The following is a 55,834-nucleotide window of genomic DNA, read 5'->3' as shown; positions in this document are numbered from 1 at the left end:
GGCACCGTCTGGCAGGATATCCTGTCGCGCGAGGGACGGTTCCTGCCGGCGGCGTGAGCGGGAAGACCGGGCAGGGCCCGGCCTGCCTTCGGCAGGGGTATTTGGGCCAGAAAGAAGTCCATGGCGGGGGCAGGGGCAGAGGTTGGGCCGGCGTGGGTGCGGAGGATAAGCGAGGCGGATGCGGGGAAGAGGGCCTTCTAGTGAATAGGTGTCGAGGGGACGCGGCGGGAAGGCGGTGGGGCGCAACGGGTCCGGGGCGGTGCGCAGCCGGGGTGCGGAGGGTGTCGGTGTCGGTGGCGTCGGCGCCGGGCGGCATTGCAGGGGTGCGGCGCCGGGTGAGGCAGTGGCGAGGTGCGCCGTGCCGGAGAAGGCGAAGAGGGCGCGCGGACGCGGACGCGGGCGAGCAGGTGCAGCGACAGCGGGTGGGCAGATTCGTGAGGCGAGCGCGGCTGGCGCAGGCGCGCGGATGCGGACGCGGCTGAGCTGGGATGCGAGAGGCGGGCCCCGGCGGATGGCCCCCTCAGCGCTCCGTGCCGCGTTTCAGCGGGTGGCCGGGGGCGTCGCTGCCGGGGGGCGGGCGGCCCTCGGCGCGGTCGCGGTGCAGGGCGGCGCGGCCCAGCACCATCAGCGTGACCGGCGCGGTCACCATCATCATGATGCCCAGGAACAGCTCGTGGATCACCGGGCGCGAGCCCAGCGTCGAATACATCAGCACCGATCCGACCAGGATTCCCGCCGTCCCCCAGCTGACCCCCAGCGTCGGCGCGTGCAGCCGTTCGTAGAAGCTGCCCAGCCGCAGCAGCCCGACGGTGCCCAGCAGCGTCAGCACCGTGCCGATCAGCACGAACAGCGCGATCAGCACCGCGATCAGCGGGTGGATCTGGTCGAGATGGCTCATTCGATCACCTCGCCGCGCATCAGGAACTTGCCCATCGCCGTGGTGGCGACGAAGCCCAGCGTGCCGATGACCAGCGCCGCCTCGAACTGATAGACGGTGCCGTGATACATTCCGGCGACCACCAGCAGCAGCATGGCGCAGACATAGGCGGAATCGAGCCCCAGCACGCGATCCTGTGCCCGTGGCCCGTAAAGCGCCCGGATCACCGCCAAGAGCAGCGCCACCGCCAGGCAGACCTGCGAAAACACCAGCACCGCCGAAAGCAGGGTCGCGCTCATTCGAAGATCTCCAGCAGCAGCGATTCGTATCGGGACTTGATGATATCCACCCAGTCGTCGGATTCGAGCAGGTCGAAGACATGCAGCAGCAGCCGCCCCTCGCGCGGGTCGTATTCGATCCAGGCGGTGCCGGGGGTGGCGGTGACGATCATGGCAAGGATCGCCAGCGCGTGCTGGTTGGTCAGCTCCAGCGGGATATGCACGAAGCCGGCGCGGCGGCGGTGGTCGCGGCCCTGGGTCACGATCAGCCGCGCCACCGCGATGTTCGAGCGGATGATGTCGCCGCCGACCCGCAGGAACAGCCGCAGGATCTGGCGCGGGCGGCGCACCCGGATCGGGTCCGGGGTCAGCCGCCGATAGGCCAGCCCCGCCAGCACCGCCACGATCGCTGCCAGCAGCAGCTGCCCGGCCGAGACCTCGGTCAGCACCAGCCACAGCAGCGCGATGACGGCAGACACCAGCGGATGTGGGAACAGCGTCATGGCTGCACCTCGCCCGGGGCGGGGGGCTCGGCCGTGTCGGAGTCGGGGGCGTCGGAGGCCAGCGCCTCGGGGCCGACCGGGGGGGCGGTCATCACGCCGCCGATATAGACGGCGTTTTCGGTCAGGGCGTTGGCGGTGCGGTCCAGATAGCGCAGCGCCGGTTCCGCCTGCACGGTCAGCAGCGCGACGGTGCCGACCAGCATCAGGATCGGCAGCGCCTCCATCACCGGCAGGGGCGGGTCCTCGCCATTGGCCCACAGGCTCTGGATCCCCCAGCGCATCAGCGCGATCAGCGTGCAGAGCCCCGACAGGATCAGCAGCACCACAAAGGCCCAGTGCCCCCACATCCCCGGCAGGGTCCAGGCGCGCTGCACCGCGCCCGACAGCATCCCGAACTTGCCCAGGAACCCGGCCAGCGGCGGCAGCCCGGCCACCACCAGCACGCAGACCAGGAACGCCATGCCCAGCAGCGCGGTGGCGCCGGGGATGGCGGTGCCCTCTTCCCGGGGCTCGTCATCGTCTTCCTCGGGGTCGAGGCCGTAGACCTCGGCGGTGACCGCCAGCAGCCCGGCGATGCCCTCTTCCTTGCGGCCGATGGGCTCGGCCAGCAGGAACAGCGCCGCCAGCCCCAGGGTCGAGGCGAACATGTAGTAGAGCGCCCCGGTCAGCATCGGCGCGTCGTCGTAGATCATCGCCAGCCCCGCCACCGCCAGCAGCGTCCCCGAGGACACCAGCACCAGATTGCCGGTCATCCGCCCCAGGTCCTGCGCCGCCAGCACCCCGAGCGAGCCATAGGCCATGGTGGCCATGCCCCCCATCGCCAGCACCTGCGCGCCGAAGCCCGCCGATTCGCCCGCCGCCGGGCCGAACAGCAGCAGGCCCAGCCGGATGATCACATAGGCGCCGACCTTGGTCAGCAGCGAAAACACCGCGCCCACCGGCGGGGCGGCGGCGCCATAGGCGTTGGGCAGCCAGAAGCACAGCGGCCACATCGCTGCCTTGATCAGGAACGCCCCCGACAGCAGCGCGGCGGCGGCGTGGATCATCGGGCGGTCGGCCTCGGACAGCCGCGGGATGCGGGTGGCCAGATCGGCCATGTTCAGCGTGCCGGTGGTGCCGTAGATCAGCGCCACCCCCAGCAGGAACAGCATCGCCGCCAGCAGGTTGACCGCGATGTAATGCAGCCCCGCCCCAACCCGGACGCGCCCCGAGCCGTGCAGCAGCAGCCCGTAGGAGGCCGCCAGCATCACCTCGAAGAACACGAACAGGTTGAACAGGTCGCCGGTCAGGAACGCCCCGTTCACCCCCATCAGCAGGAACTGGAACAGCGCGTTGAAATGCTGGCCGTTGCGGTGCCAGCCCGCGCCCGCATAGATCAGCGCCGGCAGCGCCACCACCGAGGTCAGCAGCAGCATCAGCGCCGACAGCCGGTCCAGCACCAGCACGATGCCATAGGGCGAGGGCCAGTCCCCCAGCAGATACAGGGTGACGATGTTGCGCCCCAGCTCGGACGAGCCGCCGGCCCGCAGGATCAGCGCGATCGCCACCCCCAGCTGCAGCACGCAGGAGATCAGCCCCAGCCCCAGCTTCAGCCGGCGCTGGCGTTCGTCGTACATCAGCATGATCGCACCCGCGATCAGCGGGATCAGGATCGGCAGCACGATGATGTGGGGCGGAGGCGTCACTGCTCGCGCTCCTTCCCGTCGACGTGGTCGGTGCCGGTCAGCCCGCGCGAGGCCATGATCACCACCAGAAACAGCGCCGTGGTGGCAAAGCCGATGACGATGGCGGTCAGCACCAGCGCCTGCGGCACCGGGTCGGCATAGCGGTCGGGGTTCACGAAGCCGCCCTTGGGCATGATCGGGGCGGCGCCGGTGACCAGCCGCCCCATGGCAAAGATGAACAGGTTGACGCCGTAGGACAGCAGGCACAGACCGACGATGACCTGGAAGGTCCGCGGCCGCAGCGCCAGCCAGACGCCGGATCCGACCAGCACCCCGATGCCCAGCGACAGGGTCAGTTCCATCACGCGCCCTCCTGCTGGTGCGCCTGTTCCTCGATGCGGTTCTCGCGTTCCTCGGCCGCGGCGACCGGGTCGGCGGCGTCGGCAGCTTCGCGCGCGCGCAGGCGGGCCGAGCGCAGCGACTGGTGGGCGATGGCGATCTGCATCAGCACGGTCGAGCCGACCACCACCGCGAACACCCCCAGGTCAAAGACCATGGCAGTCGCCGCCGGCACCGGGCCGATCAGCGGCAGCTCCACATATTGCGCGTGGGCGGTCAGGAACGGATAGCCGAACAGGAAGGCGCCCATGCCGGTGCCGGCGGCGATCATCAGCCCCAGCCCGATCCAGCGCACCGGCAGGATGGTGATGCGGCTTTCGATCCAGCGCACGTCGGTCGCCAGATATTGCAGCAGCAGCCCGATGGCGAAGGCGACGCCGGCGGCAAAGCCCCCGCCCGGCAGGTCGTGGCCGCGCAGGAACAGATAGGCCGCGATCGCCACCGACACCGGGAACATCCACTGCATGATGATCGCCGGGATCATCATCATCTGGTCGCGGCGGGTCGGCTCGGCCGCGGCCTCGCGCCCGGGGTCGAGGGGGGGCAGTTCGTTGAAGGTCTGCTGCGAGGGCTGGGCCACGCTTTCCGGGGCCGGGCGGAAGCGGCGCAGCAGCGCATAGCAGGTCAGCGCCACGATCCCCAGCACGGTGATCTCGCCCATAGTGTCGAAGGCGCGGAAATCCACCAGGATCACGTTGACCGCGTTGGTGCCGCCGCCCTCGGCATAGGCGTTGCGGCGGAACCAGTCGCCGATGGAGAGCCCCGGCGGCACGGTCATCACGGCGAATGCGATGGCCGCGACCCCGGCCCCACAGGCGGCCGCGATCACCAGGTCGATGGCGCGGCGGGTGCGGGCCGGCAGGCGCTTGTCGCCCTCGATCTCCTGCAGGCGCTTGGGCAGCCAGCGCAGCCCCAGCAGCAGCAGCACGGTGGTGATGATCTCGACCAGCAGCTGCGTCACCGCCAGGTCGGGGGCGGAAAACCAGGCAAAGGTCATCGCCGTGACCAGCCCCGCGCCCCCCAGCAGCGCCAGCGCCGCAAAGCGGTGATACTTGGCCAGCGCCGCCGCCCCGATGGCGCAGGCGATCCCGGCCAGCCACAGCAGCGCGAAGCCCGGGTCCATCCGGTCCCACAGCCCGCGCGGCACCAGCCGGCCCGCCCCCCACAGCGCCCAGGCCGCCGCGGACAGGCTGAGCAGCACCACCAGCCGCAGCTGCACCTGCAGCCGGTTGCTGCCGGTGACGCGCGACAGGAACACCGGCCATTTCCGCGTCACCACCAGCATCAGCCGGTCGAAGATCTGCTGCCCGCGCAGCAGGCTGAGGAAGCCCGGCGCCTCGTTCGCCTGCGACAGCCGTCTGGAGAACAGGAAATAGAACAGCGCCCCCAGCACCAGCGCGGTCAGGCTCATCTTCAGTGGGGTGTTGAAGCCGTGCCACAGCGCCAGGCTGTAGCGGGGCGCGGTATCGCCCAGCACCGCCAGCACCCCCGATTGCAGGATGGCGCCGATCAGTGCCTCGGGCCAGAAGCCGACCAGCAGCACGATGGCGACCAGCAGCTCGACCGGGCGGCGCATCCAGACCGGAGGCTCGTGCGGTTCCTTGGGCAGGTCGGTGGCCAGCGGGCCAAAGAACACCGCTGCGATGAAGCGCAGCGAATAGGCGACGCTGAACACGCTGGCAAAGGTGGCGATATAGGGCAGCCAGCGGTCCAGCCAGGTGCCGTTGTGCCAGTCGGCGGCCTCGGCAAAGAACATTTCCTTGGACAGGAAGCCGTTGAGCAGCGGCACCCCCGCCATGGCGGCGGCGGCGACGATCGCCAGCAGCGCCGTGCGCGGCATGGCGTGGCGCAGCCCGGACAGCTTGCGCAGGTCGCGGGTGCCGGTCTCATGGTCGATGATCCCCGCCCCCATGAACAGCGAGGCCTTGAAGACCGCGTGGTTCATGATGTGGAAGATCGCGGCGACGATGGCGGTGCCGCTGCCCATCCCGACCAGTGCGGTGATCAGCCCCAGATGGCTGATCGTGGAATAGGCGAGCAGCCCTTTCAGGTCGTTGCGCCAGGTCGCGATCACCGCGCCGATGACCAGCGTGACCATGCCGGTCCCGGCCACGACCCAGAACCACGCATCCGTCGCCCCCAGCACCGGCGAGAACCGCACCAGCAGGAACACCCCCGCCTTAACCATGGTGGCGGAGTGCAGATAGGCGCTGACCGGGGTCGGCGCGGCCATGGCGTTCGGCAGCCAGAAATGGAACGGGAACTGCGCCGACTTGGTGAAGGCGCCCAGCAGGAACAGCCCCAAGATCCACAGATACCACGGATGCCCGCGCACCAGATCGCCCGCGCGCAGCACGTCGTCCAGCTGGTAGCTGCCCACCGCCTGCCCCAGCAGGATCATGGCGGCCAGCAGCGCGATCCCGCCGGCGGCGGTGACCACCAGCGCGGTCCTGGCCCCGTCGCGGGCGCCGGCGTTCTGGTGCCAGTAGCCGATCAGCAGGAACGAAAACAGGCTGGTCAGTTCCCAGAACACCACCATCAGGATGATGTTGCCGGCGATCAGCACCCCCACCATCGACCCGGCAAAGGCCAGCAGGAAGCCGTAGAACCGCGGCACCGGGTCCGAGGGCGCCAGGTAATAGCGCGCATAGATCACCACCAGCAGCCCGATGCCGTAGACCAGCAGCAGCATCAGCCAGGAAAACCCGTCCAGCCGCAGCGTGACATCCAGCCCCAGCGAGGGCGCCCAGCTCAGGCTGCGCGACACCACCTGCCCCGCCGTGACATCCTGGAACAGCACCGCCAGCGCCAGCAGCCCGGCGACCATCACCGAACCCGCCAGCGCCACCTCGGCGTTGCGGGCCGAAACCGGCATGGTGACAGCCGAAACCGCCCCGATGAAGGGCAGCACCGCAAGCAGCAAGAGCAGGTTCTCGGCCAGCATATGTCCGGTCGGTCGCCTTTCGTCGTCACGGCGGCGCGGCGGGCGCGCGGGTCTGGGGGCGGCCCGGGGGCCGGGGGCGGGCGGGTGGGGCCGGCGGCCCCGGAATGCGGGACCGCGACCACCGGACGGCGCTGCGGGAACGCCGGAAACGGGCATGGCCCGGCGGGATCACCTGCCATCGTGCCGCGGCGGACGGCGCATGTGCGCAACGCTCTGCCGGGGTGCAGCTACAAGAGAATACCTGCCGGAAATCGCTTCGACATTCGAGCTACAAGCTGCCCGGCGGCCCGTCAATCAGTTGTCCCGCAGCTGCGGGTCACAAACCTGAAAGCCGGGCCGGAAAAGGGGTAAGGGGAGCGGCCCGGCGCAGCCCGCACCCGGCCCACGGCGCGGCGGGCGGATGCCCCGGCGGCTGCGATGCCCGTGATCTTGCGCGGCTTTTGCAGTCTGCGCGGCTTTGCCCGGCGCGCCGCCGTAGCGGGCCCTCAGCCCCGGGCGCGCGCCACGGCGCGGCGCAGCGCCGGGATGCTCATGGCGCCGCGATAGACGGCGGGCTGGGGTGTGGCGGTGTCCCCCGGCTGCGGCGTCGGGCCGATCGCAAAGCTGGGCGTGCCCTGCAGCCCCATCCGCGCCGCATGGGCCGCGCTGCGCGACAACAACCCGTCCCAGCGGCCGCGGTCGCGGCGGAACGCATCCTCGGCCGCGATGTGATCGACGCCCGCGCCGGCCAGCGCCCGGCGGATCTGGGGGGCGGCCAGCCGCCCCTCGGTCGCCATCAGCGCGCGGTGGGCGGGCGCATAGGCGCCCAGCGAGGCCGCCCCCAGCACCAGCTGCGCCGCCAGCACCGACGGCGCGCCGAACACCGGCCAGTCGCGCATCATCAGCCGGATGTTGCCGTCCTCGGCCACCAGCGCCAGCAAGTCCTCGTGCCCGCGCTTGCAGAACGGGCATTGGTAATCGAAGAACTCGACGATGGTCACGTCGCCCGCCGGATTGCCCAGCAGCGGGCTGTCGGGATCGGTCAGCACCTCGGTATCCGCCAGTTCGGCCGCGCGCCGGCGCAGCGCCATGCCGCCGCCGACGAACCCGGCCAGCACCAGCGCCCCGCCCGCGCCCAGCATCATCCGCCGCGTGTTGTCCATCTGCATCTCCGTCCGTCCGGCATGGCGGATGCCGCCGCTCCCGTCAGCCGCCCCCTTGTGATCACAGCCCGTCACGCACCCCAACATGCAGAAACCGCCGGCAGAATTATCCGCCGGCGGTTTCCGAAAGTCAGGTGGTGAGCCCGGTTGGGATCGAACCAACGACCCACTGATTAAAAGTCAGTTGCTCTACCACTGAGCTACGGGCCCCAACACAGGGCGTGTCCCTAAACACAGGTGCAAACGGGGTCAAGCGGAAAAGACCCGACCTCTGGCGGAATTGCGAGGGCAGGCGTATATCGCGGCGATGGACCAGCTTCAGCGCCCCTCGGGCGGCCTCGGCTTCATCAAGATGCACGGGGCCGGCAATGATTTCGTGGTGATCGATTCGCGCGCCGAACCGGCGCGGCGGATGACGCCGGCGCTGGCGCGGGCGCTGGGCGACCGCAACCGCGGCGTGGGTTTCGACCAGCTGGCCGAGATCCTGCCGCATCAGGACGCCGACTACCGGCTGGATTTCTGGAACGCCGACGGGTCTCAGGCCGGGGCCTGCGGCAATGCCTCGCGCTGCGTGGCCGACCTGATGCTGCGCGAGCTGGGCCGCGACCGGGTGCGTTTCGCCACGGGCCGCGGGATGCTGGAGGCGCGGCACGACGGCGGCGCGGTCCACGTCAACATGGGGCCGCCGCAGCTGGCGTGGGACCAGATACCGCTGGCGCAAGAGGTCGACACCGACGCCCTGCCGCTGGAGCTGACGCCCGCGGCCGTCGGCATGGGCAACCCGCATTGCGTGTTCTTTGTCGATGACGCCGAGGTGGTGCCGCTGGAAATCCTGGGCCCGCGGATCGAGAATCACCCGCTGTTTCCCCAGCGCACCAACGTGGAATTCGCCAGCCTGACCGGCCCCGACCACCTGCGGATGCGGGTGTGGGAACGCGGTGCGGGCGTGACGCTGGCCTGCGGCTCGGGCGCCTGCGCGGTGGCGGTGGCGGCGCATCGGCGCGGGCTGACCGGGCGGCGGGTGGTGCTGGATCTGGACGGCGGCACCCTGACGGTGGACTGGCGCGACGATGGCGTCTGGCTGTCCGGTCCGGTGGCGCGGGTCTTTGACGGGGTGCTGTCCCCCGACTGGCTGGCGGCGGTCGGATGAGCGCGGCCCCGATCCTCGCCACGCTGGGCTGCCGGCTGAACGCCTATGAATCCGAGGCGATGGCCGAGATGGCCGAGGCCGCCGGGCTGCAAGGCGCGGTGATCGTGAACACCTGCGCGGTCACGGCCGAGGCGGTGCGCAAGGCCCGCCAGGAAATCCGCCGGCTTGCCCGCGAAAACCCCGGCGCCCCGATCATCGTCACCGGCTGCGCCGCGCAGACCGAGCCCGAGACCTTCGCCGCCATGCCCGAGGTCGCCCGCGTCATCGGCAACCACGAAAAGATGCAGCCCGCCACCTGGTCGGCGCTGGCCGCCCCCGATTTCGGGACCGAGCGGGTGATGGTCGACGACATCATGTCGGTGCGCGAGACCGCCGGCCACCTGATCGACGGCTTCGGCCGGCATCGCGCCTATGTGCAGGTGCAGAACGGCTGCGACCACCGCTGCACCTTCTGCATCATCCCTTACGGTCGCGGCAATTCGCGCTCGGTCCCGGCCGGGGTGGTGGTCGAGCAGATCAAGCGCCTGCGCGACCGCGGCTTCAACGAGGTGGTGCTGACCGGGGTCGACCTGACCAGTTGGGGCGCTGACCTGCCGGCGGCGCCGCGGCTGGGCAATCTGGTGCGCCGGATCCTGAAGATGGTGCCGGACCTGCCGCGGCTGCGCATCTCCTCGATCGATTCGATCGAGGCCGACCCCGAGCTGGTCGAGGCGATCGCGACCGAGCCGCGGCTGATGCCGCATCTGCACCTGTCGCTGCAGCACGGCGACGACCTGATCCTGAAACGGATGAAGCGCCGCCACCTGCGCGACGACGCCATCCGCTTCTGCCAGGAAACCCGCTGCCTGCGCCCCGACATCGTGTTCGGCGCCGACATCATCGCGGGCTTCCCCACGGAAACCGAGGCGCATTTCCAGAACTCGCTGAAGCTGGTCGAGGATTGCGGGCTGACCTTCCTGCATGTGTTCCCCTACAGCCCGCGCAAGGGCACCCCGGCCGCACGGATGCCCGCCGTCCCCGGCCCGGCGATCCGCGAACGCGCCGCGCGGCTGCGGGCTGCGGGCGACGCGGCTCTGCGCGCGCATCTGGACGCGCAACTGGGCCGAACCCACCGCATCCTGACCGAAGGCCCCCACATCGGCCGCACCGAGCAGTTCACCGAGGTCGCGCTGACCCGCGACATGCCCGAAGGCGCGCTGCTGGATCTTGTGATCACAGGCCACGACGGGGCGCGGCTGACCGCCTGACCCGTTGCCCCCGCGTTGCGGCCGGATGGGTATTTATACCAGAAAGAAGCCCATCCGCAGCGCCAGTGACTTCTTTCTGGCCCAAATACCCATTGCCACGCCGCCACCGGCGCCGCGAGGCCCGGATAGGATTTGCGCACGCCGCCCGCTTGGCCTTAGCCTTGGCGCATGACGATCCTCTATACCCACCCAGCGTCCGAACGCCACGCCACGCCCCCCGGTCACCCCGAGCAGGTGGCGCGGCACCGCGCGGTGCTGGACGCGCTGGCGGACCTGCCGCTGGTGCACCGCGAGGCGCCGCTGGCCGATGATGCCGATGTGCTGCGCTGTCACCCCGAACGCTACCTGACCCGCTTACGCGCCGCGGTCCCGGCGCAGGGACAGGTGGCGCTGGACGGGGACACCTGGCTGTCGCCGGGCAGTCTCGATGCGGCGCTGCGGGCTGTGGGCGCGGGCTGCGCGGCCGTCGATGCGGCTCTGGCGGGCGAGGATCGCAGCGCCTTTGTCGCCATGCGCCCGCCGGGGCATCATGCCGAGCGTGAAACGCCGATGGGGTTCTGCATCCTCGGCACTGCTGCCATTGCGGCGAAACGGGCGCTGGACCATCACGGGCTGGACCGGGTGGCGGTGCTGGATTTCGATGTCCACCACGGCAACGGCACCCAGGACCTGCTGTGGACGGAAAAACGCGCGTTCTTTGCCTCGACCCACCAGATGCCGCTGTATCCGGGCACCGGGGCGGCCAGCGAACAGGGCGCGCATGGGCAGATGCTGAACCTGCCGCTGCGGCCCGGTTCCGGCGGGGCCGAGGCGCGGGCGGCGTGGACCACCATCGCCGCGCGGCTGCGGGACTGGGCGCCGGGGCTGGTGGTCGTCTCGGCCGGGTTCGATGCCCACGCGGCGGACCCGCTGGCCTCGCTGAACTGGGACGAATCCGATTTCGCCGCCATCACCGCGATGATCGTTGATGCTGCGGGCGCGGCGCCGGTGGTCTCGGTCCTCGAAGGGGGCTATGATCTGCCGGCGCTGGGCCGTTCGGTCCGGGCACATGTCACCACGCTTGGGGGAATTGCGGCATGACCGACGCCGAAATCGACAGCATGTCGTTCGAGGATGCGATGAAGGAGCTCGAATCCGTCGTCGGCAAGCTGGAACACGGCGACGCCACGCTGGAACAATCCATCGCGTTGTACGAACGCGGCGCCAGGCTGCGCGCCCATTGCGAACGCCGGCTGCGGCAGGCGGAGGAGCGGGTCGAAAAGATCATGCTGTCCGCCAGCGGCGAGCCCGCGGGGACCACGCCGGTCGAAGGGCTGTAAGGGTGGACCGGCTGGACGGTTTGCGCGCCTCGGTCGAGGCGGCGGTGGCGGATGCCATCGGCGCGGCGCTGGCGGGGCTGCCGCCGGGCGATCTGGCGGATGCGATGCGCTATGCCAGCGCCGGCGGCAAGCGGGTGCGGGCGCTGCTGGTTCTGGAATCGGCGCGGCTGCACGGGGTTCCTCAGGCGCAGGCGATGCCGGTGGCGGTGGCGGTAGAGCTGGTCCACGCCTACAGCCTGGTCCACGACGACCTGCCCGCAATGGACGACGACGACCTGCGCCGGGGCCAGCCCACCTGCCATATCCGCTGGTCCGAGGCGACGGCAATTCTGGCGGGCGATGCCCTGCAGGCGCAGGCGTTTGCGGTGCTGGCTGATCCCGTGGTCGGCCCGGCCGAGACCCGGATCGCGCTGGTCGCGCGGCTGGCCGCGGCGGCGGGGGCGCAGGGCATGGTCTGGGGGCAGGCGCAGGATATCGCGGCCGGGACCGCCGGCACCGCGCTGGACCTGGCCGCGACCGAGGCGCTGCAGCAGGCCAAGACCGGGGCGCTGATCCGCTTTGCCGCCACGGCGGGTGCGGTGCTGGCCGGGGCCGATCCCGCGCCGCTGGAGGAATACGCCACCAATCTGGGGCTGGCGTTCCAGATCGCCGACGACATCCTCGACGTGACCGGCAGCGCCGAGCAGACCGGCAAGCGCACCGGCAAGGACCTGGCCGCCGGCAAGGCCACATTCGTGTCGCTGCTGGGGCTGGACGAGGCGCGCGCCCGCGCCGCCGCCATGGTCGCCCGCGCCGAAGCTGCGCTGGACCCGTTCGGGGATCACGAAGCCGCGGGAAACTTGCGGGCGCTGGCGCGTTTCGTTATCCACCGCCAGACCTGACCACGGCGAGCCGCGGGCGCCGACTGCCCGTGAAAAGGGGCCCCTCATGACCGAATTGCCGCCGCGACCCGACACGCCGATGCTGGACCGGGTGACCTCGCCCGCGGACCTCAAGGCGCTGAGCGACCGCCAGCTGCACCAGCTGGCCGCCGAGCTGCGCGCGGAAACCATCAGCGCGGTCAGCGTGACCGGCGGGCACCTGGGTGCCGGGCTGGGGGTGGTCGAGCTGACCGTGGCGCTGCACGCGGTGTTCGACAGCCCGCGCGACAAGATCATCTGGGACGTGGGCCACCAGTGCTACCCGCACAAGATCCTGACCGGGCGGCGCGACCGTATCCGCACCCTGCGGACCGAGGGCGGTCTGTCCGGTTTCACCAAGCGCAGCGAAAGCCCGCATGACCCGTTCGGGGCGGGGCACAGCTCGACCTCGATCTCGGCGGCGCTGGGGTTTGCGGCGGCGCGCGATCTGGGCGGCGATCCGGGCGATGCGGTGGCGGTGATCGGCGACGGGGCCATGTCGGGCGGCATGGCCTTCGAGGCGCTGAACAACGCCGGCCATCTGGGCACGCGTCTGTTCGTGATCCTGAACGACAACGAGATGTCGATCGCGCCGCCGACCGGGGCGCTGTCGTCCTATCTGACCCGGCTTTATACCCGCGGCCCGTTTCAGGAGCTGAAGGCCGCGGCCAAGGGTGCGGTCAGCCTGCTGCCCCCGCCGATGCAGGAAGGCGCCCGGCGCGCCAAGGAAATGCTGAAGGGCCTGACCATCGGCGGCACCATGTTCGAAGAGCTGGGGTTTTCCTATATCGGCCCGGTGGACGGGCATGACCTGGACCAGCTGTTGCCGCTGCTGCGCACGGTGCGGGCGCGGGCCACCGGGCCGGTGCTGATCCATGCGGTGACGAAAAAGGGCAAGGGCTATGCGCCCGCCGAAAATGCCAGCGACCGCGGCCACGCCACCGCGCGCTTCGACGTGGTGACCGGGGTGCAGGCCAAGGCGAAATCCAACGCCCCCAGCTATACCAGCGTCTTCGCGAAATCGCTGATCGCGCAGGCCGAGCGTGACGAAAAGATCGTGGCGATCACTGCCGCCATGCCCGACGGCACCGGGTTGAACCTGTTCGCCGAGCGCTTCCCGCGCCGCTGCTTCGACGTCGGCATCGCCGAACAGCACGCAGTGACGTTTTCCGCCGGGCTGGCCGCGGGCGGGATGCGCCCGTTCTGCGCGATCTATTCGACGTTCCTGCAGCGCGGCTATGATCAGGTGGTGCATGACGTGGCGATCCAGCGCCTGCCGGTGCGGTTCGCCATCGACCGCGCCGGGCTGGTGGGTGCCGACGGCGCCACCCATGCCGGTGCCTATGACGTGGCATATCTCGCCAACCTGCCCGGTTTCGTGGTCATGGCCGCGGCGGACGAGGCCGAGCTGGTCCACATGGTCGCCACCGCCGCGGCGCTGGACGACCGGCCCTCGGCCTTCCGCTTCCCGCGCGGCGAGGGCACCGGGGTCGAGCTGCCCGAACGCGGCGTCCCGCTGGAAATCGGCCGCGGCCGCATCGTGGCCGAGGGCGGGCGCGTCGCGATCCTGTCCTTTGGCGCGCGGCTGGCCGAGGTGCTGGCGGCGCGCGAATCGCTGGCCGCCCGCGGGTTGGCCCCGACCGTGGCCGATGCGCGTTTCGCCAAGCCGCTGGACCGCGAGCTGATCCTGCGGCTGGTGCGCGAACACGAGGCGCTGATCACCATCGAAGAGGGCGCCATCGGCGGTTTCGGCAGCCATGTCGCGCAGCTGCTGGCCGATGAGGGCGTGTTCGACCGCGGCTTCCGCTTCCGCAGCATGGTGCTGCCCGACACCTTCATCGACCACGCCAGCCCCGAGGCGATGTATCGCGCCGCCGCGATGAACGCCCCGCAGATCGAGGCGAAGGTGCTGGAGGTTCTGGGCGTGATGCAACTTTCCGGGAAAAGAGCATGAGCGCGCTCGAACTTCCACGCTTTGAAGAACTCATGCTCCCTGTTCTTGAGCTGATTGCGAACGGTCGCGAGACGGTCAAAGATTCTTTGCCGGAAATACAAGTCCGTTTTTCTTTGAGCGACGAACAGATGGAGATGCTTTTGCCAAGTGGAAAGCAGACTACCATCAGTAATCGTATGCATTGGGCGCGCAATTACATGAAGCACGCTGGTTTGGTCGAGCCTGTTGCATGGGGCCGCTATCGTATCACTGCGCTAGGCAAAGATCTTCTAAAGACAAACCCGGAGCGCATCGACAAAGTGGCCCTTGCCCAGTACCCACTTTATCAGACGTGGCAATCACAGCAAATTCCCGGGGCCATCAAGGAAAGCCTTCCCATAGAGGAAGGGAAGGCGGAAACACCGGAAGAACGAATAGAAGCCGCATATGTGCAGCTGGACCTGGGATTGGCCGAAGAATTGCTCGAACAAGTCATGTCCCTTACGGCCGCGCGGTTTGAGCAGCTTATCGTCGAGCTCTTGATTGCAATGGGCTATGGTGACGGCCGGGCCGAAATGGGGCAAGCTATTGGAAAGTCGGGTGATGGCGGGATTGACGGAGTAGTCAACGAAGACAAGCTTGGTCTCGATGCTGTTTATATTCAGGCAAAACGTTACGCGCTAGAAAATACTGTTGGCCGTCCCGCGCTACAGGCCTTTGTGGGGTCTATGACGGGTGAAAGCGCGACGAAAGGGGTTTTCGTCACCACTTCGACCTTTTCCAAGGAGGCAAGGGAGTATGTGCGACGAGTCCAGCAGCGTGTTGTGCTTATAGACGGGGCAAGACTGGCGCGGCTTATGATCGATCACGGCGTTGGCGTCGTAATAGAAAAGACTTATGTCTTGCGTTCAATAGATGCGAACTTCTTTGAATCCGTTTAAAAGTGACCCGCAACACCCACCCCTCCGCCCATCCCGACGATCCGCATTACATCAACCGTTCCAACTGGTTGCGGGCGGCGGTGCTGGGGGCGAACGACGGGATCGTGTCGATGTCGTCGCTGCTGGTGGGGGTGGCGGCGGCGGGGCCGGACCCGCAGGCGGTGGCGCTGGCCGGGGTGGCGGGGCTGACCGCGGGCGCGCTGTCGATGGCGGCGGGGGAATATGTCAGCGTCAGCTCGCAGGCCGATATCGAGGCCGCCGATATCCACCGCGAGCGCCAGGCCCTGCACCACGAGCCCGAGATCGAGTTGGAGGAGCTGGTCCAGATCTACATCGGCCGCGGGCTGGCCCCCGACACCGCGCTGCTGGTCGCCTGCGAGCTGACCGAGCATGACGCGCTGGGCGCGCATCTGCGCGACGAGCTGGGGCTGACCGACGAGCTTTCCGCCAACCCGATGCAGGCGGCGCTGGCCTCGGGCGTGACCTTCACCGTGGCGGGGGGGATCCCGGTACTGGCTTCGGTGCTGGCGCCGGCGGCGGTGATGGTGCCGGTGGTGCTGGTGGTCACGCTGCTGGCGCTGGCGGCGCTGGGGGTGCTGGGCGCGCGCGCGGGGGGGGCGCCGGTGCTGCCCGCTCTCGGACGTGTGTTGGTCTGGGGGGTTTTCGCCATGGCGATCACGGCAGCGATCGGCCATGTCTTCGGGGCTGTCATCTGATCCTGGGGGTTCCCATGCGCCTTGTTGCCCTGATCCTGTCGCTGTTCGCCGCGCTGCCCGCCGGCGCCCAGACCATGCTGCCGACGCTGTTCGACGTGACCGGGGTTGCGGCGAACGACCGGCTGAACGTGCGGGCGATGCCGGACGCCTCGTCCTCGATCCTGTCCGAGCTGGCGCCCGATGCGAAGGGGGTCGAGGTGGTTGCGGTCCGGTCGGGCTGGGGGCTGGTCAATACCCACGAGCGGTCCGGCTGGGTCAACATGCGCTATCTGAAGGAACGCGCGGATGTTTGGCAGGCGGGTCAGGTGCCGGCCACGCTGAACTGCCTGGGGACCGAGCCGTTCTGGTCGCTGCGGCAGGTCGGCGGCAATCTGGTCCATGAGACGCCCGAGGCATCGCGCCTGCTGCAGCGGCGCGCGGTGGTGGACAACCCCAGCCAGCACAGCCCGGCGCGCAGCATCGTGGCGGGGGATGAGGGCGGCCGGCTGACCGTGGTGCTGCACCCCGCGCCCTATCCGGCGCAATGCAGCGACGGGATGTCGGACCGGGCCTTTGGCCTGTCGGCGACGCTGCTGTTCGAGGGCGCGGGCCAGGCCTCGCGGATGGAAAACGGCTGCTGCCGGCTTACCCAGTAGCGGCTTCCGCGGCCAGCATCGCCGCCAGCCCGCTGCGATAGTCTGGGTGGATCAGCCGCACCCCCAGCTCGCGCTTGATGCGGTCGTTCGCAACGCGCTTGCTTTCGGCGTAGAAGCTGCGGGCCATCGGCGTCATCTCGGCGGTGGCGAAATCCTCGGGCGGGGGCGGGCGCAGGCCCAGCAGGGTGGCGGCGTGCTCCAGCACTTCCTCGGGCGGGGCGGGGTCGTCGTCGCAGACGTTGTAGATGGCGCCGGGGAAGGGCCGCGCGATCGAGGCCGCCAGCACCTGCGCGATGTCCTGCACATGGATGCGGGAAAATACCTGCCCCGGCTTGACGATGCGCCGCGCGGTGCCGGCGCGGACCTTGGCAAAGGGGCCGCGGCCGGGGCCGTAGATCCCGGCCAGGCGGAAGATATGCAGCGGCAGCCCATGCGCGGCGGCCAGCGCCTGCCACGCGGTTTCAGCCGCCACCCGGTCGTGGCCGCGCCTTGTGGCGGGGGTCAGCGGCGAATCCTCGTCCACCCAGCCGCCCTGCCGGTCGCCATAGACGCCGGTGGTGGACAGATACCCCAGCCAGCGCGCCGGGCTTGCCGCGATGGCGGCGGCGAAGTCGCGCAGCGCCGGGCATTCGCCCGCATCCGGGCCGGCGCTGACAAGGATCGCGTCGGCGCGGGCGATCCGTGTCCGCAGCGCGTCCTCATCCCCCGGCCAGCGCCGCGGCTGCGCGCCGGTGGCTTTGATGCGGGCGGGGTCGTCGCGGGTGGTGCCGGTGACGGTCCAGCCCTGCGCGACCAGCAGCGGAGTCAGGTAGCCGGCGGAATAGCCGTGGCCGAGGACGACCAGATGCGGCGCGGCGCTCATGCCCGCGACAGCCCCATCACCTCGGCCCCGATGGCGAAGGACCGCATCCGCGCGTCCGGGTCCCAGATATTGCCGGTCAGGATCAGCTCGTCGGGGCGGTAGCGCGCGACCAGCGCATCGAGCTGCGCCTTGACCGTTTCGGGCGCACCCACCGCGCTGATGCTGAGCACCCGGTCCACGCTGGACTGATATTGCGCCGGCACCACGGCGTCGAGATCGTCCACCGGCGCCGGCAGCAGCCCCGGGCTGCCGGTCCGCAGCCGGTAGAAGGAAATCTGCGAGCTGGTGCGCAGCTTGCGCGCGGCCGCGTCGGTGTCGGCGGCGATCAGGTTGGCGGCCAGCATGAAGCGGGGCGCATCGCCCCACGGCCCCGGCTGGAAGCGTTCGCGGTAAAGCGCCAGCGCCTGATCCAGCGCATCGGGAGCGAAATGCGAGGCGAACGCATAGGGCAGCCCCAGCGCCGCGGCGAGGCTGGCGCCGTAAAGCGACGACCCGAGGATCCACACCGGCACATTCGTGCCTTGTCCGGGATGCGCCGCCACCGCCGCCCCGGGGCGCGCGGGCCCCAGATAGGACAGCAGCTCCACCACGTCGTTGGGGAAATCCTCGTTGCGGGACTGGCCGCGGCGCAGCGCGTGCATCACCGCCCCGTCGCCGCCCGGCGCCCGCCCCAGCCCCAGGTCGATGCGCGGGCCGTGGATGGTGGCCAGCGTCCCGAACGCCTCGGCCACCGCCAGCGGCGCGTGGTTCGGCAGCATGATCCCGCCCGCGCCGACCCGGATCCTGCGCGTATGGTCGGCGATATGGCCGATCAGCACCGCGGTGGCGGCGCTGGCGATGCCCGGCATGTTGTGGTGTTCGGCCAGCCAGTAGCGGCGATAGCCCCAGCCCTCGGCCGCCTGTGCCAGCCCCACGCTGCTGGCGATGGCGGTGCGCGTGTCCGAGCCCTCGGGCACCGGCGCCAGATCCAGAATCGAGATGTCCATGACTTCCAGATAGTCGCGCGGCGGCGCGCTTGCCAGCGGTTGCTTGCCTCGGCGCGGGGCGCCTGCCACTGTCGCGCCGGAAACAGGAGCCAGAGAGCAGCCCCGGAAGGAGCCCTGCATGGACCAGCCCTCACGTCTCTTGCCGGTCGAGACCCCCGAGCCGGCCGAGCGCGAATATTTCACCGACCCCGCCGCCGCGGTCGCCCGGCTGGAGGAACTTTATACCCGCGCCACCGGCTGGCTGCTGGACCGCTTTCTGGGCACGCTGGACGGCGGAGTGCCGCAGGCGCGGTTCCGCGCCTTCTACCCCGAGCTGCGCCTGACCACCGCCAGCCATTCGCATGGGGATACGCGGCTGGCCTTTGGTCATGTGGCGTTGCCGGGCAGCTATGCCGCGACCATCACCCGCCCGGACCTGTTTCGCGACTATCTGACCCAGCAGATCGGGCTGCTGATCCGCAACCACGGGGTGCCGGTGGCGGTGGGCGACAGCGACACCCCGATTCCGGTGCATTTCGCGGTCTCGACCCGCTCGGACCTGAATGTGCCGCAGGAAGGGGTGCTGCGGTTTTCGCTGCGCGACGTGTTCGACGTGCCGGATCTGGAAACCACCAACGACGACATCGTGAACGGGGTGGCGCAGCCTGCGCATGACGGCACCCAGCCGCTGGCCCCCTTTACCGCGCAGCGGGTGGATTACTCGCTGGCGCGGCTGGCCCATTACACCGCCACCGCGCCCGAGCATTTCCAGAGCTTCGTCCTGTTCACCAACTACCAGTTCTATGTGGACGAGTTCGAGGCCTTCGCCCGGCAGGCGCTGGCCGATCCGGCGTCGGGCTATACCGCCTTTGTCGCGCCGGGCGATCAGGTGCTGGAACGCCCCGAGGACGTGATCGCCACCGGCGCGAAATCCCCGCAGATGCCGGCCTATCACCTGAAACGCGCCGACGGGCAGGGGATCACCCTGGTCAACATCGGGGTGGGGCCGTCGAACGCCAAGACCGCGACCGACCATATCGCGGTGCTGCGCCCGCATGCCTGGCTGATGGTCGGCCACTGCGCCGGGCTGCGCAACAGCCAGCGGCTGGGGGATTACGTGCTGGCCCACGCCTATCTGCGGCTGGACCATGTGCTGGACGACGACCTGCCGGTCTGGGTGCCGCTGCCGACGCTGGCCGAGGTGCAGGTGGCGCTGCAGGATGCGGTGGCCGACGTGACCCGGCTGGAGGGATTCGAGCTCAAGCGGATCATGCGCACCGGCACGGTGGCCACCATCGACAACCGCAACTGGGAATTGCGCGACACCCCGGTGCACCGGCTCAGCCTCAGCCGCGCCATCGCGCTGGACATGGAAAGCGCCACCATCGCCGCCAACGGTTTCCGCTTTCGCGTCCCCTACGGCACGCTGCTGTGCGTCAGCGACAAGCCCCTGCATGGGGAACTGAAGCTGCCCGGCATGGCCACCGAATTCTATCGCGGCCAGGTCGCCAGCCACCTGCGCATCGGCGTCCGCGCGATGGAGCTTTTGCGCCAGCAGCCGGTCGAGCGGCTGCACTCGCGCAAGCTGCGATCCTTCCACGAAACCGCGTTCCTGTGACGCAGCAGGCCCGCGACCGGCGGAATCAGGCCACACCGCCCGGGAATTTCTTGCGAACTCATGCCGGAAACCGGGCAAATCGCGTCGAAAGGGCTTGAAATGCGGGTTGAAACGGGCTGTAGCAGAAAAATGCCAGGAAGAACTGGCACTGGAAACGCCCGCACCCAACGCGCGCACCAACGAGGAGACAGTTTCCCATGGCGACAGCCCCCGCGAAGCCCATGACCAAGACGCAGCTGGTGGCTGCGATGGCCGAGGAAATGGGCAGCGACAAGAAAACCGCGACCGCTGCGCTGGACGCGATTCAGGCGATCGTCGCCCGGACCGTGGCCGAGGGCGGCGCCCTGACCCTGCCCGGTATCGGCAAGGTCGCCTGCCGCGCCCGCCCCGAGCGTCAGGTCCGCAATCCGCAGACCCAGGAAATGATGACCAAGCCCGCCGACAAGGTGGTCAAGGTCACCATCGCCAAGGCGCTGAAGGACAGCGTGAACGCCTGACCCTTTGTCCCGGCAGGGCAGGATCATCGGGGTCGCGCCGGGGCGCGGCCCCTTTTCGTTTTCTTTCAGGGATGAGCCCAGCATGAACATCACCGTCGACGACGCCCTGTCCGAGGCCGGGGCCGGCCGCTTCCAGCGCCGGCTGATGGCGATCTTCGGGCTGGTCTGGGCGGCCGATGCGATGCAGGTGGTGGCGGTGGGGTTCGCCGCGCCCTCGATCGCGGCGAGCTTCGGGCTCGACATGCGCACGGCGCTGCAAAGCGGGACGCTGTTCTTCCTGGGCATGTTCCTGGGGGCTGCGCTGTTCGGGCGGCTGGCCGACCGGGTGGGGCGGCGCAACGTGCTGATCGTGACGGTGGCCTGCGACGCGGTGTTCGGGCTGGCCTCGGCGTTCTCGCCCGATTTCCAGTGGCTGCTGGCGCTGCGCTTCCTGACCGGGGCGGCGGTGGGCGGCACGCTGCCGGTCGATTACGCGATGATGGCCGAGTTCCTGCCGCCGAAGAACCGCGGCCGCTGGCTGGTCTGGCTGGAGGGGTTCTGGGCGCTGGGCACGCTGATCGTGGCGCTGACCGCCTGGGCGGCGGCAACCTGGGCGCTGGGGGCGCCGTGGAAGCTGATCTACATCGTCGCGGCGCTGCCGGCCTGCATCGGGATCTTCCTGCGGCTGTGGGTGCCGGAATCGCCCATGTATCTGCTGCGCCGTGACCGCGAGCCGCAGGCCCGCGCGATCATCAACCGGGTGCGGGTGGCCAACGGCGCCCCCGCCCTGCCCGAGGGCGCGCGGCTGATCCTGCCGCCCACCGCGCCCACGCCGGCGGGCGGCATCCTTGCCCCCGGGCTTGCCCGCACCACGCTGGCGGTGCTGTCGGTGTGGTTCCTGGTGTCGCTCAGCTATTACGGCGTCTTCGTCTGGCTGCCCGGCAAGCTGGCGACCGAGGGCTTCGGCTTTGTCCGCGGCTATGGCTTCCTGGTGGTGCTCGCCTTGGCGCAGCTGCCCGGCTATGCGCTGGCGGCCTGGGGGGTGGACAATTGGGGGCGGCAGCGGACGCTGCGCATCTTCCTGATGCTGTCGGCGCTGGGCTGTCTTGCCTTCGTCACCGCCGGCTCGGCGCTGCTGGTCGCCGGGGCGCTGATGCTGATGAGCTTTGCGCTGCTGGGCACCTGGGGCGCGCTTTACGCCCTGACCCCCGAGGTCTATCCGACCACGCTGCGCGCCACCGGCATGGGCATGGCCGGGGCGATCGCGCGGCTGGGCGGGCTGGCCGCGCCCTCGGTGCTGGCGGTGCTGGCGACCAGCGACTTCAACGCGATGATCGGACTGTTCGCGGCGCTTCTGGTGCTGGCGGCGGTGCTGTCATTCGCCATCGGGCGCGAAACCCGCGGCGTCTCGATCGCCTGACCCGCCTGGCGTCGCCGCCGCATGGGTATTTGGACCAGAAAGAAGTCACCAAAGCGGCGGGCTTCTTTCTGGCTCAAATACCCGTTGCAACGGTAACGAGGGACGCAGGCCCGCAGGCTCAGGGCCGCACGAACACGCGCGAGGGGTGGACCTCGCCCCCCATGTAGCGGCCGATGGCGATGGCCCGGCCCTGGTGGCTGACCCAGACCTCGGCCCCGTAATCTTCATGGTCCAGCACCTGCCCCGGGTTGCCGTTGGCGATGCGGGCCGCGCCCTGGTCGGAGGCGCGCATCTGCGGCAGGTCGAGTGCCGCCTGGATCGGCAGCAGCGCCCCTTCCAGCTGTGCCTGCGCGGCGCGGTCGATCCGCTCGAACGGGATCGCCTCGGCCACGTCGAAGGGGCCCGACCAGACCCGGCGCAGGCTGTGGACATGGCCGAGGCACCCCAGCGCCCGGCCCAGATCGCGGGCGATGGCGCGGACATAGCCGCCCTTGCCGCAGACCAGCCGCAGATCGGCCTGATCGTCGCGGGCCCCGGTCAGCGTCAGTTCCTCGACCCACAGCGGCCGGGCGGCAAGGGTGAAATCCTCGCCCTCGCGCGCAAGGGTATAGGCGCGCGCCCCGTCCACCTTGACGGCGGACACCGCGGGCGGCACCTGCATGATCTGGCCGCGGAATGCGGGCAGCGCGTCCTGGATCGCCTGCGCCGAGGGGCGGGCATCCGAGCGGCGCAGCACCTCGCCCGCGGCGTCGTCGGTCGCGGTCTCCGCCCCCCAGTTCACCGTGAAATCATAGGCCTTCAGCGCCTCGGTCAGGTAAGGCACGGTCTTGGTCGCCTCGCCCAGCGCCACCGCCAGCAGCCCGGTTGCATCGGGGTCCAGCGTGCCGGCGTGGCCGGCCTTTTTCGCGTCCAGCGCCCAGCGCACGCGCCCGACCACATCGGTCGAGCCCACGCCTGCGGGCTTGTCCACCAGCAGCCAGCCGGAAATCTCGCGGCCCTTCTTTCGTGCCATCAGGGGGTGCTCACATAGCCGATGATCGGACCCATCCGCCGGCCCCAATCGGCCCGGCCCAGCGCGGGCGCGTAAAGCCGGCTGATCGAGCCGTCGAAATACAGCGCATTGCGCGCGCCCAGCCCGTCGCGGAAGAACCGCGCGAACTGGTGAAAGGTGACCGCCCGGTCCGAGATCGCGAACCACGCCGTTGCCATGTCGCGCGACACGCCGACGCCGTTGCGGATGTAACGGCTGTCGCTGTCGGGCAGGAAGCGCGGGTGCAGCTCGCCGTCGATCAGCAGCAGCGGGCCGGATTGGGTCGCCAGCCGGCACTGCGGCTGCACCCTGGCAAAGCGGCGGCTTTCGATCACCTGGAACGGGGCTTTCGCACCCACGCAGAACACCCCGTTCGGCAGCAGCCCGAAATTGCCGCCGCCGCCCGCGGTGACAACCTGGCCCCGTTCCGCCTCGTTCGAGCGGAACAGCCCGACCGGGGACAGGTCCGCATGATACATCCCCGCGTTCATGGCGAAATCCAGCACCTCGCCGGGGGCAAGACGCTGGCGCACGGCGCGGAACTCGCCCAGCGGGCGGCCGTCGGCGTCGTCCAGCCACAGCCGCAGCCGGTCCTGCCGGTCGCCGGTGACGGTGCAGACGGCGTAGCGCACGCCCTCGAACTCCTGCGTCTCGCAGATGTCGGCCAGTGCGGGCAGGGTCATCGCCACCAGCGCGCCCATCGCAAGCCCCAGCCGGCGCCTGAGATCAGCGATCATCGTCCTCGTCGTCCCCGTCATCCGCACGCTCGACATCGCGGCGCACGCGCTCGTCGGACAGGATGCGGCGGGTGTCGTCCATGCGGTCGAAGGTCTCGTCCAGCACGAAGCGCAGGCTGGGCGCGTATTTCAGCGTCAGGCCGCGGGCGACCAGATGGCGCAGTTCGCGCGCATTGCGGCGCAGCGCCTCGAGCGCCTCGTCCGCGCCATGCCCGCCCAGCGGCAGCACATAGGCCGTCGCCACCTTGAGGTCGGGCGAGGTCCGCACCTCGCCCACGGTGATTGAGTGGCGGTTCAGATCCGGGTCGTGCACGTCGCCGCGCGCCAGCACGTCGGACAGCGTGCGCCGGATCAGCTCGCCCACGCGCAGCTGGCGCTGCGAGGGGCCGTGACCGGACTGGAAGCGATTGTTTGCCATGAGCCCCCATCTAGGGGGTCGCAGGGTCCGCCGCAACGGGCTAGAGCTTTGCCAAAAGGGGGATGCGATGGATCAGATGCACAAGCCCGGGATCGTGGTGGCGGGCGTGTCGGGCCGCATGGGACGGATGCTGGCGCAGGCGGTGCTGGAATCGGACGCATGCCGGCTGGCGGGTGCGCTGGAACGCGCGGGGCATCCCTGGGTGGGGCAGGACCTGGGCACCGCCATGGGCGGCGCGGCGCTGGGGATCGCGGTCAGCGACGACGCGGTGGCGACCATCGCGCAGGCGCAGGCGCTGATCGATTTCACCTCTCCGGCCGCGACGGTGGCCTATGCGGAACTTACGGCGCAGGCGCGGGCGGTGCATGTGATCGGCACTACCGGGCTGGACGCGGACGACTTGCGCCGCATCGCCGCCGCCGCCCGCCATGCGCCGATCGTCCGGGCCGGGAACATGAGCCTGGGGGTGAACCTGCTGGTCGGGCTGACCCGGCGGGTGGCCGCGGCGCTGGGCGAGGACTGGGACATCGAGATCGTCGAGGCGCACCACCGCCATAAGGTCGACGCGCCCTCGGGCACCGCGCTGATGCTGGGCGAGGCCGCCGCCGAGGGCCGCCGCGCCCCGTTCGAGACGCTGCGGGTGCCCGCGCGCGAGGGGATCACCGGCGCGCGGGTGCCGGGCTCGATCGGGTTCTCGGCGATCCGCGGCGGCGATATCGTCGGCGAGCATGACGTGATCTTTGCCGCCGACGGCGAGCGGGTGGTGCTGCGCCACCTGGCCACCGACCGTGCCATCTTTGCCCGCGGCGCCCTGCGCGCGGCGCTGTGGGGACAGGACAAGGGGCCGGGGGAATACGACATGGCGGACGTGCTGGGTCTGTAACCGGCAAGGCTGCGCCTGTCTGCGCCGTCGCAGGGTATTTGAACCAGAAAGAAGCCCTGCCGCGGTCTTGCGGGGGCGAGTGACTTCTTTCTGGTCCAAATACCCATGCGGCCGCGGCGCGGCCGGGACCGCGCCCCGCGGGGGACGATTCGCGGCCCTGCTGCAATGCAGCGCAAGAGCGTTGCGTGGTTTTGCAGATATCTCGGAGGAACTTGCGCCTATTGCGCCAGATCCGGGCAATTCAGGCAGCACATTCCGCGTCGGTGGGACGATCTTCGGTGCAATATCCCGTGGGGAGGATTGCTGCCATGAAGATCATCATCCTGGGCGCCGGCGTGATCGGCGTCACCAGCGCCTGGTATCTCGCCCGTGCCGGGCACGAGGTGACGGTGGTGGACCGTCAGCCCGCCGCGGCGCTGGAGACCTCGTTCGCCAATGCCGGCGAGATCTCGCCGGGCTACTCGACCCCATGGGCGGCGCCGGGGATCCCGCAAAAGGCGCTGAAATGGCTGTTCCAGCGCCATGCGCCGCTGGTGCTGCACGCCTCGGCCGATCGGGCGCGGGCGCGCTGGATGCTGCAGATGCTGGGGAACTGCACTTCGGGCGCCTATGCCACCAACAAGTCGCGGATGATGCGGCTGGCGATGTATTCGCGCGAATGCCTGGGCGCGCTGCGGGCGGAGACCGGGATCCGCTACGACGAGCGTACCCAAGGCACGCTGCAGGTGTTCCGCGAGGACAAGCAGCTGCGCGCGGTGGCCAAGGACATCGAGGTGCTGCGCAGCGACGGCGTGGCGCATGAGGTTCTGGACGCCGCCGGCTGCGTCGCGGTCGAGCCGGGGCTGGCCCATGCCCGCCACCTGCTGAAGGGCGGGCTGCGCCTGCCGGGGGACGAGACCGGCGACTGCCTGATCTTTACCCAGTCGCTGGCGGCGATGGCCGCGGCCGAGGGGGTCCGCTTCCTTTACGACACCAGCATCCACGCACTGGAAGGCACGGCGTCGCGGATCGAGGCGGTGCAGACCTCGGCCGGGCGGCTGGTGGCGGACGGGTTCGTGGTGGCGCTGGGCAGCTATTCGCCGCCGCTGGTCGCGCCGCTGGGGCTGCGGCTGCCGGTGCATCCGGTCAAGGGCTATTCGCTGACCATCCCCATCGTCGACGAAAGCCGCGCCCCGGTCAGCACGGTGATGGACGAAACCTACAAGGTGGCGATCACCCGGCTGGGCGACCGCATCCGCGTGGGCGGGCTGGCGGAACTGGCCGGGTTCGACCTGTCGCTGTCGCCGCGGCGGCGGGCGACGCTGGCGAAATCGGTGGGCGAGCTGTTCGGCGGCGCCGGCGATCTGGACAAGGCCACGTTCTGGACCGGGCTGCGGCCGATGACGCCCGACGGGACCCCGATCGTGGGGGCGACCCCGGTCGGGAACCTGTGGCTGAACACCGGGCACGGCACGCTGGGCTGGACGATGGCGGCGGGCTCGGGGCGGCTGATCGCCGACCTGATCAGCGGCCGGCAGCCCGAGATCCGCGCCGACGACCTGGGGTATGCGCGCTATCTGCGCGGCGGTGCCGGGCGCGCCCGGCCGCTGTCGCAGACGGCGCCGGCCTGAGGCCCCGCGCCTAGAAGTCGACGGCGATTCCCTTGCGTTCGTAGTCGCCGTAGCGCACCGGCTCGGGGCCGTCGCGGCCGCCGAGTTCGGGGGCAAGCGCCAGCGGCGGCGCGGTGCGGCGGCGCTCCTCGGCCTCGGCCAGGGCGCGGCGGGCGGCGGGCGGCAGATGCGCCCATTCGGGGCGATCTTCCGGGGTCGGGGCGGCTTCGGTCTGCGTGGTCATGGAAAACCCTGCGCTGATTGCGTATCGGTTCAGGGTCTAGCTAGGGACCGCGGGGGCAATGGGCAAGCGAAACGACGATGAGCGCCGGGAAACGGCCGGTGGCGAGGCGCGGCCGAAGCGGCGCGCGGCGGTCGATCCGGCACGGCAGCCGGGGGCGCTGCCCCCGCCGCCTGCGGCGGCCCCCCCGGGATATTTGGATAATGGAGAAGCTGCCAAGCGTGTCGCTGCGGCGAAGAAGCCCGGGCGCAAGCCGCCGGGCGGCCGCAAGGACCCGGGCGAGGGCAGGGCGCAGCCCGCGCCCCATGCCGCGCGGCGCGGGGCGCTGCGGCTGCTGGCGGCGGTGCGCGAGGGCGCGACCCTGGCCGAAGGCGAGGAGGCGCTGGCCGAGCTGAGCCCGGCCGAGCGCGCCCGCGCCCGCAGGCTTGCCGCCATGACCTTGCGTCACCGCAGCCGATCCGAGGCGGTGCTGGCCGGGCTGATCGACCGCCGGCCGCGGCCCGAGGTGATGGACCTGTTGCAGCTGGCGGTGACCGAGATGCTGGCCGGGGCCGAGGCGCCGCATGGCGCGGTCAATGCCGCGGTGGCGCTGGCGCGGTCCGGCGGCGCCAAGGCCAAGGCCGCGGCGGGGATGGTGAACGCGGTGCTGCGCCGTGCCGCCGAGGGGCAGGCGGCGTGGGAGGAAGCCGCGCCGCCGCGCCTGCCCGACTGGCTGCGCCGCCCGGTGGTGACGGAATGGGGCGAGGAGATCGCCGCCGCCATCGAGGCCGCGCATGAGCGTGGCGCGGCGCTGGACCTGACCCCGCGCGCACCCGGCGCGCCGGTGTCGGGCGAGGCGCTGCCGACCGGCAGCCACCGCCTGCCCGCCGGCACGCAGGTCACGGCGCTGCCCGGTTACGCCGAGGGCGATTGGTGGGTGCAGGATGCCGCTGCGGCGCTGCCGGTGCGGCTGCTGGCGCCGCGTCCGGGCGAAACCGTCGCCGATCTATGTGCCGCGCCGGGCGGCAAGACCATGCAGCTGGCCGCTGCCGGGGCGCGTGTCACCGCCATCGACCTGTCACCGCAGCGGCTGGCGCGGCTGGCCGAGAACCTGTCCCGCGTCGGGCTGGAGGCCGAGACGGTGGCCGCCGATGCGCTGGACTGGGCCCCGCCCGCGGCGCTGGATGCGGTGCTGCTGGACGCGCCCTGTTCGGCCACCGGCACCATTCGCCGCCACCCCGAGCTGCCGCTGATCCGCGACGGCGCGATGATCCCCGACCTCGTGCGCCTGCAGGCGCAGCTGATCGACCACGCCGCCGGCTTGCTGAAACCGGGCGGGCGGCTGGTCTATGCGGTTTGTTCCCTGCACCCGGCCGAGGGCGAGCGCCAGCTGGAGGCCGCGCTGGCCCGCCATCCCGGGCTGGCGGTCGAGCCCCCGGACCCCGGTGACTGGCCGGCCGAATGGATCACCCCGCAGGGTGCGATCCGCACCCGGCCCGACCACTGGCCCGGGTTGGGGGGGCTGGACGGTTTCTTCATCGCCCGGTTGCGGACGCGCGGTTAAATCTGCGCCACTGCCTGCGGATGCTTGCCATCCAGGGGCCAGTTGGGTGAAGCTGCCCGTCACGGAAAACCAGAACGGGGAGAAGATTGATGTTCGGCAAAACCATCCTGGGCGCGGCGGCGGTCGCGGTCATGGCGCTGGCCGGGACGGCCTCGGCGCAAGAGATGTCGTTCTTCCGCATCGGCACCGGCGGCACCGCGGGCACCTATTATCCGATCGGCGGGCTCTTGGCGAACGTGATCTCGGCGCCTCCGGGGTCGCGGGCCTGCGAGGACGGCGGTGCGTGCGGCGTGCCGGGGCTGGTCGCCTCGGCGCTGGCGGCCAACGGCTCGGTCGCGAACGTCAACGCCATCCAGGGCGGCACGCTGGAATCGGGCTTCGTGCAGGGCGACGTGGCGGCCTGGGCCTATACCGGCACCGGCATCTGGGAAGGCCAGCCCCCCGCGGACAAGCTGCGCGCCATCGCCAACCTCTACCCGGAATCGATCCACCTGGTCGCCTCGGTTAAGTCGGGCATCACCTCGGTCGCCGATCTGGCCGGCAAGCGGGTGTCGCTGGACGAGCCCGGGTCCGGCACGCTGGTCGATGCCAAGCTGATCCTCGAGGCCGCCGGCCTGTCCGAGGGCGACATCAAGCCCGAATACCTCAAGCCCGACCAGGCTGCCGACCGCATGAAGGACGGCCAGATGGATGCGTTCTTCTTTGTCGGCGGCTATCCGGCCGGCGCCATCGCGGAACTGGCCAGCCAGCAGGACGTGGTGATCGTCCCGATCGAGGGCGAGGTCGCCGACAAGGTGCGCGAAAGCGAGTTCTTTGCCGCCGACACCATCCCCGCCGGCACCTATGACGGGCAGGAGGCCGACGTGAACACCATCGCGGTGGGCGCGCAGTGGATCACCTCGGCCGACCAGCCGGAAGAGCTGATCTACGGCATCACCAAGGCGCTGTGGAACGACGCCAGCCGCGCGCAGCTGGATGCGGGCCACGCCAAGGGCAAGATGATCGTCATGGACAACGCGCTGGCCGGGCTGGGCCTGCCGCTGCACCCGGGCGCCGAGCGGTTCTATCGCGAAGCCGGGCTGTTGAAATGACCTGACCCGACGGTCACCCATTGGCCGCAGGCGGCGTGACCCGCCTGCGGCCGTCCCCGAGCCATGCAGGATCCCCCCATGACCGACCCGCGCCCCGCCCATGACGACGCGCCCGCCGAGGAACCCGCCGCGCTGACCGCCGACGAGCTGCAGGCGCTCGAGGAGAAATACGACCCCGAGATGCGGTTCCGCGACATGCTGCGGCCGGTTGCGATCCTGTCCGGGGTGACCCTGTTCCTGCTGAGCTGCTATCACTATTATACCGCCGGTTTCGGCATCCCGCAGGCGACCGTCCACCGCGGCCTGCACATGGGCGTCACGGTGTTCGTGGTGTTCCTAGCGTTTTCCGCCTTCAGCAACCGCGCGCCGATGCGGGGGCCGCTGGCCTTCCTGGGCGTGCCGCTGGTCGACTGGGCCTTTGCCATCGCCGGGGCGGTGGCCTCGTTCTATGTGCCGTGGATCTATGCGGAACTGGCGATGCGGGTGGGCAACCCCAACACCACCGACGTGGTGATGGGCACCATCCTGATCGTCACCCTGCTGGAATCGGTGCGCCGCTCGATGGGCTGGCCGCTGCCGGTCATCGCCATCCTGTTCATGGCCTATGCCTATTTCGGCCGCTACATGCCCGGGGTGCTGGTCCATCCCGGCGCCAGCTGGACGAACATCGCCAACCACCTCTACCTGACCTCGCAGGGGATCTACGGCACCGCGCTGGGTGTGATCGCGACCTATGTGTTCCATTTCGTCCTGTTCGGGGTGATGGCGACGCGGATCGGGCTGGGGCAGCTGTTCATCGACGTGGCCTCGGCCGCGGCGGGGCGCTATGCGGGCGGGCCGGCCAAGGTCTCGGTGCTGTCCTCGGCGCTGCTGGGCTCGATCTCGGGGTCGTCCATCGCCAACACGGTCACCACCGGTTCGCTGACCATCCCGGCGATGATCCGCATCGGCTATCCCCGCCACTTCGCCGCGGCGGTCGAGGCCGCGGCCTCGACCGGCGGGCAGATCACCCCCCCGGTGATGGGGGCGGTGGCGTTCCTGATGATCGAATACCTGGGCCTGCCGCTGACCACGATCCTGACCGCGGCGCTGGTCCCGGCCTTCATGCATTTCTTCGGCGTGCTGGTGCAGGTCCATCTGGAGGCGAAGCGCCTGGGGATGCGCGGCCTGCACCCCAGCGAGCTGCCCAACGTGTGGAAGGTGCTGCGCGCGGGCTGGCTGACGGTGGTGCCGCTGATCGTGCTGATCGGGATCCTGCTGTCGGGCCGCACCCCCTTTGCCGCCGCCTTCTGGTCGATCACCGCCTGTATCGGGGTGCTGATCTGGCAGGAGCTTTCGACCAAGAGCCTGCTGGACGGCATCAAGGGCATCGCCCACGGCATCTACGAGGGCTTTGTGCTGGGCGCGCGGCAGTCGCTGGCGGTGACCGCCGCCGCGGCGCTGGTCGGCGTGGTGATCGGGGTGGTGACGCTGACCGGGGTCGGCTTCAAGATCGCCTTCATGGTCACCTCGATCGCGGCGGGCTGGGCGCAGGACGTCTCTGGCTGGCTGGCGGTGCTGCCGTTCGAGATCATGGGCGTGCAGACCCTGACGCTGCTGTTCACGCTGATGCTGACGGCGGTGGTCTGCGTGCTGATGGGCTGCGGCATCCCGACGACCGCGAACTACATCATCATGATCGCGGTGGCGGCCCCGGTGCTGGGGCTGCTGCAGGTCGAGCCCATCGTCGCGCATTTCTTCGTGTTCTATTACGGGGTGCTGGCGGATGTGACGCCGCCGGTGGCGATGGCGGCCTATGCCGGCGCCGGGATCGCGGGGGCCAACGCCTTCAAGGCCGGCAACACCGCGTTCCGGCTGTCGATGGGCAAGGCGCTGGTGCCGTTTGTCTTCGTGTTCCAGCCGGCGCTGCTGCTGGTGACGCAGGACTTTACCTGGACCAATTTCGGCCTGGCCTTCGGCGGCGCGGTGCTGGGGATCATCGCGCTGTCCTCGGCGATCACCGGCTGGATGTTCGCCTCGCTTTCGCTGGTCGAGCGGCTCTTGCTGACCTTTGCCTCGGTGCTGCTGGTGGCGCCGGACTGGACCGCCACCGGGATCGGGCTGGTGATCTTCGTTCCGGTGGTGCTGCGGCAATGGGCCGTGCGCGACCGCGGCGAACCCGCCGCCGCGGCCTGACCCGCGGCGCCCCCGGCAAGGGCTTTCCCCTTGCCCCAAATATCGCGGGGTCTGGGGCAGAGCCCCGGCCCCTCAGCTCCAGCCGACCTCGGACAGGAAGATATAGCCCGCGCCGTAGATCGTCTTGATCAGCCGCGGATTCCTGGGATCCTCGCCCAGCTTGGTGCGCAGCCGCGATATCCGCACGTCCATGGCGCGGTCGAAGCTGTCGCCGGCGGTGCCGCCCAGCGATTCCAGCATCTGGGTGCGGCTGATCAGCCGGCGCGGGCTATCGAGGAACATGCGCAGCATTTCCGCCTCGGCATGGCTCAGCGGCGTTTCCGCGCCATCGGGGGCGGTCAGCACATAGCGGTCGAAATCGGCGCTCCACCCGGCAAAGCTGGCGGTCTGGCCGTTGCGCGAGGTCTCGCGCGCGGGCTTGCGCAGCCGGGCGCGGATGCGGGCCACCACCTCGGCGGGGTCGAAGGGCTTGATGACGTAATCATCGGCGCCAAGCTCAAGCCCCGTCACCCGGTCCTGCACCTGCGCGCGCCCCGAGATGATGATGATCGCGGCGCCCGATTGCGTGGCCAGCCGGTGGACCAGCGCCAGCCCGTCGCGGTCCGGCAGGCCCAGATCGATCAGACAGGCGTCGGGGGCCATGCGGCGCAGCGCCGCCTCGAACTCGGTCGCGCGGCCGAAGCTGGCGGTGCGGAACCCCGCATCTTCGAGCGTGTCGGCCAGCAGGCGGCGGATGTCGGGCTCGTCGTCGAGGATGGCGATCAGCGGCGGGTCCTGGGTCATCTTCCGTCGGCCTCGGGCAGGGTGGCGAACAGCGCCGACAGCGCGGCGGCGTCGAAGGGCTTGGTCAGCACCGGCCGGGTCAGCCCCGCGCGGGCGGGGTCGTCGGGCGGGCGGGCGGTCATCAGCAGCAGCGGCGGGCCGATCCCGTCCAGATCGGCACCCGAGCCGTCGCCCAGCTGCAGGTCCGACAGCACCACCGACAGCCCCGGCAGGTCGCAGAGCGAGCGCGCCTCGGCCAGCGAGCCGGCCTCGATCACCTGATGGCCCATGCCGGTCAGCATCTCGCGCAGGGTTTCGCGGATCACATCGTCGTCGTCAACCAGCAGCACCAGCCTGGGCGCGACGCGCTGATAGGGCAGGCGCAGCCGCACCCGGCCGCCGCCGCCGGGGACGTTGTCCAGCCGCAGCGTGCCGCCGGCCAGCTTGGTCTGGTCATAGACCATCGACAGCCCCAGCCCCGACCCCTGCCCGGGCTTGGTGGTGAAGAAGGGCTCGGTCGCGCGCTTCAGCGCCTCGGGGGAAAACCCCGGGCCGCTGTCGGTGACGGTCAGTTCCAGCCAGCGCCCGCGCACCCTTGCGGCGACGCGGATCGTGGCCTCGGGGGCGTCCACCCCCGAGCCGGAGCCGGCGGCGGCGGTGGCGTGGCGGGCGTTCAGGATCAGGTTCAGGATCGAATCCTGCAGCGATCCGGGGTCCAGCAGCAGCGCCCCGTCGGGCAGGTCGATGTCCAGCACCAGCCGCTGCCCCCGCCCCAGCGAGGGCCGCGCCATCGTCGCGATCTGGTCCAGCAGCGCCGGCAGATTCACCGGCTGCGGCGACAGCCGCCGCGGCCCGGTGATGGTGGCGATGCGGTCCAGAAGCACCGCGCCGCGCCGGGCCGCCGCCAGCGTGCCCTGCACCGCCTCGGCGGCCTCGGGCGGCAGCGTCAGCCGCGCCAGCCGCCCTTGCAGCCCCAGGATGATGGTCAGCAGGTTGCCGAAATCATGCGCCAGCCCCGAGGTCATCTGCGCCGCCAGTTCGCGGCGCGCGGCATGGGTCAGCGCCTCGCGGGTGTTCACCTCGGCGGTGACGTCGGTGGACAGCACATAGACGCCCTGTCCCTTGCGGTCGGGGCTCAGCGCCACGCGGATGCGGCGGCCCGATTCGGTGTGGGTGATCTCGACGACCTGCGGCTCTCCGGCCAGGGCGCGCTCGACCGCGGGGGAAAGCCGCCGCCCGGTGTCGCCCAGCACCTCGGGCGAGGTCCTGCCCAGGATGTCGCTGGGCGCGCCGGGAAACACCTGCCCCAGCTGGTTGTTGGAAAACACATAGCGCCCGCTGCTGTCGAGCTGGGCGATATGGGCGGGGACCATGGCGGTGACCTGGCGGGTGCGGGCCTCGGCCTCGGTCAGCACGCGCTTGGCTTCCTCCAGCGCGGCGTTGGTGGCGGCCAGCGCGCGGTTGGCGGCCGACAGCCGCTCGGCGTGGCGCAGCAGCTGGTCGGACAGCTCTTCGGAACGGCTGCGCAGCAGCGCCTCGGTGCGCTTGATCTCGGTGATGTCGGTATAGACGGCGACCCAGCCGCCCTGCGCGAGCGGCGCCCCCTCGACCGAGATGGTGCGGCCGTCGGGGCGCAGGCGTTCCATGTAGTGCGGCTGGAAGGTGCGCGCCTGCTCGACGCGGATGCGGATCGCCTCGGCCGGGTCGTCGGGCTGGCCGTATTCGCCGCGCGCGACCAGATAGGCGATGGTGTCCTCGAACCGCGCGCCGGGGCGGGTCAGTTGGTCGGGCAGGTCGAACATCTGCTGATATGGGCGATTGCACAGCGCCAGGCGCAGCTCGGCGTCGAAGATGGAAATCGCCTGCTGGATCAGGTTCAGGCCCGATCGCATCAGCTCGTCATGGCTGTCGGTGCGTCTCATTGCCCGTGGGTATCATCTGTCGGACCCGGGAGAAACCGACCATTCGCCGCCAGTCCGGGCCGCGCCCCGAGCGCCAGACCGATGCAAAATGTCGCGGGCCGCAGGACCGGGCCTTTGCCCGGCGGGACCACGCGCTGCTGCGCCACGGTCGCGATACAGCGAACAGCCTGCAAGGGATTGATCTTCAAGGGTGGCGCGGGTCGCGGGATGGCGAATATTCCGGCGGCACGGCGGGGGTGGCATCCCCTGCCGGCACCTGTGGACAGCGCAAATACATGGCGGAAATCCCGCCCGTGAAGGTGCATTATTTCATATATCCGAAAATAAGAATGTAAGTTCCGGCATCTCTGATTTATGAAGTCCGTGGGGGACGCGGGGACGGTGAGGCGTTCCGTGTCGCTGTCGTGCCCCATCGTTCCAGTGACCGGAAAAAAGGAGATTCCGATGAAACCGATCCGCCTTGCTGCCCCGCTGCTGGCCCTGACCATCGCCGGCGCTGCCGCAGCCGAGACGCCGAACCGGCTGGTCACCATCCTGACAGCACCCGAGCCGCAGACCCAGCTGATGACCATGGTTCTGACCATGAACGCCATCGCCGCAGGTGCCGAGGCCGAGATGCTGCTGTGCGGCCCGGCCGGCGACATCGCGTTGAAAGAGGCGCCCGAGACGGCCACCGCCGGGCAGCCGCCGCAAGGCGCCAGCCCGCAAGGGCTGATGAAAAAGATGATGGAGGAATCCGGCCTGAAGGTTCAGGTCTGCGCCATCTATCTGCCGGGCAAGGGCGCCGATGCCTCGATCCTGATGGACGGTGTTACGGCCGCCGCCCCGGATGCGATGGGAGCAACCATCGTCGCGCCCGGCACCACGGTTCTCAGTTTCTGAGCCGATCCCGGTATTGCCCCGCCCCGTCCCTTTCGGGGCGGGGTATCTTTTCGGATCCGGTACCGCCCGGCACGCCCGGTGGATAGCCGGTAACAATTCGTAAGATTCCCGAAAAACTCGGGCAAGAATCCTTCGCCAGACATGCCCGTGGAATGCGGGTTGTGAGGGGCCCGCCCGGCATCGGCCCCCGGGGGCCGGGAAGGGGAGAGAGGATGAAGGCAGTCGCTGCGCCCCAGGCGGGCCTGCGGTCGATTCCCGCGCTTCTGGCGCGGAACGCCACGCAGATGGGCAACCGGCCCGCTTACCGCGAGAAAGAGTTCGGGATCTGGCAGAGCTGGACCTGGGCCCAGGCGCAGGACGAGATCCGGGCGCTGGCGCTGGGGTTCCTGGCGCTGGGGCTGAACCGCGGCGATCACGTCGCCATCGTCGGGCGCAACCGGCCGGCGCATTACTGGGCCATGGTCGCCGCGCAGATGTGCGGCGCGGTGCCGGTGCCGCTGTACCAGGACGCCGTGGCGACCGAGATGGCCTATGTGCTGCGCCATTCGCAGGCGCGCTTCGTGGTCTGCGGCGACCAGGAGCAGGTCGACAAGATCATCGAGGCCGAGGAAGGCGACGATACGGTCGAGCAGATCATCTACACCGACAAGCGCGGCATGCGGAAATACGACCATTCCCGCATGAACTGGCTGTCCGACGTGCAGGCCGAGGGCCGCGCCGCCCACCAGCGCTTCGAGGATGAGCTGGACGCCCGCATCGCGGAACTGGACTACGACAGCACCTGCGTGATGCTGTATACATCGGGGACCACCGGCAAGCCCAAGGGCGTGGTGCTGTCCAACCGCAACGTGATCGAGACCGCGCGCGCCTCGTCCGAGTTCGACCGGCTGCAGCCGACCGAGGAAGTGCTGGCCTATCTGCCGATGGCCTGGGTCGGGGACTTCATCTTTTCGGTCGGGCAGGCCTATTGGACCGGGTTCTGCGTGAACTGCCCCGAGGGCCCGCATACGATGATGACCGACCTGCGCGAGATCGGGCCGACCTATTTCTTTGCGCCCCCGCGGGTGTTCGAGGGCCAGCTGACCAGCGTCATGATCCGCATGGAGGACGCCGGCCGCCTCAAGAAATGGCTGTTCGACCATTACATGAAACTGGCCCGCCGCGTCGGCGTGGCGCTGACCGACGGCAAGCCGGTGGGCGCGCTGGACCGGCTGCGCTACGGGCTGGGCAACCTGCTGGTGTTCGGCCCGCTGAAGAACACGCTGGGCTATTCGCGCATCCGCGTCGGCTATACCGCCGGCGAGGCGATCGGGCCGGAGATCTTCGATTTCTACCGCTCGCTGGGGATCAACCTGAAGCAGCTTTACGGGCAGACCGAGGCGACGGTGTTCATCACCCAGCAGCCCGACGGCGAGGTCCGCGCCGACACCGTGGGCGTGCCCTCGCCCGGGGTTGAGGTCCGCATCGCCGAGAATGGCGAGGTGTTCTATCGCTCGCCCGGCACCTTCGTCGAATATTACCAGAACCCGGAATCCACCGCCTCGACCAAGGATGCCGAGGGCTGGGTGGCGACCGGCGACGCCGGGTTCTTCGAGGAAGCCAGCGGGCATCTGCGCATCATCGACCGCGCCAAGGACGTGGGCCGGATGGCCGACGGCTCGATGTTCGCGCCGAAATATGTGGAAAACAAACTCAAGTTCTATCCCAACATCCTCGAGGCCGTGGTGCTGGGCAACGGCCGCGACTACTGCACCGCCTTCATCAACATCGACCTGACCGCGGTCGGCAACTGGGCGGAACGCAACAACATCGCCTATGCCTCGTATCAGGAGCTGGCCGGGCATCCGCGGGTCTATGAAATGATCCGCAGCCATATCGAAGAGGTGAACGAATCCGTCGCGCAGGACCCGATGCTGTCGGGCTGCCAGATCCACCGCTTCCTGGTGCTGCACAAGGAACTGGACGCCGACGACGGCGAGATGACCCGCACCCGCAAGGTCAAGCGCGGCGTCATCGCCGAGAAGTTCGCCGACCTGATCGAGGGGCTCTACGACGGTTCGGACAGTGTCTATACCGAAACCGAGGTCACCTATGAGGACGGCCGCAAGGGCGTGCTGAAAGCCACCGTGCGGATCGAGGACGCCCGCACCCTTGCAACCCCCGCGCAAAGGATGGCCGCCGAATGATGCCCCAGACCCAACAGGCCGCCACTGCTGCCGAGCCCTACATCACCCCCGATGGTCGCAAGATCGGCGGTGTGCTGATGGACCTGCGCAACATCACCCTGCGCTTTGGCGGGGTGACGGCGATCAAGGACATCAGCTTCAACATCCGCGAGGGCGAGATCCGCGCCATCATCGGCCCGAACGGCGCCGGCAAGTCCTCGATGATGAACGTGATGTCCGGCTTCTACATCCCGCAAGAGGGCGAGGTCTGGTTCCGCGGCGAAAAGCGCCCGCAGATGCGCCCCTACAAGGTCGCGCGGCTGGGGCTGGCCCGCACCTTTCAGAACATCGCGCTGTTCGACGGCATGTCGGTGCTGGACAACATCATGACCGGGCGGCTGACGATGATGAAATCGTCGCTGCTGGAACAGGCGCTGTGGTGGGGACGGGCCGAGGCCGAGGAAAACCGCCACCGCGAGCAGGTCGAGAAGATCATCGACTTCCTTGAAATCCAGAACATCCGCAAGACTCCGGTCGGGCGGCTGCCCTACGGGCTGAAGAAGCGGGTCGAGCTGGCGCGGGCGCTGGCGGCGGAGCCCAAGCTGCTGATGCTGGACGAGCCGATGGCCGGCATGAACGTCGAGGAAAAAGAGGACATGAGCCGCTTCATCCTCGACGTGAACGACGAGTTCGGCACCACCATCGCCCTGATCGAACACGACATGGGCGTGGTGATGGACCTGTCGGACCGGGTGGTGGTGATGGATTACGGCCGCAAGATCGGCGACGGCACCCCCGACGAGGTTCGCAACAACCAGGAGGTGATCGACGCCTATCTGGGGGTGGCCCATGACTGATTTCGCCCCTGATCTCTTCGACCTTTCCGCCCGCAGCCCCGCGAAGGAGACGCGCTGATGGAACAGCTGCTTTACGCATCCGAGGTCGTGGTGAACGGCCTGATGACCGGGGTCATGTATGCGCTGGTCGCGCTGGGCTTCGTGCTGATCTACAAGGCGTCCGGGGTGTTCAACTATGCGCAGGGCGTGCTGGCGCTGTTCGCGGCGCTGACCCTGATCGGCATCCAGCAGGGGCAGGTGCCCTTTGCGCATCTGATCAGCGCGGTGACCGGGATGCATCTGGACAGCTTCGGCTGGACCGTGCCCTCGCTGCTGGCGATCCTGCTGACGGCGCTGGTAATGGTCGGGCTGGCGATCCTGATCGAGGCGCTGGTGCTCAAGCATCTGGTCGGGCAGGAACCGATCATCCTGTTCATGGCCACCATCGGCCTGGCCTATTTCCTGGAAGGGCTGGGCGACCTGATGTGGGGCGCCAGCGTCAAGTCGCTGGAAGTGGGGCTGCCGCAGGGGCTTTCGGAAACCGTCGAGACGATGACCGACAGCCTGTTCGGATACGGATTCTTCATCGACCGGCTGGACATCTGGGCGACGATCATCGCCGCGGTGCTGGTCGCCTCGCTGGTCGCCTTCAGCCAGTATACCAAGCAGGGCCGCGCCATGCGGGCGGTCGCCGACGACCACCAGGCGGCGCTGTCGGTCGGGATCTCGCTGCGCTTCATCTGGGTGATGGTGTGGTCGATCGCGGGCTTCGTCGCGCTGGTCGCGGGGATCATGTGGGGCACCAAGTCGGGGGTGCAGTTCAGCCTGTCGCTGATCGCGCTCAAGGCGCTGCCGGTGCTGATGCTGGGCGGCTTCACCTCGATCCCCGGCGCCATCGTCGGCGGGCTGATCATCGGCGTCGGCGAAAAGCTGTTCGAGTTCTACATCGGCCCCATGGTCGGCGGCGCGACCGAGAACTGGTTCGCCTATGTGCTGGCGCTGCTGTTCCTTGTCTTCCGCCCGCAGGGCCTGTTCGGCGAACGGATCATCGAGCGTGTCTGACGCCGCCGCCCGTTCCGATCTTCTGTCCAGAAATATCCTCGGGGGTCCGGGGGCAGACAGCCCCCGGCGCGACCGCCACGAAAGGACCGACTGATGCTTTACCGTGAAGCCGGCGACTTCAAGACCAGCTACCGGGACGACAGCCAGACCTTCCCGCTGAAGCTGGACAGGTGGGGCTATTACGCGGCGCTGGCCGTGGCGTTCCTGGTGATCCCGTTCGTGATCACCGACTACTGGGCCAACTCGGTGCTGGTGCCGTTCCTGATCTATGCGATCGCGGCGCTGGGGCTGAACATCCTGACCGGATACGCCGGGCAGGTCAGCCTGGGCAGCGGCGGCTTCATGGCGGTGGGCGCCTATGCCAGCTACAAGCTGGCCACCGCATTCCCGGAAATCTCGATCCTGATCCACGTGCTGCTGGCCGGCGGCATCACCGCGGTGGTGGGCGTGCTGTTCGGCCTGCCCAGCCTGCGCATCAAGGGCTTCTACCTGGCGGTGGCGACGCTGGCGGCGCAGTTCTTCCTGGTGTGGCTGTTCAACAAGGTGCCGTGGTTCTACAACTATTCGGCCTCGGGGCAGATCACCGTGCCGGAACGCAGCTTCCTGGGCTGGATCATCACCGGGCCGCAGACCTCGGCCAGCGCCAAATACCTGGTCTGCCTTGGCTTTGCGGTGCTGCTGGCCTGGGTGGCGCGCAACCTGACCCGCGGCACGGTGGGGCGCACCTGGATGGCGATCCGCGACATGGACATTGCGGCCGAGATCATCGGGGTGAACCCGCTGACCGCCAAGATGACCGCATTCGCCGTGTCCTCGTTCTTCATCGGGGTGGCCGGGGCGCTGCTGTTCTCGGTCTATCTGGGTGCGGCCGAGGCCAGCGAGACCTTTGGCATCAACAAGTCGTTCCTGGTGCTGTTCATGGTGATCATCGGCGGCCTGGGCTCGATCTTCGGGTCCTTCGCCGGGGCGGCGTTCCTGGTGCTGCTGCCGGTGTTTCTCAAGAACGTGCTGGTCGGCTCGCTGGGCTGGCCCACCGACCTTGCCGCCCATCTCGAGCTGATGATCGTGGGCGCGCTGATCGTCTTTTTCCTGATCGTCGAGCCGCACGGGCTGGCCCAGCTGTGGCGGGTGACCAAGGAAAAACTGCGGCTCTGGCCGTTCCCGCACTGATTTCAAGGCCGGGGCAGCCCGGCCAGATCCGACATATCCTGGGAGGAGAATGGAAATGAAGAAACGCTCTGTCCGGCTGTTCGCGGCGCTTGCCACCGCCACGGCGCTGGCCGCGCCCGCCGCGTGGGCCGATCTGGTGGTGCCCAATTTCAGCTACCGCACCGGCCCCTATGCCGCCAACGGCGCCCCCTATGCCGACGGGTTCAACGACTACTTCACCCTGCTGAACGAGCGCGACGGCGGCATCGGCGGCCAGAAGATCGTGGTCCCCGAGTGCGAGACCTCGTACAACACCGAAAAGGGCGTTGAGTGCTATGAATCGCTCAAGGGCCAGAACCCGGTGGTGATCGCGCCGGTATCGACCGGCATTGCCTATCAGCTGATCCCCAAGGTCTCGGCCGACAAGATCCCGATGTACACCCCCGGCTTCGGCCGCACCTCGGCCCAGGACGGGCGGGTGTTCGAGTGGGTGTTCAACGCCCCCACCAACTATTGGGACGGCGCCTCGATCGCCATCAAGTACCTGCTGGACGAACACGGCGGCGACCTGAACGGCAAGACCATCGCGCTGCTCTATCACAACTCGGCCTTCGGCAAGGAGCCGATCCGCACCCTGCAGGAGCTGTCCAAGAAGCACGGCTTCAAGCTGACGGAAATCCCGGTCGATCCCGGCTCGTCGCAGGAACAGAAGTCGCAGTGGCTGCAGATCCGTCGCGAAAAGCCCGATCACGTCATCCTGTACGGCTGGGGCGTGATGAACCCGGCGGCGATTCAGGAGGCCGCGAACGTCCGCTATCCGATGGAGCAGATGATCGGCATCTGGTGGTCGGGGGCCGAGGTCGACGTGACCGCCGCGGGCGCCGCCGCCAACGGCTACAAGGCCATGGCCTTCCACGGCGCCGGGCAGAACTATCCGATCTATGACGATCTCAAGGCCCATGTCTTCGACAAGGGGCTGGCCAGTCAGGGCGGGCCGCATATCGGCACCGTGCTGTATTCCCGCGGGATGCATTCGGCCATGGTGACCGCCGAGGCGATCCGCAAGGCGCAGGAACTGGCCGGGACCGACGCGGTGACCGCCGCGCAGGTGCGCGACGGGTTCGAGGCGCTGGACATCAGCGAAGAGCGGCTGGCCGAGCTGGGGCTGACCGACTTCAGCCCGGCGATCAAGACCAGCTGCGAGGACCACGGCGGCTCCGGCATGGCCCGGGTGCAGCAGTGGGATGCGAGCGCCAAGGCGTGGAACCCGATCACCGACTTCTACGAGCCGGACAACGAGGTGATCGACCCGCTGATCCGCGCCGATTCGGAAGCGTTCGCCAAGGAAAACAACATCACCCTGCGCTGCAACTGATGCGCGCAGCCCCCGGCGGTCCGCCGCCGGGGGATCCGAACCCCGGAGAACGCCATGCTGGACACCGCAACCGCCCCCCGGTCCCCCGCTTCCGGCCCCGCCGCAGGCGAGACCATCCTCGAGGTGAACAACATCGAGGTGATCTACAACCACGTGATCCTGGTGCTGAAGGGCGTCAGCCTGTCGGTGCCCAAGGGCGGCATCACCGCGCTGCTGGGCGGCAATGGCGCCGGCAAGACCACCACGCTGAAGGCGATCTCGAACCTGCTGGAATCCGAGCGCGGCGAGGTGACCAAGGGCTCGATCACCTATCGCGGCGACGATGTCACCGATCTGGACCCGGCGCGGCTGGTCAAGCGCGGTGTGATCCAGGTGATGGAGGGCCGCCACTGTTTCGAGCACCTGACCATCGAGGAAAACCTGCTGACCGGCGCCTATACCCGCACCGACGGGGCCGCCGCGGTCAAGCGCGACCTGGAAATGGTCTATGAGTATTTCCCGCGGCTGAAGGAACGCCGCAAGAGCCAGGCCGGCTATACCTCGGGCGGGGAACAGCAGATGTGCGCCATGGGCCGCGCGCTGATGAGCCGCCCGGAAACCATCCTGCTGGACGAGCCCTCGATGGGGCTGGCGCCGCAGCTGGTCGAGCAGATCTTCGAGATCGTCAAGGCGGTAAACGAGGGCGAGGGCGTGACCTTCCTGCTGGCCGAGCAAAACACCAACGTCGCCTTGCGCTATGCCCATTACGGCTACATCCTGGAAAGCGGCCGCGTCGTCATGGACGGCGAGGCCAAGGCGCTGCGCGAGAACCCCGACGTCAAGGAGTTCTATCTGGGCATGTCGGACGAGGGCCGCAAATCCTTCCGCGACGTGCGCAGCTATCGCCGCCGCAAGCGCTGGCTGGCCTGAGCCCGCCCGACCTCCACCCACCACGTGATCAGAGAGCAGACCCGTGACCTATTACGACGAGCTGGAAACCCGCAGCGCAGATGAGCGCGAAGACAGCCTTGCCCGTGATCTGGCGCGGGCGATCGCCAATGCCCAGACCGCGCCGGCGCTGGCCCGCGCGCTGCGCGACGTGGACCCGGCCGAGATCCGCAGCCGCGCGGACCTGGCGCGGCTGCCGCTGATCCGCAAGGCCGAGCTGTCCGAGGCGCAGAAGAAGAAGCCGCCGTTCGGGGGCTACACCACCCGCCACCCGCATGAGTTCAACCATATCTTCCAGTCCCCCGGCCCGATCTACGAGCCCGGCCGGGTCGAGGGCGACTGGTTCCGGCTGGGGCGGTTCGCCTTTGCCGCCGGGCTGGGCAGCAGCGACATCCTGCACAACTGCTTCGGCTATCACCTGACCCCGGCGGGGATGATGTTCGAAAGCGCCGCCCGCGCCGTCGGCGCCGCGGTGTTGCCGGCGGGCACCGGCCAGACCGAGCTGCAGGTCCGCGCCGCGGCCGACATCGGCACCACCGCCTATGCGGGGACGCCGGATTACCTCAAGGTGATCCTCGACCGCGCCGACGAGATGGGGGTCGAGCTGTCGCTGGCCCGGGCGCTGGTGTCGGGGGGTGCGCTGTTTCCGTCGCTGCGCAAGACCTACATGGATCGCGGCATCAAGACGCTGCAGTGCTATGCCACCGCCGACGTGGGGCTGATCGCCTATGAATCCCCGGCGATGGAGGGGATGATCGTGGACGAGGGCGTGATCGTCGAGATCGTGCGCCCCGGCACCGGCGACCCCGTGCCCGAGGGCGAGGTGGGCGAGGTCGTGGTCACCACCCTGAACCCCGATTACCCGCTGATCCGCTTTGCCACCGGCGACATGTCGGCGGTGCTGCCGGGCGAAAGCCCCTGCGGGCGCACCAACATGCGCATCAAGGGCTGGATGGGCCGCGCCGACCAGACCGCCAAGATCAAGGGGATGTTCGTGCGCCCCGAACAGGTCGCCCAGCTGGTCGCCCGCCACCCCGAGGTGTCACGCGCCCGTGTCGTCGCCGATCGTGCCGATGAAATGGACGTGATGCTTGTGCAACTTGAGACCACCGGCCAGAACCCCGCTGTATATGAGGCATCGGTGCTCGATGCACTCAAGCTCAAGGGCCGGGTCGAGCTGGTCGCGCCTGGGTCGCTGCCCAATGACGGGCTGGTGATCGAGGACCGCCGCCAATACGACTGAAACCGGCCCCGTTCAAAGAGGGGACGATATGGTCGGAAACAGGGTTGGTGCGGCGCTGGCCGTGCTGTTGGCGGGGATCGCGCCTATCGGCGCCGCGGCGCAGCAGGTGATCACGCCGGAAGGGGTCGTCTCGACGGTCGAGGACGAGGCGCTGTGGCAGCTGACGCTGAGCCGCGCCACCGCCGACGCCTATCGCAACTACCTGTCCAGTTTCCCCAACGGCGCCCATGCGGCCGAGGCCCGCGCCCGGCTGAACGTGGTGCTGGGAACGCTGCCCTCGGCCCAGCCCCCGGCGGCGGGCACCCCGGTGCAGCCGGCGCCGGTGCAGCCGCCCGCGCCGGTGACCTCGACGCCCTTGCAGCCCCTGGGCACCACCACGCCCGCGGCTCCGGCGACGCCCGCGGTTGCCGTGGCCCCGGCAGGCGCGGCGCAGGCCGAATCGGCGCTGGCGCTGTCGCTGGACGACCGCCGCGCCATCCAGTGGCGGCTGAACGAACTGGGCCACGACACCCGCGGCGCCGACGGGATCTTCGGCTCCGGCACGCGGCGGGCGATCGGGGCGTGGCAGACCAGCCGCGGCTTTGCCTCGACCGGCTATCTGAACGCGGCGCAGGCGCAGGAGCTGCGCAACTCGGCCCCCAGCGCGCCGCCGCCCGGGGTCAGCCCGACCACCACCCCGGCGGTGACCGGCAGCCCCGCCGCGACGGTCGAGCCGGGCACGGGCGAGACCGCGATGGAGCTGACGCCCACGCAGAAACGCATCATCCAGTCGCGGCTGACGCAGCTGGGCCATGACACGGGCGGCATCGACGGGCAGTTCGGGTCGGGCACGCGGCGCGCGATCAGCGCCTGGCAGCGGGCGAACGGCGCCCCGGCCACCGGCTTCCTGTCGCAGGCCGAGGCCACCACCCTGCTGAGCGGCGGCAGCCTGCCCGGCGCCCCCCCGCCCGAGACCACCGACGCGGCGGCGCGGGCCGAGAACATGCTGAACCTGACGCGCGAGGACCGCATCGCCGTCCAGCAGGCGCTGGTCGCCGCCGGCTATGACACCCGGGGCGTGGACGGCACCTTCGGCTCCGGCAGCCGCCGCGCGATCCGCGACTGGCAGGCGGCGCGGGGGATGGCCGCGACCGGCTATCTGACTGCCGAGCAGCTGCGCACCCTGCGCAGCCTGGGGGCGGGTACCGCTGCAGGCGGGACCACGGGCACGAGCACGACCGCGGGCACCACCACGGCAGGCGCCACCCAGGCCGACGAGGCGCGGCTGGCGCTGGGCGAGATCGCCCGGGCCGAGGTGCAGGCGCGGCTGTCGGCGCTGGGCTACGACCCCAAGGGGGTGGACGGCAAGTTCGGCTCGGGCGTGCGTGCGGCGATCTCGCGCTGGCAGGGCGACAACGGGCTGGCCGCGACCGGCTATCTGAATGCCGAGCAGCTGGCGAGGCTGCGGGCGCAGCGGGTGCGGTAGGGTGACAGGGGCCGGGTTCCGGCCCCATCCGCCTGGGTAATCCGCAGAAGCGGCCGAGGCCGGGCTAGCAAGCATCGGTGCGCAGACCCGCACAACCGTCCCGAGTGGGAAGCTGCCGCCCGGAAACAGATTGAACGCCGAGCAGCTGGGGCGGCTGCGGGTGCGGTAGGGTGACGGGGGGCCGGGATTTCGGCCCCATCCGCCGGGCCGATCCGCAGAAGCGGAGCCCATGGCATGGGCCTGGGAAGCGGCGCACAGCCCGCTCATCGGCAAACCGCCGCCCGGAAACGCAGAACGCCCGCGGTGCTGCCGCGGGCGTTCGTGTTTTCCGATCTTGTGCCGGGCGATCAGCCTTGGCGCGCCTTGAAGCGGCGGTTGGTCTTGTTGATCACGTAGATGCGGCCCTTGCGGCGCACCACTTGGCAGTCCCGGTGACGCTCTTTCAGCGAACGCAGCGAGTTGCGAACCTTCATCGGTCTCTTCCTCTTCGCGGCGCTCGCATCGCGCCTTGAAACTGAAATGCCCCCGGAAAAGCCCCGGGGGCGGCGAAAATGGTGGGCGGTACTGGGATCGAACCAGTGGCCACTACGATGTCAACGTAGTGCTCTACCGCTGAGCTAACCGCCCGTGCCATGTGATTCCCGGCCCGAGAGCAGTGGAATCGCGTTGGTCCGCGTGTCTATATAGGCGACGCCAACACCCCGCAAGTGCCCTTTTACGGCCCGCCGCAGGGGTTATACTCAGGGGCAATGCCGACGACAGGCGAGACCAGAATGACCCCGAACCACGACCCTGCCGGCCCCGAGCCGCTTTTCGATCTGGTGCGGCCGGACTGCTGGGCGGGCGGCGTGATCTTTGCCTCGCCCCATTCCGGGCGGGATTACCCCGAATGGTTCCTGTCCGAATCGGTGCTGGACCCGCATGTGCTGCGCTCGTCCGAGGATGCGTTCATCGACCGGCTGATCGCGCCGGCGGTGGCGGCCGGGGCGGTGACGCTGGCGGCCAGGGTGCCGCGCTGCATCGTCGACCTGAACCGCGGCGCTGACGAGCTGGACCCGGCGGTGGTGCAGGGCGCCGGCGCCACCTCGCCCGACCCGCGCATCCGCTCGGGGCTGGGGGTGATTCCCCGGGTCGTGGCGCAGGGCCGGGCGATCCGGCGCGGCAAGCTGACCTCGGCCGAGGCGGCGCGGCGGATCGACCGTTTCTGGCGCCCCTATCATGCCGTCTTGGGCGCGCTGATGGACGAGGCTGTCGCCCGCCACGGCCGCGCCATCCTGATCGACGTGCATTCCATGCCGCGCGAGGCGCTGTCCCATCTGCAGGGGCCGCGCCCCGACATCGTGCTGGGCGACCGCAACGGCGCCTCGGCCGCGCCCGCGGTCAGCGACGGCGTGCACCGGGCGCTGGCGGCGGCGGGGTTTTCGGTGCGGCGCAACTCTCCGTTCGCGGGGGCGCATGTCGCGGCGGCCTATGGCCGCCCGCAGCGCGCCCGCCATGTGGTGCAGATCGAGATCGACCGTTCGCTTTACATGGACGAGGCGACGATCCGGCCGCATTCGGGCTATGCGGGGCTGGCCGCGCGGCTGGCGCGGGTGTTCGCGGCGCTGGCACGGATGCGGGACGCGGGCGACGGGCTGCCGATGGCGGCGGAATAGGGGGATGGTGATGGAAGAATTTCTGACGCAGAACGCCGCGTTGATCGTGCTGGCGGTGGTGATCCTGCTGGCGATCACCTCGGCCGTGCGGATCGTCCCGCAGTCGGAAAAATACGTGGTCGAGCGATTCGGGCGGCTGCGCGCGGTGCTCGGCCCGGGAATCAACTTCACCGTGCCGTTCCTGGACCGGGTGGCGCACCGGATTTCGGTGCTGGAGCGGCAGCTGCCCACCAACCGGCAGGACGCGATCACTGCCGACAACGTGCTGGTGCAGGTGGAAACTAGCGTGTTCTATCGGATTCTGGAACCGGAAAAGACCGTCTACCGCATTCGCGACGTGGATGCGGCCATCGCCACCACCGTCGCCGGGATCGTGCGCGCCGAGATCGGGATGATGGAGCTGGACCAGGTGCAGTCCAACCGCGCCCAGCTGATCGAGCGGGTGCGCGAGGCGGTGGCCAATGTGGTGGACGACTGGGGCATCGAGGTGACGCGGGCCGAGATCCTCGACGTGAATCTGGACGATGCCACCCGGGCGGCGATGCTGCAGCAGCTGAACGCCGAGCGCGCCCGCCGCGCGCTGGTGACCGAGGCCGAGGGCAAGCGCCGCGCGGTGGAGCTGGCCGCCGACGGCGAGCTTTACGCCGCCGAGCAGCAGGCCAAGGCCCGCCGCATCCTTGCCGATGCCGAGGCCTATGCGACCAACGCCCTGTCCGAGGCGATCGCTCAGAACGGGCTTGAGGCCGCGCGCTATCAGGTGGCGATGAAGCAGGTCGAGGCGCTGACCGAGGTCGCGCAGGGGCAGGGCAAGCAGACGGTGATCCTGCCCGCGGCGGCGCTGGACGCGTTCGGCGACGTGGCGCGGCTGCTGGGCGGGGACCGGGTGAAGGGGGGCGGGGCGTGATCGGCTGGGAAAACGGCTGGCTGTGGATCATCGCCGCGCTGCTGCTGGCGCTGGTCGAGCTGATCCTGCCCGGCTATGTTTTCATGGGCATGGCCGGGGCGGTGGCGGTGATGGGGCTGCTGCTGCTGGCCGGGATCTGGACCGGCGGGCTGCCGATGGCGCTGGTGCTGACCGCGGTGCTGTCGGGGGTAATCTGGCTGGTGCTGTCCCGGCTGCGCGGGGTGGACCGCAGCGCCACCCGCATCTGGCGCGACGACATCAACGACAACCCGCGCGACAAGGGCGGCCCTAAGCCGTGAGCGACCCGGCCGCCGCATTGCGCTGGAACGGTGCCAAGCTGGTGCTGACTTGTGGCGACGCGCTGCTGGTCCTGCGCCGCGACGATATTCCCACCATCAACTGGCCGGGCTGCTGGGACCTGCCCGGCGGCAAGCGCGAGGGCGATGAATCGCCCGCCGACTGCGCGCTGCGGGAATTGTTCGAGGAAACCGGTCTGCGGCTGGACCCCGCGCGCCTGCGCGGCCGTGCGCGCGAGCTGCCGCACCGGCCGGGCCGCGCGGGCTGGTATTTCCACGCCGAGATCACTGCCGCCGAGGCCGGGGCTGCGGTGCTGGGCGATGAGGGTGCCGAGCTGCGGCTGATGGCGCTGGCCGAGTTCGTCGTCCACCCCAAGGCCGTCCCGCATTTCCGCGACGTGGTGCGGGAGCTGCTGGGGATGGCGGCGCCTTAGGCGATGCCGCGGGCCCGCGCTGCGGCGTCAAGGCCGCGGCGGGGTTTGGGCGGGCGCAAGCTCACGCGCGCGGCAGCCTGCCTCAGCCGATTTCCGACAGGATCGCCTGCGCGGCGGCGCGCGGGTCCGCGGCCTGCCAGATCGGGCGGCCGACGACGATGTGGTCGGCGCCGGCGGCGATGGCGGCGGCGGGGGTCTCGACCCGCTTCTGGTCGCCGAGCGCCGCGCCCGCGGGCCGCACCCCGGGGGTCACGATCAGCCCCGCGCCGGGCAGGGCGCGGATCGCCGCCGCCTCGCGCGGGCTGGCGATGACGCCGTCGGCGCCGGCCTCGAATGCGCGGGCGGCGCGCTCCACCGTCAACGCGTGCAGGTCGCCGTCGCGGATCAGCCCCGCATCCAGATCGGCGCGGTCGAGCGAGGTCAGGATGGTCACCGCCAGGATCTTCAGCCCCGACCCCGCCGCCCCCTGTTTCGCGGCGCGCACCACATGCGGGTCGCCGTGGACGGTCAGGAAATCGATGTCGTATCGGGCAAGGCCGCGCACCGCGGCCTCGATGGTGGCGCCGATGTCGAACAGCTTCATGTCCAGGAAGATGCGCTTGCCGTGGTCCTGTTTCAGCTCATTCGCCAAGGCCAGCCCGCCGCCGGTCAGCATCCCCAGCCCGATCTTGTAGAACGACACGCTGTCGCCCAGCGTGCGGGCCAGCTCCAGCCCCGCCAGCGCGTCCGGCACGTCCAGCGCCACGATCAAACGGTCGTCCATCGCCCTGTCCTTTCGGCAAAATCGGCGGTTTATCCCATGGAACCCGGCGGCTTGAAAGCCCGTTCCACGACGCACATGTGGGTGATGAGACCCGCGGGGGCCGTGCCATGACGGGCGGCGCAAGCGCGGGGGCTGTAAGGGAGAACTGCCGATGGACATGGAAAAGTTCACGGAGCGTTCGCGCGGGTTCCTGCAGGCGGCGCAGACCATCGCGATCCGCGAGGAAAACCAGCGCGTGGTGCCGGAACATCTGCTCAAGGCGCTGATGGATGACGACCAGGGGCTGGCGGCCAATCTGATCACCCGCGCCGGGGGCGATGCGCAGGCGGTGCGCCGCGCCGTGGACGAGGCGGTGGCCAGGCTGCCCAAGGTCTCGGGTGGGGACGGGCAGGTCTATGTGGACAGCTCGCTGGTCCGGGTGATGGACGAGGCGCAGAAGATCGCCAAGCAGGCCGGCGACAGTTTCGTCCCGGTCGAACGCGTGCTGATGGCGCTGGCGATGGTGAACACCCGCGCGCGCGATGCGCTGTCGGCGGGGCAGGTGACCACCCAGGCGCTGAACGCCGCCATCAACGACATCCGTAAGGGCCGCACCGCCGATTCGGCCAGCGCCGAGGACACGTTCGAGGCGCTGTCGAAATACGCCCGCGACCTGACCGCGGATGCCGAGCAGGGCAGGATCGACCCGATCATCGGCCGGGATGAGGAAATCCGCCGCACCATGCAGGTGCTGAGCCGCCGCACCAAGAACAACCCGGTGCTGATCGGCGAGCCCGGCGTCGGCAAGACCGCCATCGCCGAGGGGCTGGCGCTGCGCATCGTCAACGGCGACGTGCCGGAATCGCTGGCCAACAAGAAGCTGATGGCGCTGGACATGGGCGCGCTGATCGCCGGGGCGAAATATCGCGGCGAGTTCGAGGAACGGCTGAAATCCGTGCTGAAAGAGGTCGAGACCGCGGCCGGCGAGATCATCCTGTTCATCGACGAGCTGCATGTGCTGGTCGGCGCCGGCAAGACCGATGGCGCCATGGACGCGGCCAACCTGATCAAGCCGGCGCTGGCGCGGGGCGAGCTGCACTGCGTGGGCGCCACGACGCTGGACGAATACCGCAAGTATATCGAAAAGGACGCGGCGCTGGCGCGGCGGTTCCAGCCGGTGATGGTGCAGGAACCCACGGTCGAGGACACGATTTCCATCCTGCGCGGCATCAAGGAGAAATACGAGCTGCACCACGGTGTGCGCATTTCCGACGCCGCGCTGGTGGCGGCCGCGACGCTGAGCCACCGCTACATCACCGACCGCTTCCTGCCCGACAAGGCCATCGACCTTGTGGACGAGGCGGCCAGTCGGCTGCGGATGGAGGTGGACAGCAAGCCCGAGGAACTCGACGCGCTGGACCGCCAGATCCTGCAGATGCAGATCGAGGCCGAGGCGCTGAAGAAAGAGGATGATGCCGCCAGCCGCGACCGGCTGGAGCGGCTGGAAAAGCAGCTGTCCGACCTGCAGCAGCAGTCGGCGGAACTGACCGCCCGCTGGCAGGCCGAGCGTGACAAGCTGGAAGGTTCGCGCAACGTCAAGGAGCAGCTGGACCGCGCCCGCGCCGAGCTGGAACAGGCCAAGCGCGAGGGCAATCTCGCCCGCGCGGGGGAACTGTCCTACGGCATCATTCCCTCGCTCGAACGCCAGATCGCCGAGACCGAGGGCGAGGGCGACGGCCCGCTGGTCGAGGAAGCAGTACGCCCCGAGCAGATCGCCGAGGTGGTCGAGCGCTGGACCGGCATCCCCACCAGCAAGCTGATGGAGGGCGAGCGCGACAAGCTGCTGAAGATGGAAGAGGTGCTGGGCCAGCGCGTCATCGGCCAGTCCGAGGCGGTGACCGCCGTCGCCAACGCCGTGCGCCGCGCCCGCGCCGGGCTGAACGACCCGCGCCGGCCGCTGGGCAGCTTCCTGTTCCTGGGGCCGACGGGCGTCGGCAAGACCGAGCTGACCAAGGCCATCGCCGAGTACATGTTCGACGACGACAGCGCCATGGTCCGCATCGACATGAGCGAATTCATGGAGAAACACTCGGTCAGCCGGCTGATCGGCGCCCCCCCGGGCTATGTCGGCTATGACGAGGGCGGCGTGCTGACCGAGGCCATCCGGCGCCGCCCCTATCAGGTGATCCTGTTCGACGAGGTGGAAAAGGCGCACCCGGACGTGTTCAACGTGCTGCTGCAGGTGCTGGACGACGGGCAACTGACCGACGGGCAGGGCCGCACGGTCGATTTCAAGAACACGCTGATCATCCTGACCTCGAACCTTGGGGCGCAGGCGCTGTCCTCGCTGCCCGAAGGGGCCGATTCGGGACAGGCGCGCAGCGAGGTGATGGCGGCGGTGCGGGCGCATTTCCGCCCCGAGTTCCTGAACCGGCTGGACGAGATCATCATCTTCCACCGTCTGAGCCGCGACAACATGGACGCGATCGTGCGCATCCAGCTGGCCGATCTGGAAAAGCGGCTGGCGGATCGCAAGATCACGCTGGACCTGGACGAGGCGGCGCAGACCTGGCTGGCGGACGAGGGCTACGACCCGGTGTTCGGCGCCCGCCCGCTCAAGCGGGTGATCCAGCGCAGCCTGCAGAACCCGCTGGCCGAGATGCTGCTGGGCGGCGAGGTGCTGGACGGGCAGACCGTGCATGTCACCGCAGGCGAGGGCGGGCTGGTGGTCGGCAACCGCGTCGGCACCAATGCGCCGCTGGGCGCGGCGGGCGACAAGCCGGCAGGCGCGCCGCTGCATTGAGCGGGCCGGAAACAGCAAAGGCCGCGGGGTGCGCCCCCGCGGCCTTTTTCATCCGGCACGGTTGCTGTTCCTGACTGGCCGGATGTCGCTTGGCTGGACCAACACGCTGAACGGTATCATCTTCACCAAGAACCTGTTACTGGCAGCGCGTTCGTCATTCTGGCTGCCTTCCGCGCCGGTGCCTGGACGGTCGATGTCAAGCGCAAAGGGTGAATTCTCATCGCCTGGCTCCACCGGACGATTTTTTCTTTCCTGAGCATCACACTTTCTATAAGCAATAGGAATTTTTCCAATGACGCATGCGATGCACCGCGACCCTGCAGCAGATCATCAGTGCCGCATCGGCAACAGCACCGTCGAATTCGGTCGCTTTACTTACGGCAGCGAGCGTGCCTCCGTTATCCAGTGGGGAGAAGGCAGCGCCCTGCGTATCGGCAGCTTCTGTTCGCTAGCGGCGGATATCACATTCATACTCGGCGGCAATCATCGATCAGACTGGGCTACAACCTATCCCTTCGGTCATATCCATATCGAACATCTCGGAGGACGCGAAATCAAAGGCCACCCCGCCACCAATGGTGATATCGTCATCGGCCATGATGTATGGATAGCGACCGGCGCCACCATCATGTCGGGCATCACGGTGGGCGATGGCGCGATCATAGCGGCAAATGCTCACGTGGTGAAAAACATTGGGCCTTACGAAATATGGGGAGGAAACCCCGCCCAGAAGATCCGGGACCGTTTCACACGGCCCGTCACGGAGAGGCTGCTTGCTCTGCAATGGTGGGCACTCCCGCAGGAACACATCCGCCGCATAGCACCAACTCTGTCGCAAGCACCGACGGTTGAGCTTCTGGATGCTCTCATCGCCGAATATGCAGCAGTGCCCCGCGATAAGCCCCCGTTGGAAATTACGCCAGAGGGCCGAAAGCGCCCCTTCTGGAAACGCCTTTTCCGCTTCCGGCGGAGCTAGGCAGAATATTCCGTTCAATCCCTGCCGTTTCCAACAAGCCACGTATAAGAGGGCGGCGCGCGCACCGCTGACACGATGCGCCCGACCGTTGTATTGCCCTCGTGTTCCGGCTTGCGGGGAATTAACGCCCGCGCCTAGTTCAGCGCGTTGTCGACGATGCCGGCGACCAGATCCTGCACCTCGGGCAGGTCCTCGGCCGCATAGTCGCGATGCCCGACGACGATCTTGCCGGGCGCGTCCGCCAGCTCATAGACGAAGATGCCATAGGGGCAGGACTGGATGTTGTGAGGATCGCGCTCCATCACCTTGCGCGACACCACGGCCGAGCAGAAGCTGAAGACGTCGGCCTCGGTATAGATGTCCTTTTCGCCGCCCACGTCCGCTTTCGTGCGGTTCAGCATCGCGCCGACATGGCTGGTGTTGTCGATCACCAGCCCGGCGTTGATGATCGCATCCTCGACCGCGCCGGCGATGTCGGCGAAATCGCCCTCGGTTTCATACAGGACGGGGCCTTGGGCCAGGCTCGCCGTCGCGCTGAGCATCAGCAGGGCGGCGGCGGTGCGGAACATGGACATCGGGCACTCCTTCAAGCAATCGTGTGGCAACTTTCATCGCAGGGTCGTCCCCTTTGCGCCATGATGTCAACAAACCCCGGATGGAGGGCGCGATGCGCCGCGATGCTTCCAGACTGACCTGGGCGGATGTGACGCCCGAGCCCCTGTTCCTGAACCGGCGGGCCTTCATCGCCGGGGCGGCGGCGCTGGCGGCCGGTCCCGCGCTGGGTGCATCGGGATTTTCCACCGACGAGGCCCCGAACAGCTTCCACGAGATCACCAACTACAACAATTTCTACGAATTCGGCTTCGGCAAGACCGACCCGGCGCGTTACGCAGGCGGGCTGACCACCGACCCCTGGTCGGTCGAGATCGGCGGGCTGGTCGACCGCCCCGGCAATTACTCCGTCGCCGATCTGGCCCCCGACAATGCCGTCGAAGAACGCATCTACCGTCTGCGCTGCGTCGAGGCCTGGAGCATGGTGATCCCTTGGCTGGGCGTGCCGCTGGCGCAGGTGCTGGAGCGGGTCGGCGTCCAGCCCGGCGCGAAATTCGTCGAGTTCGAAACCCTGCTGCGCCCCGAGGAAATGCCCGCGCAGCGCGGCCGCTCGCTGGACTGGCCCTATCGCGAGGGGCTGCGGCTGGACGAGGCAATGCACCCGCTGACCATCCTGGCCACCGGGCTTTACGGCAAGCCGCTGCCGAACCAGAACGGCGCCCCGATCCGGTTGGTGGTGCCGTGGAAATACGGGTTCAAGTCGATCAAGAGCATCGTGCGCATCACCCTGACCGACACCCAGCCGGTCAGCACCTGGCAGGCGATGCAGCCCGGCGAATACGGGTTCTATGCCAATGTGAACCCCAAGGTGGATCACCCGCGCTGGAGCCAGGCGACCGAGCGGCGCATCGGCGCCGGGCTGCTGGGCGGGCGCCAGGACACGCTGATGTTCAACGGCTACGGCGAACAGGTGGCCTCGCTTTACGCCGGCATGGATCTGGCGCGCGACTACTGATGCAGCTGCGCCGCCTGCCGACCGGGGTGGTCTGGGCGCTGGGGGCGCTGCCGCTGGCGCTGCTGGTCTGGGACACCCTGGCGGGCGTGCTGGGCATCGACCCGGTGCGCGACATCGAGCACCGGCTGGGGCGGACCGCAGTGTATTTCCTGGTCGCCTCGCTGTGCGTGACGCCGCTGCTGCGGCTGGCCCGGGTCAATCTGATGAAGTTCCGCCGCCCGCTGGGGCTGCTGGCGGCCAGCTATGCCGGGCTGCACCTGCTGGCCTGGGTGGTGCTGGACATGGGGCTGCGCTGGGAACAGGCGCTCAAGGACATCGCCCGCCGTCCCTATCTGACCATCGGCATGGCGGCGCTGGCGATTCTGCTGATTCTGGCCGCCACCTCGTCTAACGCGGCGATTCGGCGGCTGGGCGCGCACCGCTGGGGGGCGATTCACCGGCTGGTCTATCTGGCCGCGCCACTGGCGCTGTTCCACTGGCTGCTGGCGCACAAGATCTGGCCGGCAAAACCGCTGCTGATTCTGGGGGCGGTGGCGATTCTGCTGGCGCTGCGGCTGATCTGGGCGCTGTCGCGGCGGATGCGGGTTGCGACTTAATTGAGCTATTTCAATATGTTGTCAGAAACTTTCTGCGAATGCGAAGATTTCTTGAAGATTCTGCTTGCGCCCCGCAGCACCGCGGCCTAGATACCGCTTCACCGAACGGCGGGGACGCGGAACGGGACTGGGGCCGGGAGGTTCTGGTGGATCTGATCGGCGGGTTGCGCGAGTGGCCTTGACGAGTTGGGTTCGAGACATTATCTGGGATGGCCTGGCTGTTGTTCGCCAAGTAAGATTGGCGGCTGCGGTTGGTTTGTTCTCTCTGCTGTTTGACATTGCTAGATATCTGAAGGGATATGCGGGCGGTTTGGTCATTCGACCGAAGCAGCTTGTATATCGGCTCTCTAGGGGTGACCCGATGATGAGAGTGTCAGC

The 55,834-nt window shown here is 69.2% G+C and carries 53 protein-coding genes and 2 tRNA genes (1 of these 55 cut by a window edge); 35 read left to right on the top strand and 20 right to left on the bottom strand.

The annotated features are described in order from the left end of the window. On the top strand, positions 1-57 hold the final stretch of the coding sequence (locus BUB57_RS08045) for a LysR family transcriptional regulator (protein ID WP_084732040.1). The gene continues 858 nt to the left of window position 1, outside the view; only the last 57 of its 915 coding nucleotides appear in the window; its start codon lies beyond the left edge, outside the window; it ends in the stop codon at positions 55-57. Between the two features lie 463 nt (positions 58-520). Here BUB57_RS08045 and mnhG read toward each other — a convergent pair whose 3' ends face one another. From mnhG to BUB57_RS08005, 8 genes are all read right to left on the bottom strand, one after another. Continuing rightward, positions 521-898, bottom strand: coding sequence for a monovalent cation/H(+) antiporter subunit G (gene mnhG, locus BUB57_RS08040; RefSeq protein WP_073064995.1), 378 nt, complete (start codon positions 896-898; stop codon positions 521-523). Beyond that, positions 895-1,176, bottom strand: a complete 282-nt coding sequence (locus BUB57_RS08035) for a K+/H+ antiporter subunit F (protein ID WP_073064992.1) — start codon at positions 1,174-1,176, stop codon at positions 895-897. The genes mnhG and BUB57_RS08035 overlap by 4 nt, the downstream gene beginning before the upstream one ends. Beyond that, complete coding sequence (locus BUB57_RS08030) at positions 1,173-1,658, bottom strand: Na+/H+ antiporter subunit E (protein ID WP_073064987.1); 486 nt, start codon at positions 1,656-1,658, stop codon at positions 1,173-1,175. The genes BUB57_RS08035 and BUB57_RS08030 overlap by 4 nt, the downstream gene beginning before the upstream one ends. Further along, the gene (locus tag BUB57_RS08025; protein WP_073064984.1) at positions 1,655-3,343 is read right to left on the bottom strand and encodes a monovalent cation/H+ antiporter subunit D; all 1,689 of its coding nucleotides are present in this window, start codon (positions 3,341-3,343) and stop codon (positions 1,655-1,657) included. The genes BUB57_RS08030 and BUB57_RS08025 overlap by 4 nt, the downstream gene beginning before the upstream one ends. Then, positions 3,340-3,684 carry a Na+/H+ antiporter subunit C gene (locus tag BUB57_RS08020; protein ID WP_073064980.1) on the bottom strand — a complete coding sequence of 115 codons (345 nt, stop codon included), beginning with the start codon at positions 3,682-3,684 and terminating at the stop codon, positions 3,340-3,342. The genes BUB57_RS08025 and BUB57_RS08020 overlap by 4 nt, the downstream gene beginning before the upstream one ends. Next, positions 3,684-6,665, bottom strand: coding sequence for a monovalent cation/H+ antiporter subunit A (locus BUB57_RS08015; protein WP_073064975.1), 2,982 nt, complete (start codon positions 6,663-6,665; stop codon positions 3,684-3,686). The genes BUB57_RS08020 and BUB57_RS08015 overlap by 1 nt, the downstream gene beginning before the upstream one ends. Before the next feature lie 485 nt (positions 6,666-7,150). Beyond that, the gene (locus BUB57_RS08010; RefSeq protein ID WP_073065553.1) at positions 7,151-7,807 is read right to left on the bottom strand and encodes a DsbA family protein; all 657 of its coding nucleotides are present in this window, start codon (positions 7,805-7,807) and stop codon (positions 7,151-7,153) included. A gap of 135 nt (positions 7,808-7,942) precedes the next feature. Next, positions 7,943-8,017 (bottom strand) — tRNA-Lys (locus BUB57_RS08005). A 97-nt stretch (positions 8,018-8,114) separates the two neighbouring features. On the opposite strand from BUB57_RS08005, the gene dapF reads away from it, so the two are divergent. The 9 genes from dapF to BUB57_RS07960 all read left to right on the top strand — a co-directional run bounded on the left by dapF (position 8,115) and on the right by BUB57_RS07960 (position 16,647). Beyond that, positions 8,115-8,957 (top strand): diaminopimelate epimerase, encoded by an 843-nt coding sequence (gene dapF, locus BUB57_RS08000; RefSeq protein WP_073064972.1) that lies wholly within the window; start codon positions 8,115-8,117, stop codon positions 8,955-8,957. Continuing rightward, a complete protein-coding gene (gene mtaB, locus BUB57_RS07995) occupies positions 8,954-10,204 on the top strand; it encodes a tRNA (N(6)-L-threonylcarbamoyladenosine(37)-C(2))-methylthiotransferase MtaB (protein ID WP_073064968.1) in 1,251 nt (416 codons plus the stop codon). The genes dapF and mtaB overlap by 4 nt, the downstream gene beginning before the upstream one ends. Positions 10,205-10,372: 168 nt before the next feature. Further along, positions 10,373-11,284 carry a histone deacetylase family protein gene (locus tag BUB57_RS07990; RefSeq protein WP_073064966.1) on the top strand — a complete coding sequence of 304 codons (912 nt, stop codon included), beginning with the start codon at positions 10,373-10,375 and terminating at the stop codon, positions 11,282-11,284. Then, a complete protein-coding gene (locus BUB57_RS07985; RefSeq protein WP_073064963.1) occupies positions 11,281-11,523 on the top strand; it encodes an exodeoxyribonuclease VII small subunit in 243 nt (80 codons plus the stop codon). Before BUB57_RS07990 ends, BUB57_RS07985 begins: the two co-directional genes overlap by 4 nt. Positions 11,524-11,525: 2 nt before the next feature. Further along, entirely contained in the window at positions 11,526-12,404 is an 879-nt protein-coding gene (locus tag BUB57_RS07980) for a polyprenyl synthetase family protein (RefSeq protein ID WP_073064960.1), read from the top strand. Between the two features lie 46 nt (positions 12,405-12,450). Then, a complete protein-coding gene (gene dxs, locus BUB57_RS07975; protein WP_073064956.1) occupies positions 12,451-14,376 on the top strand; it encodes a 1-deoxy-D-xylulose-5-phosphate synthase in 1,926 nt (641 codons plus the stop codon). Continuing rightward, on the top strand, positions 14,373-15,296 hold the full coding sequence (locus BUB57_RS07970) for a restriction endonuclease (RefSeq protein ID WP_073064952.1): 924 nt from the start codon (positions 14,373-14,375) through the stop codon (positions 15,294-15,296). The genes dxs and BUB57_RS07970 overlap by 4 nt, the downstream gene beginning before the upstream one ends. A 2-nt stretch (positions 15,297-15,298) precedes the next feature. Next, positions 15,299-16,012 carry a VIT1/CCC1 transporter family protein gene (locus tag BUB57_RS07965; protein ID WP_073064949.1) on the top strand — a complete coding sequence of 238 codons (714 nt, stop codon included), beginning with the start codon at positions 15,299-15,301 and terminating at the stop codon, positions 16,010-16,012. A 14-nt stretch (positions 16,013-16,026) separates the two neighbouring features. Beyond that, the gene (locus BUB57_RS07960; protein WP_073064945.1) at positions 16,027-16,647 is read left to right on the top strand and encodes an SH3 domain-containing protein; all 621 of its coding nucleotides are present in this window, start codon (positions 16,027-16,029) and stop codon (positions 16,645-16,647) included. Here BUB57_RS07960 and BUB57_RS07955 read toward each other — a convergent pair. Both BUB57_RS07955 and BUB57_RS07950 read right to left on the bottom strand, forming a co-directional pair. Beyond that, a complete protein-coding gene (locus BUB57_RS07955; protein WP_073064942.1) occupies positions 16,637-17,509 on the bottom strand; it encodes an SDR family oxidoreductase in 873 nt (290 codons plus the stop codon). The two genes, BUB57_RS07960 and BUB57_RS07955, sit on opposite strands and share 11 nt — an antisense overlap. Further along, positions 17,506-18,495, bottom strand: a complete 990-nt coding sequence (locus tag BUB57_RS07950; protein ID WP_073065550.1) for an LLM class flavin-dependent oxidoreductase — start codon at positions 18,493-18,495, stop codon at positions 17,506-17,508. The genes BUB57_RS07955 and BUB57_RS07950 overlap by 4 nt, the downstream gene beginning before the upstream one ends. A 118-nt stretch (positions 18,496-18,613) precedes the next feature. Between BUB57_RS07950 and BUB57_RS07945 the strand changes: the two genes are divergently transcribed. The 3 genes from BUB57_RS07945 to BUB57_RS07935 all read left to right on the top strand — a co-directional run bounded on the left by BUB57_RS07945 (position 18,614) and on the right by BUB57_RS07935 (position 21,988). After that, positions 18,614-20,092 carry an AMP nucleosidase gene (locus tag BUB57_RS07945; RefSeq protein ID WP_073064940.1) on the top strand — a complete coding sequence of 493 codons (1,479 nt, stop codon included), beginning with the start codon at positions 18,614-18,616 and terminating at the stop codon, positions 20,090-20,092. 197 nt (positions 20,093-20,289) lie between these two features. Then, on the top strand, positions 20,290-20,589 hold the full coding sequence (locus BUB57_RS07940; protein WP_073064937.1) for an HU family DNA-binding protein: 300 nt from the start codon (positions 20,290-20,292) through the stop codon (positions 20,587-20,589). Between the two features lie 82 nt (positions 20,590-20,671). Next, positions 20,672-21,988, top strand: a complete 1,317-nt coding sequence (locus BUB57_RS07935; RefSeq protein ID WP_073064934.1) for an MFS transporter — start codon at positions 20,672-20,674, stop codon at positions 21,986-21,988. 118 nt (positions 21,989-22,106) lie between these two features. Here BUB57_RS07935 and truB read toward each other — a convergent pair whose 3' ends face one another. From truB to rbfA, 3 genes are read right to left on the bottom strand one after another with little or no spacing between them, the layout of a single operon-like run. Then, positions 22,107-23,000, bottom strand: a complete 894-nt coding sequence (gene truB / locus BUB57_RS07930; RefSeq protein WP_073064931.1) for a tRNA pseudouridine(55) synthase TruB — start codon at positions 22,998-23,000, stop codon at positions 22,107-22,109. Beyond that, positions 23,000-23,755 carry a phosphodiester glycosidase family protein gene (locus BUB57_RS07925; RefSeq protein ID WP_073064928.1) on the bottom strand — a complete coding sequence of 252 codons (756 nt, stop codon included), beginning with the start codon at positions 23,753-23,755 and terminating at the stop codon, positions 23,000-23,002. The genes truB and BUB57_RS07925 overlap by 1 nt, the downstream gene beginning before the upstream one ends. Next, complete coding sequence (rbfA, locus tag BUB57_RS07920) at positions 23,745-24,173, bottom strand: 30S ribosome-binding factor RbfA (RefSeq protein ID WP_073064924.1); 429 nt, start codon at positions 24,171-24,173, stop codon at positions 23,745-23,747. Before rbfA ends, BUB57_RS07925 begins: the two co-directional genes overlap by 11 nt. Positions 24,174-24,249: 76 nt before the next feature. Between rbfA and dapB the strand changes: the two genes are divergently transcribed. Both dapB and BUB57_RS07910 read left to right on the top strand, forming a co-directional pair. Further along, positions 24,250-25,056 carry a 4-hydroxy-tetrahydrodipicolinate reductase gene (dapB, locus tag BUB57_RS07915; RefSeq protein WP_073065547.1) on the top strand — a complete coding sequence of 269 codons (807 nt, stop codon included), beginning with the start codon at positions 24,250-24,252 and terminating at the stop codon, positions 25,054-25,056. A 308-nt stretch (positions 25,057-25,364) separates the two neighbouring features. After that, positions 25,365-26,666, top strand: coding sequence for a D-amino acid dehydrogenase (locus BUB57_RS07910; protein WP_073064921.1), 1,302 nt, complete (start codon positions 25,365-25,367; stop codon positions 26,664-26,666). 10 nt (positions 26,667-26,676) lie between these two features. Here the strand turns inward: BUB57_RS07910 and BUB57_RS07905 are convergent, their stop codons facing one another. After that, a complete protein-coding gene (locus tag BUB57_RS07905) occupies positions 26,677-26,889 on the bottom strand; it encodes a DUF1674 domain-containing protein (RefSeq protein WP_073064918.1) in 213 nt (70 codons plus the stop codon). Positions 26,890-26,947: 58 nt separating this feature from the next. Between BUB57_RS07905 and BUB57_RS07900 the strand changes: the two genes are divergently transcribed. The 3 genes from BUB57_RS07900 to BUB57_RS07890 all read left to right on the top strand — a co-directional run bounded on the left by BUB57_RS07900 (position 26,948) and on the right by BUB57_RS07890 (position 31,695). Beyond that, entirely contained in the window at positions 26,948-28,429 is a 1,482-nt protein-coding gene (locus tag BUB57_RS07900; RefSeq protein WP_084732039.1) for an RsmB/NOP family class I SAM-dependent RNA methyltransferase, read from the top strand. An 89-nt stretch (positions 28,430-28,518) separates the two neighbouring features. Then, entirely contained in the window at positions 28,519-29,520 is a 1,002-nt protein-coding gene (locus tag BUB57_RS07895; protein WP_073064915.1) for a TAXI family TRAP transporter solute-binding subunit, read from the top strand. A gap of 78 nt (positions 29,521-29,598) precedes the next feature. After that, positions 29,599-31,695, top strand: coding sequence for a TRAP transporter permease (locus tag BUB57_RS07890; protein ID WP_073064912.1), 2,097 nt, complete (start codon positions 29,599-29,601; stop codon positions 31,693-31,695). A 72-nt stretch (positions 31,696-31,767) separates the two neighbouring features. On the opposite strand, the gene BUB57_RS07885 is transcribed toward BUB57_RS07890, so the two are convergent. After that, positions 31,768-32,478 carry a response regulator transcription factor gene (locus BUB57_RS07885; protein WP_073064909.1) on the bottom strand — a complete coding sequence of 237 codons (711 nt, stop codon included), beginning with the start codon at positions 32,476-32,478 and terminating at the stop codon, positions 31,768-31,770. Next, entirely contained in the window at positions 32,475-34,379 is a 1,905-nt protein-coding gene (locus BUB57_RS07880) for a hybrid sensor histidine kinase/response regulator (protein WP_073064906.1), read from the bottom strand. The genes BUB57_RS07885 and BUB57_RS07880 overlap by 4 nt, the downstream gene beginning before the upstream one ends. 444 nt (positions 34,380-34,823) lie before the next feature. Between BUB57_RS07880 and BUB57_RS07875 the strand changes: the two genes are divergently transcribed. From BUB57_RS07875 to BUB57_RS07835, 9 genes are all read left to right on the top strand, one after another. Further along, a complete protein-coding gene (locus BUB57_RS07875) occupies positions 34,824-35,261 on the top strand; it encodes a DsrE family protein (RefSeq protein WP_073064903.1) in 438 nt (145 codons plus the stop codon). 212 nt (positions 35,262-35,473) lie between these two features. After that, positions 35,474-37,447 carry an AMP-binding protein gene (locus tag BUB57_RS07870; RefSeq protein WP_073064899.1) on the top strand — a complete coding sequence of 658 codons (1,974 nt, stop codon included), beginning with the start codon at positions 35,474-35,476 and terminating at the stop codon, positions 37,445-37,447. Then, a complete protein-coding gene (locus tag BUB57_RS07865) occupies positions 37,447-38,283 on the top strand; it encodes an ABC transporter ATP-binding protein (protein ID WP_073065539.1) in 837 nt (278 codons plus the stop codon). Before BUB57_RS07870 ends, BUB57_RS07865 begins: the two co-directional genes overlap by 1 nt. Positions 38,284-38,340: 57 nt before the next feature. Further along, the gene (locus tag BUB57_RS07860) at positions 38,341-39,324 is read left to right on the top strand and encodes a branched-chain amino acid ABC transporter permease (RefSeq protein ID WP_143159663.1); all 984 of its coding nucleotides are present in this window, start codon (positions 38,341-38,343) and stop codon (positions 39,322-39,324) included. A 93-nt stretch (positions 39,325-39,417) separates the two neighbouring features. Then, the gene (locus BUB57_RS07855; RefSeq protein ID WP_073064893.1) at positions 39,418-40,494 is read left to right on the top strand and encodes a branched-chain amino acid ABC transporter permease; all 1,077 of its coding nucleotides are present in this window, start codon (positions 39,418-39,420) and stop codon (positions 40,492-40,494) included. A gap of 55 nt (positions 40,495-40,549) precedes the next feature. Then, positions 40,550-41,848, top strand: a complete 1,299-nt coding sequence (locus tag BUB57_RS07850) for an ABC transporter substrate-binding protein (RefSeq protein ID WP_407670337.1) — start codon at positions 40,550-40,552, stop codon at positions 41,846-41,848. Positions 41,849-41,902: 54 nt separating this feature from the next. Then, positions 41,903-42,757 carry an ABC transporter ATP-binding protein gene (locus BUB57_RS07845; RefSeq protein WP_073064887.1) on the top strand — a complete coding sequence of 285 codons (855 nt, stop codon included), beginning with the start codon at positions 41,903-41,905 and terminating at the stop codon, positions 42,755-42,757. 43 nt (positions 42,758-42,800) lie between these two features. Further along, the gene (locus BUB57_RS07840; RefSeq protein WP_073064884.1) at positions 42,801-44,018 is read left to right on the top strand and encodes a phenylacetate--CoA ligase family protein; all 1,218 of its coding nucleotides are present in this window, start codon (positions 42,801-42,803) and stop codon (positions 44,016-44,018) included. Between the two features lie 28 nt (positions 44,019-44,046). Then, complete coding sequence (locus BUB57_RS07835; protein WP_073064881.1) at positions 44,047-45,483, top strand: peptidoglycan-binding domain-containing protein; 1,437 nt, start codon at positions 44,047-44,049, stop codon at positions 45,481-45,483. 347 nt (positions 45,484-45,830) lie between these two features. Here the strand turns inward: BUB57_RS07835 and ykgO are convergent, their stop codons facing one another. Together ykgO and BUB57_RS07825 are read right to left on the bottom strand one after the other, a co-directional pair. Further along, positions 45,831-45,956, bottom strand: a complete 126-nt coding sequence (gene ykgO, locus BUB57_RS07830) for a type B 50S ribosomal protein L36 (protein ID WP_036720860.1) — start codon at positions 45,954-45,956, stop codon at positions 45,831-45,833. A 79-nt stretch (positions 45,957-46,035) separates the two neighbouring features. After that, positions 46,036-46,110: transfer RNA gene (locus tag BUB57_RS07825), tRNA-Val, on the bottom strand. A gap of 146 nt (positions 46,111-46,256) precedes the next feature. Between BUB57_RS07825 and BUB57_RS07820 the strand changes: the two genes are divergently transcribed. From BUB57_RS07820 to BUB57_RS07805, 4 genes are read left to right on the top strand one after another with little or no spacing between them, the layout of a single operon-like run. Beyond that, positions 46,257-47,138: an N-formylglutamate amidohydrolase gene (locus tag BUB57_RS07820; protein ID WP_073064878.1), complete on the top strand. Its 882-nt coding sequence runs from the start codon at positions 46,257-46,259 to the stop codon at positions 47,136-47,138. A 10-nt stretch (positions 47,139-47,148) separates the two neighbouring features. Then, positions 47,149-48,042 carry an SPFH domain-containing protein gene (locus BUB57_RS07815; protein WP_407670336.1) on the top strand — a complete coding sequence of 298 codons (894 nt, stop codon included), beginning with the start codon at positions 47,149-47,151 and terminating at the stop codon, positions 48,040-48,042. Then, a complete protein-coding gene (locus BUB57_RS07810; protein ID WP_234952020.1) occupies positions 48,039-48,341 on the top strand; it encodes a hypothetical protein in 303 nt (100 codons plus the stop codon). Before BUB57_RS07815 ends, BUB57_RS07810 begins: the two co-directional genes overlap by 4 nt. Further along, positions 48,338-48,772 (top strand): NUDIX domain-containing protein, encoded by a 435-nt coding sequence (locus BUB57_RS07805; protein ID WP_234952019.1) that lies wholly within the window; start codon positions 48,338-48,340, stop codon positions 48,770-48,772. Before BUB57_RS07810 ends, BUB57_RS07805 begins: the two co-directional genes overlap by 4 nt. An 82-nt stretch (positions 48,773-48,854) precedes the next feature. On the opposite strand, the gene pyrF is transcribed toward BUB57_RS07805, so the two are convergent. Next, a complete protein-coding gene (pyrF, locus tag BUB57_RS07800; protein WP_073064870.1) occupies positions 48,855-49,535 on the bottom strand; it encodes an orotidine-5'-phosphate decarboxylase in 681 nt (226 codons plus the stop codon). 151 nt (positions 49,536-49,686) lie between these two features. On the opposite strand from pyrF, the gene clpB reads away from it, so the two are divergent. Then, entirely contained in the window at positions 49,687-52,317 is a 2,631-nt protein-coding gene (gene clpB, locus BUB57_RS07795; RefSeq protein WP_073064868.1) for an ATP-dependent chaperone ClpB, read from the top strand. A gap of 292 nt (positions 52,318-52,609) precedes the next feature. After that, positions 52,610-53,293: a CatB-related O-acetyltransferase gene (locus BUB57_RS07790; RefSeq protein WP_073064866.1), complete on the top strand. Its 684-nt coding sequence runs from the start codon at positions 52,610-52,612 to the stop codon at positions 53,291-53,293. Between the two features lie 134 nt (positions 53,294-53,427). On the opposite strand, the gene BUB57_RS07785 is transcribed toward BUB57_RS07790, so the two are convergent. Continuing rightward, entirely contained in the window at positions 53,428-53,868 is a 441-nt protein-coding gene (locus tag BUB57_RS07785; RefSeq protein WP_073064863.1) for a hypothetical protein, read from the bottom strand. Between the two features lie 92 nt (positions 53,869-53,960). On the opposite strand from BUB57_RS07785, the gene msrP reads away from it, so the two are divergent. Both msrP and BUB57_RS07775 read left to right on the top strand, forming a co-directional pair. After that, complete coding sequence (gene msrP / locus BUB57_RS07780; RefSeq protein WP_073065529.1) at positions 53,961-54,860, top strand: protein-methionine-sulfoxide reductase catalytic subunit MsrP; 900 nt, start codon at positions 53,961-53,963, stop codon at positions 54,858-54,860. Continuing rightward, entirely contained in the window at positions 54,860-55,456 is a 597-nt protein-coding gene (locus tag BUB57_RS07775) for a protein-methionine-sulfoxide reductase heme-binding subunit MsrQ (protein ID WP_073064858.1), read from the top strand. Before msrP ends, BUB57_RS07775 begins: the two co-directional genes overlap by 1 nt. The last annotated feature ends 378 nt before the right edge of the window (positions 55,457-55,834 follow it).

Source organism: Paracoccus solventivorans, from assembly GCF_900142875.1.
In the GTDB taxonomy this organism is placed as follows: Bacteria; Pseudomonadota; Alphaproteobacteria; order Rhodobacterales; family Rhodobacteraceae; genus Paracoccus; species Paracoccus solventivorans.
Note: the sequence above shows the minus strand (reverse complement) of the source record. Positions and strands in the feature narration are given on the sequence as shown.

Excerpts from the sequence above, each read along its gene's own strand:
- mnhG (WP_073064995.1), bottom strand. The coding sequence starts at position 898 with ATGAGCCATCTCGACCAGATCCACCCGCTGATCGCGGTGCTGATCGCG.
- BUB57_RS08035 (WP_073064992.1), bottom strand. The coding sequence starts at position 1,176 with ATGAGCGCGACCCTGCTTTCGGCGGTGCTGGTGTTTTCGCAGGTCTGC.
- BUB57_RS08030 (WP_073064987.1), bottom strand. The coding sequence starts at position 1,658 with ATGACGCTGTTCCCACATCCGCTGGTGTCTGCCGTCATCGCGCTGCTG.
- BUB57_RS08020 (WP_073064980.1), bottom strand. The coding sequence starts at position 3,684 with ATGGAACTGACCCTGTCGCTGGGCATCGGGGTGCTGGTCGGATCCGGC.
- BUB57_RS08015 (WP_073064975.1), bottom strand. The coding sequence starts at position 6,665 with ATGCTGGCCGAGAACCTGCTCTTGCTGCTTGCGGTGCTGCCCTTCATC.
- BUB57_RS08010 (WP_073065553.1), bottom strand. The coding sequence starts at position 7,807 with ATGGACAACACGCGGCGGATGATGCTGGGCGCGGGCGGGGCGCTGGTG.
- dapF (WP_073064972.1), top strand. The coding sequence starts at position 8,115 with ATGGACCAGCTTCAGCGCCCCTCGGGCGGCCTCGGCTTCATCAAGATG.
- mtaB (WP_073064968.1), top strand. The coding sequence starts at position 8,954 with ATGAGCGCGGCCCCGATCCTCGCCACGCTGGGCTGCCGGCTGAACGCC.
- BUB57_RS07990 (WP_073064966.1), top strand. The coding sequence starts at position 10,373 with ATGACGATCCTCTATACCCACCCAGCGTCCGAACGCCACGCCACGCCC.
- BUB57_RS07985 (WP_073064963.1), top strand. The coding sequence starts at position 11,281 with ATGACCGACGCCGAAATCGACAGCATGTCGTTCGAGGATGCGATGAAG.
- dxs (WP_073064956.1), top strand. The coding sequence starts at position 12,451 with ATGACCGAATTGCCGCCGCGACCCGACACGCCGATGCTGGACCGGGTG.
- BUB57_RS07970 (WP_073064952.1), top strand. The coding sequence starts at position 14,373 with ATGAGCGCGCTCGAACTTCCACGCTTTGAAGAACTCATGCTCCCTGTT.
- BUB57_RS07960 (WP_073064945.1), top strand. The coding sequence starts at position 16,027 with ATGCGCCTTGTTGCCCTGATCCTGTCGCTGTTCGCCGCGCTGCCCGCC.
- BUB57_RS07955 (WP_073064942.1), bottom strand. The coding sequence starts at position 17,509 with ATGAGCGCCGCGCCGCATCTGGTCGTCCTCGGCCACGGCTATTCCGCC.
- BUB57_RS07950 (WP_073065550.1), bottom strand. The coding sequence starts at position 18,495 with ATGGACATCTCGATTCTGGATCTGGCGCCGGTGCCCGAGGGCTCGGAC.
- BUB57_RS07945 (WP_073064940.1), top strand. The coding sequence starts at position 18,614 with ATGGACCAGCCCTCACGTCTCTTGCCGGTCGAGACCCCCGAGCCGGCC.
- BUB57_RS07940 (WP_073064937.1), top strand. The coding sequence starts at position 20,290 with ATGGCGACAGCCCCCGCGAAGCCCATGACCAAGACGCAGCTGGTGGCT.
- BUB57_RS07935 (WP_073064934.1), top strand. The coding sequence starts at position 20,672 with ATGAACATCACCGTCGACGACGCCCTGTCCGAGGCCGGGGCCGGCCGC.
- truB (WP_073064931.1), bottom strand. The coding sequence starts at position 23,000 with ATGGCACGAAAGAAGGGCCGCGAGATTTCCGGCTGGCTGCTGGTGGAC.
- BUB57_RS07925 (WP_073064928.1), bottom strand. The coding sequence starts at position 23,755 with ATGATCGCTGATCTCAGGCGCCGGCTGGGGCTTGCGATGGGCGCGCTG.
- rbfA (WP_073064924.1), bottom strand. The coding sequence starts at position 24,173 with ATGGCAAACAATCGCTTCCAGTCCGGTCACGGCCCCTCGCAGCGCCAG.
- dapB (WP_073065547.1), top strand. The coding sequence starts at position 24,250 with ATGCACAAGCCCGGGATCGTGGTGGCGGGCGTGTCGGGCCGCATGGGA.
- BUB57_RS07910 (WP_073064921.1), top strand. The coding sequence starts at position 25,365 with ATGAAGATCATCATCCTGGGCGCCGGCGTGATCGGCGTCACCAGCGCC.
- BUB57_RS07905 (WP_073064918.1), bottom strand. The coding sequence starts at position 26,889 with ATGACCACGCAGACCGAAGCCGCCCCGACCCCGGAAGATCGCCCCGAA.
- BUB57_RS07900 (WP_084732039.1), top strand. The coding sequence starts at position 26,948 with ATGGGCAAGCGAAACGACGATGAGCGCCGGGAAACGGCCGGTGGCGAG.
- BUB57_RS07895 (WP_073064915.1), top strand. The coding sequence starts at position 28,519 with ATGTTCGGCAAAACCATCCTGGGCGCGGCGGCGGTCGCGGTCATGGCG.
- BUB57_RS07890 (WP_073064912.1), top strand. The coding sequence starts at position 29,599 with ATGACCGACCCGCGCCCCGCCCATGACGACGCGCCCGCCGAGGAACCC.
- BUB57_RS07885 (WP_073064909.1), bottom strand. The coding sequence starts at position 32,478 with ATGACCCAGGACCCGCCGCTGATCGCCATCCTCGACGACGAGCCCGAC.
- BUB57_RS07880 (WP_073064906.1), bottom strand. The coding sequence starts at position 34,379 with ATGAGACGCACCGACAGCCATGACGAGCTGATGCGATCGGGCCTGAAC.
- BUB57_RS07875 (WP_073064903.1), top strand. The coding sequence starts at position 34,824 with ATGAAACCGATCCGCCTTGCTGCCCCGCTGCTGGCCCTGACCATCGCC.
- BUB57_RS07870 (WP_073064899.1), top strand. The coding sequence starts at position 35,474 with ATGAAGGCAGTCGCTGCGCCCCAGGCGGGCCTGCGGTCGATTCCCGCG.
- BUB57_RS07865 (WP_073065539.1), top strand. The coding sequence starts at position 37,447 with ATGCCCCAGACCCAACAGGCCGCCACTGCTGCCGAGCCCTACATCACC.
- BUB57_RS07860 (WP_143159663.1), top strand. The coding sequence starts at position 38,341 with ATGGAACAGCTGCTTTACGCATCCGAGGTCGTGGTGAACGGCCTGATG.
- BUB57_RS07855 (WP_073064893.1), top strand. The coding sequence starts at position 39,418 with ATGCTTTACCGTGAAGCCGGCGACTTCAAGACCAGCTACCGGGACGAC.
- BUB57_RS07850 (WP_407670337.1), top strand. The coding sequence starts at position 40,550 with ATGAAGAAACGCTCTGTCCGGCTGTTCGCGGCGCTTGCCACCGCCACG.
- BUB57_RS07845 (WP_073064887.1), top strand. The coding sequence starts at position 41,903 with ATGCTGGACACCGCAACCGCCCCCCGGTCCCCCGCTTCCGGCCCCGCC.
- BUB57_RS07835 (WP_073064881.1), top strand. The coding sequence starts at position 44,047 with ATGGTCGGAAACAGGGTTGGTGCGGCGCTGGCCGTGCTGTTGGCGGGG.
- ykgO (WP_036720860.1), bottom strand. The coding sequence starts at position 45,956 with ATGAAGGTTCGCAACTCGCTGCGTTCGCTGAAAGAGCGTCACCGGGAC.
- BUB57_RS07820 (WP_073064878.1), top strand. The coding sequence starts at position 46,257 with ATGACCCCGAACCACGACCCTGCCGGCCCCGAGCCGCTTTTCGATCTG.
- BUB57_RS07815 (WP_407670336.1), top strand. The coding sequence starts at position 47,149 with ATGGAAGAATTTCTGACGCAGAACGCCGCGTTGATCGTGCTGGCGGTG.
- pyrF (WP_073064870.1), bottom strand. The coding sequence starts at position 49,535 with ATGGACGACCGTTTGATCGTGGCGCTGGACGTGCCGGACGCGCTGGCG.
- clpB (WP_073064868.1), top strand. The coding sequence starts at position 49,687 with ATGGACATGGAAAAGTTCACGGAGCGTTCGCGCGGGTTCCTGCAGGCG.
- BUB57_RS07790 (WP_073064866.1), top strand. The coding sequence starts at position 52,610 with ATGACGCATGCGATGCACCGCGACCCTGCAGCAGATCATCAGTGCCGC.
- BUB57_RS07785 (WP_073064863.1), bottom strand. The coding sequence starts at position 53,868 with ATGTCCATGTTCCGCACCGCCGCCGCCCTGCTGATGCTCAGCGCGACG.
- msrP (WP_073065529.1), top strand. The coding sequence starts at position 53,961 with ATGCGCCGCGATGCTTCCAGACTGACCTGGGCGGATGTGACGCCCGAG.
- BUB57_RS07775 (WP_073064858.1), top strand. The coding sequence starts at position 54,860 with ATGCAGCTGCGCCGCCTGCCGACCGGGGTGGTCTGGGCGCTGGGGGCG.